The 54,315-nt window shown below is 61.2% G+C and carries 61 protein-coding genes and 1 tRNA gene (2 of these 62 running past the window's edge); 19 read left to right on the forward strand and 43 right to left on the reverse strand.

The window, feature by feature from the left end; translation table 11 throughout:
- The 15 genes from garD to C5F53_RS17520 form a co-directional block, all read left to right on the forward strand.
- Nucleotides 1-933, forward strand: partial view of a galactarate dehydratase gene (gene garD / locus C5F53_RS17450; protein WP_105262664.1) — the 3' portion only. It extends 612 nt beyond the left edge of the window; the window shows 933 of its 1,545 coding nt (coding positions 613-1,545); its start codon lies off the left edge, out of view; the stop codon is at nt 931-933.
- A 45-nt stretch (nt 934-978) separates the two neighbouring features.
- Nucleotides 979-1,761 (forward strand): 2-dehydro-3-deoxyglucarate aldolase, encoded by a 783-nt coding sequence (gene garL, locus C5F53_RS17455; RefSeq protein ID WP_105262665.1) that lies wholly within the window; start codon nt 979-981, stop codon nt 1,759-1,761.
- Nucleotides 1,762-1,805: 44 nt separating this feature from the next.
- The gene (locus tag C5F53_RS17460; protein ID WP_105262666.1) at nt 1,806-2,693 is read left to right on the forward strand and encodes a 2-hydroxy-3-oxopropionate reductase; all 888 of its coding nucleotides are present in this window, start codon (nt 1,806-1,808) and stop codon (nt 2,691-2,693) included.
- 52 nt (nt 2,694-2,745) lie between these two features.
- Nucleotides 2,746-3,675 (forward strand): TRAP transporter substrate-binding protein, encoded by a 930-nt coding sequence (locus C5F53_RS17465; RefSeq protein WP_105262760.1) that lies wholly within the window; start codon nt 2,746-2,748, stop codon nt 3,673-3,675.
- Between the two features lie 67 nt (nt 3,676-3,742).
- Nucleotides 3,743-4,369 (forward strand): LysE family translocator, encoded by a 627-nt coding sequence (locus tag C5F53_RS17470; RefSeq protein WP_105262667.1) that lies wholly within the window; start codon nt 3,743-3,745, stop codon nt 4,367-4,369.
- Between the two features lie 74 nt (nt 4,370-4,443).
- Nucleotides 4,444-5,523 carry a dTDP-glucose 4,6-dehydratase gene (gene rfbB, locus C5F53_RS17475; RefSeq protein ID WP_105262668.1) on the forward strand — a complete coding sequence of 360 codons (1,080 nt, stop codon included), beginning with the start codon at nt 4,444-4,446 and terminating at the stop codon, nt 5,521-5,523.
- The gene (rfbD, locus tag C5F53_RS17480; protein WP_105262669.1) at nt 5,520-6,425 is read left to right on the forward strand and encodes a dTDP-4-dehydrorhamnose reductase; all 906 of its coding nucleotides are present in this window, start codon (nt 5,520-5,522) and stop codon (nt 6,423-6,425) included. Before rfbB ends, rfbD begins: the two co-directional genes overlap by 4 nt.
- Before the next feature lie 2 nt (nt 6,426-6,427).
- Nucleotides 6,428-7,330 (forward strand): glucose-1-phosphate thymidylyltransferase RfbA, encoded by a 903-nt coding sequence (gene rfbA, locus C5F53_RS17485; RefSeq protein ID WP_105262670.1) that lies wholly within the window; start codon nt 6,428-6,430, stop codon nt 7,328-7,330.
- The gene (rfbC, locus tag C5F53_RS17490; RefSeq protein ID WP_105262671.1) at nt 7,330-7,866 is read left to right on the forward strand and encodes a dTDP-4-dehydrorhamnose 3,5-epimerase; all 537 of its coding nucleotides are present in this window, start codon (nt 7,330-7,332) and stop codon (nt 7,864-7,866) included. The genes rfbA and rfbC overlap by 1 nt, the downstream gene beginning before the upstream one ends.
- A 132-nt stretch (nt 7,867-7,998) precedes the next feature.
- A complete protein-coding gene (gene pilB / locus C5F53_RS17495; protein WP_105262672.1) occupies nt 7,999-9,729 on the forward strand; it encodes a type IV-A pilus assembly ATPase PilB in 1,731 nt (576 codons plus the stop codon).
- A 20-nt stretch (nt 9,730-9,749) separates the two neighbouring features.
- A complete protein-coding gene (locus C5F53_RS17500) occupies nt 9,750-10,967 on the forward strand; it encodes a type II secretion system F family protein (RefSeq protein ID WP_105262673.1) in 1,218 nt (405 codons plus the stop codon).
- Complete coding sequence (locus C5F53_RS17505; protein ID WP_105262674.1) at nt 10,967-11,812, forward strand: A24 family peptidase; 846 nt, start codon at nt 10,967-10,969, stop codon at nt 11,810-11,812. The genes C5F53_RS17500 and C5F53_RS17505 overlap by 1 nt, the downstream gene beginning before the upstream one ends.
- 4 nt (nt 11,813-11,816) lie before the next feature.
- On the forward strand, nt 11,817-12,425 hold the full coding sequence (gene coaE, locus C5F53_RS17510; RefSeq protein ID WP_105262675.1) for a dephospho-CoA kinase: 609 nt from the start codon (nt 11,817-11,819) through the stop codon (nt 12,423-12,425).
- A 22-nt stretch (nt 12,426-12,447) separates the two neighbouring features.
- Complete coding sequence (gene zapD, locus C5F53_RS17515; protein WP_105262676.1) at nt 12,448-13,203, forward strand: cell division protein ZapD; 756 nt, start codon at nt 12,448-12,450, stop codon at nt 13,201-13,203.
- Between the two features lie 18 nt (nt 13,204-13,221).
- The gene (locus C5F53_RS17520) at nt 13,222-13,425 is read left to right on the forward strand and encodes a DNA gyrase inhibitor YacG (protein ID WP_105262761.1); all 204 of its coding nucleotides are present in this window, start codon (nt 13,222-13,224) and stop codon (nt 13,423-13,425) included.
- Between the two features lie 28 nt (nt 13,426-13,453).
- On the opposite strand, the gene C5F53_RS17525 is transcribed toward C5F53_RS17520, so the two are convergent.
- The 5 genes from C5F53_RS17525 to C5F53_RS17545 form a co-directional block, all read right to left on the reverse strand.
- Nucleotides 13,454-13,942: an NUDIX domain-containing protein gene (locus C5F53_RS17525; RefSeq protein WP_105262677.1), complete on the reverse strand. Its 489-nt coding sequence runs from the start codon at nt 13,940-13,942 to the stop codon at nt 13,454-13,456.
- Nucleotides 13,939-14,766: an ATP-binding protein gene (locus C5F53_RS17530; RefSeq protein ID WP_370446751.1), complete on the reverse strand. Its 828-nt coding sequence runs from the start codon at nt 14,764-14,766 to the stop codon at nt 13,939-13,941. Before C5F53_RS17530 ends, C5F53_RS17525 begins: the two co-directional genes overlap by 4 nt.
- Nucleotides 14,767-14,832: 66 nt before the next feature.
- Nucleotides 14,833-16,062, reverse strand: coding sequence for a bifunctional glutamate N-acetyltransferase/amino-acid acetyltransferase ArgJ (gene argJ, locus C5F53_RS17535; RefSeq protein ID WP_105262679.1), 1,230 nt, complete (start codon nt 16,060-16,062; stop codon nt 14,833-14,835).
- A gap of 10 nt (nt 16,063-16,072) precedes the next feature.
- Nucleotides 16,073-18,826 carry a preprotein translocase subunit SecA gene (gene secA / locus C5F53_RS17540; RefSeq protein WP_105262680.1) on the reverse strand — a complete coding sequence of 918 codons (2,754 nt, stop codon included), beginning with the start codon at nt 18,824-18,826 and terminating at the stop codon, nt 16,073-16,075.
- A gap of 140 nt (nt 18,827-18,966) precedes the next feature.
- Nucleotides 18,967-19,923 carry a M23 family metallopeptidase gene (locus tag C5F53_RS17545; RefSeq protein ID WP_105262681.1) on the reverse strand — a complete coding sequence of 319 codons (957 nt, stop codon included), beginning with the start codon at nt 19,921-19,923 and terminating at the stop codon, nt 18,967-18,969.
- A gap of 26 nt (nt 19,924-19,949) precedes the next feature.
- Here C5F53_RS17545 and C5F53_RS20615 point away from each other — a divergent pair, with 26 nt between their 5' ends.
- Nucleotides 19,950-20,267, forward strand: coding sequence for a hypothetical protein (locus C5F53_RS20615; RefSeq protein ID WP_105262762.1), 318 nt, complete (start codon nt 19,950-19,952; stop codon nt 20,265-20,267).
- A gap of 18 nt (nt 20,268-20,285) precedes the next feature.
- Here the strand turns inward: C5F53_RS20615 and C5F53_RS17555 are convergent.
- The 6 genes from C5F53_RS17555 to petA form a co-directional block, all read right to left on the reverse strand.
- Nucleotides 20,286-20,361: transfer RNA gene (locus C5F53_RS17555), tRNA-Thr, on the reverse strand.
- Nucleotides 20,362-20,411: 50 nt separating this feature from the next.
- Nucleotides 20,412-20,885, reverse strand: coding sequence for a ClpXP protease specificity-enhancing factor (locus C5F53_RS17560; RefSeq protein WP_105262682.1), 474 nt, complete (start codon nt 20,883-20,885; stop codon nt 20,412-20,414).
- A 16-nt stretch (nt 20,886-20,901) separates the two neighbouring features.
- Nucleotides 20,902-21,513, reverse strand: a complete 612-nt coding sequence (locus C5F53_RS17565) for a glutathione S-transferase N-terminal domain-containing protein (RefSeq protein ID WP_105262683.1) — start codon at nt 21,511-21,513, stop codon at nt 20,902-20,904.
- A gap of 103 nt (nt 21,514-21,616) precedes the next feature.
- On the reverse strand, nt 21,617-22,372 hold the full coding sequence (locus tag C5F53_RS17570) for a cytochrome c1 (protein WP_105262684.1): 756 nt from the start codon (nt 22,370-22,372) through the stop codon (nt 21,617-21,619).
- 18 nt (nt 22,373-22,390) lie between these two features.
- A complete protein-coding gene (locus C5F53_RS17575) occupies nt 22,391-23,803 on the reverse strand; it encodes a cytochrome bc complex cytochrome b subunit (RefSeq protein WP_105262685.1) in 1,413 nt (470 codons plus the stop codon).
- An 11-nt stretch (nt 23,804-23,814) separates the two neighbouring features.
- Complete coding sequence (gene petA, locus C5F53_RS17580; RefSeq protein ID WP_105262686.1) at nt 23,815-24,429, reverse strand: ubiquinol-cytochrome c reductase iron-sulfur subunit; 615 nt, start codon at nt 24,427-24,429, stop codon at nt 23,815-23,817.
- A gap of 155 nt (nt 24,430-24,584) precedes the next feature.
- On the opposite strand from petA, the gene mscL reads away from it, so the two are divergent.
- Complete coding sequence (gene mscL / locus C5F53_RS17585) at nt 24,585-25,013, forward strand: large conductance mechanosensitive channel protein MscL (protein ID WP_105262687.1); 429 nt, start codon at nt 24,585-24,587, stop codon at nt 25,011-25,013.
- 83 nt (nt 25,014-25,096) lie between these two features.
- Here the strand turns inward: mscL and pdxA are convergent, their stop codons facing one another.
- Genes pdxA through C5F53_RS17600 form a run of 3 tightly spaced genes read right to left on the reverse strand, consistent with a single transcriptional unit; the run spans nt 25,097 to nt 27,275 of the window.
- Entirely contained in the window at nt 25,097-26,143 is a 1,047-nt protein-coding gene (gene pdxA, locus C5F53_RS17590) for a 4-hydroxythreonine-4-phosphate dehydrogenase PdxA (RefSeq protein ID WP_105262688.1), read from the reverse strand.
- Nucleotides 26,140-26,892: a Nif3-like dinuclear metal center hexameric protein gene (locus tag C5F53_RS17595; protein WP_105262689.1), complete on the reverse strand. Its 753-nt coding sequence runs from the start codon at nt 26,890-26,892 to the stop codon at nt 26,140-26,142. Before C5F53_RS17595 ends, pdxA begins: the two co-directional genes overlap by 4 nt.
- 17 nt (nt 26,893-26,909) lie before the next feature.
- Nucleotides 26,910-27,275 carry a hypothetical protein gene (locus C5F53_RS17600; RefSeq protein ID WP_201740885.1) on the reverse strand — a complete coding sequence of 122 codons (366 nt, stop codon included), beginning with the start codon at nt 27,273-27,275 and terminating at the stop codon, nt 26,910-26,912.
- Between the two features lie 98 nt (nt 27,276-27,373).
- Here C5F53_RS17600 and C5F53_RS17605 point away from each other — a divergent pair, with 98 nt between their 5' ends.
- Nucleotides 27,374-28,519, forward strand: a complete 1,146-nt coding sequence (locus C5F53_RS17605; RefSeq protein WP_105262691.1) for a S1C family serine protease — start codon at nt 27,374-27,376, stop codon at nt 28,517-28,519.
- Between the two features lie 122 nt (nt 28,520-28,641).
- On the opposite strand, the gene tatC is transcribed toward C5F53_RS17605, so the two are convergent.
- The 14 genes from tatC to C5F53_RS20370 form a co-directional block, all read right to left on the reverse strand.
- Nucleotides 28,642-29,436 (reverse strand): twin-arginine translocase subunit TatC, encoded by a 795-nt coding sequence (tatC, locus tag C5F53_RS17610; RefSeq protein WP_105262692.1) that lies wholly within the window; start codon nt 29,434-29,436, stop codon nt 28,642-28,644.
- Between the two features lie 21 nt (nt 29,437-29,457).
- A complete protein-coding gene (tatB, locus tag C5F53_RS17615; RefSeq protein ID WP_105262693.1) occupies nt 29,458-29,901 on the reverse strand; it encodes a Sec-independent protein translocase protein TatB in 444 nt (147 codons plus the stop codon).
- 11 nt (nt 29,902-29,912) lie between these two features.
- On the reverse strand, nt 29,913-30,152 hold the full coding sequence (gene tatA / locus C5F53_RS17620; RefSeq protein ID WP_105262694.1) for a Sec-independent protein translocase subunit TatA: 240 nt from the start codon (nt 30,150-30,152) through the stop codon (nt 29,913-29,915).
- Between the two features lie 133 nt (nt 30,153-30,285).
- Nucleotides 30,286-30,660, reverse strand: a complete 375-nt coding sequence (locus C5F53_RS17625; RefSeq protein ID WP_105262695.1) for a histidine triad nucleotide-binding protein — start codon at nt 30,658-30,660, stop codon at nt 30,286-30,288.
- Nucleotides 30,657-31,058, reverse strand: a complete 402-nt coding sequence (locus tag C5F53_RS17630; protein WP_105262696.1) for a hypothetical protein — start codon at nt 31,056-31,058, stop codon at nt 30,657-30,659. Before C5F53_RS17630 ends, C5F53_RS17625 begins: the two co-directional genes overlap by 4 nt.
- A gap of 10 nt (nt 31,059-31,068) precedes the next feature.
- Entirely contained in the window at nt 31,069-31,452 is a 384-nt protein-coding gene (locus C5F53_RS17635; protein ID WP_105262697.1) for a phosphoribosyl-ATP diphosphatase, read from the reverse strand.
- A 12-nt stretch (nt 31,453-31,464) separates the two neighbouring features.
- Nucleotides 31,465-31,878, reverse strand: a complete 414-nt coding sequence (gene hisI / locus C5F53_RS17640; RefSeq protein WP_201740886.1) for a phosphoribosyl-AMP cyclohydrolase — start codon at nt 31,876-31,878, stop codon at nt 31,465-31,467.
- A 59-nt stretch (nt 31,879-31,937) separates the two neighbouring features.
- On the reverse strand, nt 31,938-32,717 hold the full coding sequence (hisF, locus tag C5F53_RS17645; protein ID WP_105262698.1) for an imidazole glycerol phosphate synthase subunit HisF: 780 nt from the start codon (nt 32,715-32,717) through the stop codon (nt 31,938-31,940).
- On the reverse strand, nt 32,717-33,457 hold the full coding sequence (hisA, locus tag C5F53_RS17650; RefSeq protein WP_105262699.1) for a 1-(5-phosphoribosyl)-5-[(5-phosphoribosylamino)methylideneamino]imidazole-4-carboxamide isomerase: 741 nt from the start codon (nt 33,455-33,457) through the stop codon (nt 32,717-32,719). The genes hisF and hisA overlap by 1 nt, the downstream gene beginning before the upstream one ends.
- A gap of 68 nt (nt 33,458-33,525) precedes the next feature.
- Nucleotides 33,526-34,185, reverse strand: a complete 660-nt coding sequence (gene hisH, locus C5F53_RS17655) for an imidazole glycerol phosphate synthase subunit HisH (RefSeq protein ID WP_105262700.1) — start codon at nt 34,183-34,185, stop codon at nt 33,526-33,528.
- Entirely contained in the window at nt 34,185-34,817 is a 633-nt protein-coding gene (hisB, locus tag C5F53_RS17660; protein WP_105262701.1) for an imidazoleglycerol-phosphate dehydratase HisB, read from the reverse strand. The genes hisH and hisB overlap by 1 nt, the downstream gene beginning before the upstream one ends.
- Nucleotides 34,814-35,974: a histidinol-phosphate transaminase gene (gene hisC, locus C5F53_RS17665; protein WP_105262702.1), complete on the reverse strand. Its 1,161-nt coding sequence runs from the start codon at nt 35,972-35,974 to the stop codon at nt 34,814-34,816. Before hisC ends, hisB begins: the two co-directional genes overlap by 4 nt.
- Before the next feature lie 23 nt (nt 35,975-35,997).
- Nucleotides 35,998-36,462 (reverse strand): PIN domain-containing protein, encoded by a 465-nt coding sequence (locus C5F53_RS17670; protein WP_201740887.1) that lies wholly within the window; start codon nt 36,460-36,462, stop codon nt 35,998-36,000.
- Entirely contained in the window at nt 36,455-36,679 is a 225-nt protein-coding gene (locus C5F53_RS20370; protein ID WP_201740888.1) for a CopG family transcriptional regulator, read from the reverse strand. Before C5F53_RS20370 ends, C5F53_RS17670 begins: the two co-directional genes overlap by 8 nt.
- 938 nt (nt 36,680-37,617) lie before the next feature.
- On the opposite strand from C5F53_RS20370, the gene C5F53_RS17675 reads away from it, so the two are divergent.
- A complete protein-coding gene (locus tag C5F53_RS17675; RefSeq protein ID WP_161499958.1) occupies nt 37,618-38,103 on the forward strand; it encodes an AbiV family abortive infection protein in 486 nt (161 codons plus the stop codon).
- A gap of 532 nt (nt 38,104-38,635) precedes the next feature.
- Here the strand turns inward: C5F53_RS17675 and C5F53_RS17685 are convergent.
- The 15 genes from C5F53_RS17685 to C5F53_RS17755 form a co-directional block, all read right to left on the reverse strand.
- A complete protein-coding gene (locus C5F53_RS17685) occupies nt 38,636-39,007 on the reverse strand; it encodes a hypothetical protein (protein ID WP_236635426.1) in 372 nt (123 codons plus the stop codon).
- Nucleotides 39,008-39,036: 29 nt separating this feature from the next.
- Nucleotides 39,037-40,353, reverse strand: a complete 1,317-nt coding sequence (gene hisD, locus C5F53_RS17690; RefSeq protein ID WP_105262706.1) for a histidinol dehydrogenase — start codon at nt 40,351-40,353, stop codon at nt 39,037-39,039.
- A 17-nt stretch (nt 40,354-40,370) separates the two neighbouring features.
- On the reverse strand, nt 40,371-41,009 hold the full coding sequence (gene hisG, locus C5F53_RS17695; RefSeq protein ID WP_105262764.1) for an ATP phosphoribosyltransferase: 639 nt from the start codon (nt 41,007-41,009) through the stop codon (nt 40,371-40,373).
- 12 nt (nt 41,010-41,021) lie between these two features.
- Nucleotides 41,022-42,287 carry a UDP-N-acetylglucosamine 1-carboxyvinyltransferase gene (gene murA / locus C5F53_RS17700; protein ID WP_105262707.1) on the reverse strand — a complete coding sequence of 422 codons (1,266 nt, stop codon included), beginning with the start codon at nt 42,285-42,287 and terminating at the stop codon, nt 41,022-41,024.
- Nucleotides 42,288-42,297: 10 nt separating this feature from the next.
- Nucleotides 42,298-42,540, reverse strand: a complete 243-nt coding sequence (locus C5F53_RS17705) for a BolA family protein (protein ID WP_105262708.1) — start codon at nt 42,538-42,540, stop codon at nt 42,298-42,300.
- Between the two features lie 5 nt (nt 42,541-42,545).
- On the reverse strand, nt 42,546-43,301 hold the full coding sequence (locus C5F53_RS17710; RefSeq protein ID WP_105262709.1) for an ABC transporter permease: 756 nt from the start codon (nt 43,299-43,301) through the stop codon (nt 42,546-42,548).
- The gene (locus tag C5F53_RS17715) at nt 43,298-44,227 is read right to left on the reverse strand and encodes an ABC transporter ATP-binding protein (protein WP_105262710.1); all 930 of its coding nucleotides are present in this window, start codon (nt 44,225-44,227) and stop codon (nt 43,298-43,300) included. Before C5F53_RS17715 ends, C5F53_RS17710 begins: the two co-directional genes overlap by 4 nt.
- Nucleotides 44,228-44,255: 28 nt before the next feature.
- Nucleotides 44,256-44,522: a lipid asymmetry maintenance protein MlaB gene (locus tag C5F53_RS17720; protein ID WP_105262711.1), complete on the reverse strand. Its 267-nt coding sequence runs from the start codon at nt 44,520-44,522 to the stop codon at nt 44,256-44,258.
- 1 nt (nt 44,523) lies between these two features.
- The gene (locus C5F53_RS17725) at nt 44,524-45,108 is read right to left on the reverse strand and encodes a phospholipid-binding protein MlaC (protein WP_236635430.1); all 585 of its coding nucleotides are present in this window, start codon (nt 45,106-45,108) and stop codon (nt 44,524-44,526) included.
- Between the two features lie 126 nt (nt 45,109-45,234).
- Entirely contained in the window at nt 45,235-45,987 is a 753-nt protein-coding gene (locus tag C5F53_RS17730) for a VacJ family lipoprotein (RefSeq protein WP_236635427.1), read from the reverse strand.
- Nucleotides 45,984-46,466, reverse strand: coding sequence for an outer membrane lipid asymmetry maintenance protein MlaD (mlaD, locus tag C5F53_RS17735; RefSeq protein WP_105262712.1), 483 nt, complete (start codon nt 46,464-46,466; stop codon nt 45,984-45,986). Before mlaD ends, C5F53_RS17730 begins: the two co-directional genes overlap by 4 nt.
- Before the next feature lie 10 nt (nt 46,467-46,476).
- The gene (mlaE, locus tag C5F53_RS17740) at nt 46,477-47,259 is read right to left on the reverse strand and encodes a lipid asymmetry maintenance ABC transporter permease subunit MlaE (RefSeq protein ID WP_105262713.1); all 783 of its coding nucleotides are present in this window, start codon (nt 47,257-47,259) and stop codon (nt 46,477-46,479) included.
- Nucleotides 47,256-48,095 (reverse strand): ABC transporter ATP-binding protein, encoded by an 840-nt coding sequence (locus C5F53_RS17745; RefSeq protein WP_105262714.1) that lies wholly within the window; start codon nt 48,093-48,095, stop codon nt 47,256-47,258. The genes mlaE and C5F53_RS17745 overlap by 4 nt, the downstream gene beginning before the upstream one ends.
- Nucleotides 48,096-48,151: 56 nt before the next feature.
- Nucleotides 48,152-49,618, reverse strand: a complete 1,467-nt coding sequence (locus C5F53_RS17750; RefSeq protein ID WP_105262715.1) for a glutamate synthase subunit beta — start codon at nt 49,616-49,618, stop codon at nt 48,152-48,154.
- 34 nt (nt 49,619-49,652) lie between these two features.
- Nucleotides 49,653-54,315, reverse strand: partial view of a glutamate synthase-related protein gene (locus tag C5F53_RS17755; protein WP_105262716.1) — the 3' portion only. Its footprint extends 110 nt past the window's final position; the window shows 4,663 of its 4,773 coding nt (coding positions 111-4,773); its start codon lies beyond the right edge, outside the window; its stop codon occupies nt 49,653-49,655.

Raw genomic sequence — 54,315 nt, forward strand, 5'->3', positions numbered from 1 at the left:
CTGGGCTGCGAGAAGCTGCAGCCCGAGCGCCTGCTGCCACCCGGCAGCATTCCGCTACAGACCAACGAAGCGCTCGATGTGGTCTGCCTGCAGGCCGAGAAGCATGTGGGCTTTATGTCCATGATTGACTCGGTGCTGACTTCGGCCGTGCCACATTTGGAGCGCCTCAACGCCCGCCAACGCGAAACCATTCCCGCCAGCGAGCTGGTGGTGGGCGTGCAGTGTGGTGGCAGCGATGCGTTCTCGGGCGTGACCGCCAACCCAGCCGTTGGCTTTTGCACCGACCTGCTAGTGCGTGCCGGTGCCACCGTAATGTTTTCTGAGACCACCGAAGTGCGCGACGCTGTGGACCAGATGACGGCCCGCGCCACCACCCCCGAGATTGCCGACGCCATGGCGCGCGAGATGGCCTGGTACGACGCCTACCTGGGCCGCGGCCAGGCCGACCGCAGCGCCAACACCACACCGGGCAACAAGGCCGGTGGCCTGTCCAATATTGTTGAAAAAGCCATGGGCTCCATCATCAAGTCCGGCACCGCGCCCATCAGCGGCGTGTTGTCGCCGGGCGAGAAACTACAGCACAAGGGCCTGATTTACGCCGCCACACCCGCCAGCGATTTCATTTGCGGCACGCTGCAGCTGGCCGCGGGCATGAACCTGCATGTCTTCACCACCGGCCGCGGCACCCCCTATGGCCTGGCCGAGGTGCCCGTGATCAAGGTAGCCACCCGCACCGACCTGGCACGCCGCTGGCACGACCTGATGGACGTGAACGCCGGAACCATTGCCGACGGCGAGGCCACGATTGCCGATGTGGGCTGGGAGCTGTTCCACCTGATGCTGGAAGTGGCCAGCGGACGCAAACAAACCTGGGCCGAGCACTGGAAGCTGCACAACGCGCTGGTGCTGTTCAACCCCGCCCCAATCACCTGATACCCCAGACACCCCTGACCGACCCGATTTTCTGAAGGCATTGCCATGACCTACCCTACCCCTTACCGCCCTTTTCCCAACCAGTTCAAACAGGACCTGCTGGCCGGCAAACGCCTGATTGGCTGCTGGGCCTCGTTGGCCAGCCCCATCACCGCCGAAGTGCTGGGCGTGGCCGGCTTTGACTGGATTTTGTTGGACGGTGAACATTCGCCCAACGATGTGGTGACCTTTGTGCCCCAGCTCATGGCGCTGAAGGACAGCGTGAGTGCGCCTTTTGTGCGGCCCACCTGCAACAACCCCATCGAGATCAAACGCCTGCTGGACGCGGGTTTCTACAACTTCCTGGTGCCCTTTGTGCAAAACGCCGAGGAAGCCCAACTGGCCGTGTCTGCCACCCGTTACCCACCCGAAGGCATGCGCGGTGTGTCGGTGGCGCAGCGCAGCAACCGCTATGGCTCGGTGGCCAACTACTTTCAGGATGCCAACAAACACATGTGTGTGGCGGTGCAAATTGAAAGCCGCGAGGCCGTGGCCGCCAGTGGCGAGATTGCGGCCGTGCCCGGCGTGGACTGCATTTTTGTCGGCCCGTCTGACCTGGCCGCCGGTTATGGCCACCTGGGCAATGCGGCCCACCCCGAAGTGCAGGAAGCCATTGCCCATGTATTTGCCCAAGCCAAGGCCCATGGCAAACCCACCGGCATCCTGGCGCCGGTAGAGGCCGATGCACGCCGCTACATGGACATGGGCGCCACCTTTGTGGCCGTGGGCAGCGACCTGGGGGTGTTCCGCAACGCTACGCAGGCTTTGCGGGACCGTTACCTCAGCTAGCCACTTCTGCCACCCAGCCTCTTTAACTCCATCGCACTAACACTATGACTACTCTTGGATTCATCGGACTCGGCATCATGGGCAAGCCCATGGCCGGCCACCTCATCGCTGCCGGCCACACGGTGTATCTCAACACCAAGAGCAACGTGCCCGACGACTTGCTGCAAGCCGGCGGCAAGGCCTGCGCCAGCGCGCAGGAAGTGGCCGAGAAGGCCGACATCGTCTTTCTGATGTTGCCCGACACCCCGGACGTGGAGTTGGTGCTTTTCGGTGCCAAGGGTGTGGCCACGGGCCTGAGCGCCGGCAAAACCGTGGTGGACATGAGCTCCATCTCACCCATGGACACCAAAGTCTTTGCCCAAAAGATCAATGCACTGAGTTGCCAGTACATGGACGCACCCGTCTCGGGCGGCGAGGTGGGGGCCAAGGCTGCCAGCCTGACCATCATGGTGGGCGCGGAAGAAGCCACCTTCAACACCCTGCTGCCGCTGCTGCAGCTGATGGGCAAAAACATCACCCTGGTGGGCGGCAATGGGGACGGCCAGACCTGCAAGGTGGCCAACCAAATCATCGTGGCCCTGAACATTGCGGCCGTGGGCGAAGCCCTGCTGTTTGCCAGCAAGGCCGGTGCCGACCCCGCCAAGGTGCGCCAAGCGCTGATGGGCGGTTTTGCCTCCTCGCGCATTCTGGAGGTACACGGTGAACGCATGGTTAAACGCACCTTCAACCCCGGCTTCCGCATTGGCTTGCACCAGAAAGACCTGGCCCTGGCGCTGAGTGGCGCCAAGGCGCTGGGCCTGGCCCTGCCGCAAACGGCCGGTGCCGCCCAACTGATGCAGGTGTGTGCCGCCAACGGCATGGCCAACCTGGACCATTCCGCCCTGGTGCGCGCCCTGGAAATCATGGGTGCGCACGAAGTCGCCCAGGCCTGACACCGTGGCACGCCATACCGGGCGGGCATGGGCCCTGGCAGGCCTGCTGGCCATGGCCTGCGCCAGTGCAGGCGCGCAAACCAAGCTGCGCGCTTGGAACATCCACCCCGATGGCTACCCAGTCACCGAGGCCATGAAACGCTTTGCCAGCCTGGTGAGCCAAAACACCGGTGGGCGTTACCAGATCGACATCTTCTCCAACGCCACCCTGGGCGATCAGCCCAAGGCAGTGCAAATGCTGAAGGCTGGCGAGGTGGACGTGGCCGAGTTCAGCTCGGGCCCGCTGTCCGACGCGGTGCCAGGCCTCAAGGCGCTGAACCTGCCGTTTTTGTTCAGCGACTCGGCCCATATGTTCAAACACCTGGACGGCAAGTTGGGCGAGCGTTTTGCGGCCAAGCTGCAGACTGCAGGATTTGTAGTGCTGGGCTGGTACGACGGGGGCGGGCGCTCCTTTTACTGTGCCAGCCGCACCGTCAACAGCTTCAAGGACCTGGCCGGCGCCCGCATCCGCGTGCAACAGTCCGAGATTTACATCGAAATGGTCAAGCTGCTCGAAGCCACCCCGGTGGCCCTGCCCTTCAAAGAAGTGCTGGGCGCGCTGGAGCAAAACACGGTGGACTGTGCCGAGAACAACATGCCCTCGTTCGAATCCACCGGTCACTACAAAGTGGCCAAGTCGGTCTACGTGACCAACCATGTGGTTTCGCCCGAGGCACTGGTGGTCTCCACCAAACTGTGGGCCAGCCTGAGCCCCGCAGACAAAGCCGTATTTGCCAAAGCAGGCACAGACTCTGCCGCCACCATGCGTGAGTTATGGAACAAACGTGTGGCCTCCGCCATCGAGACGGCCACCAAACAGGGGGTGCAGTTTGTGCGCGTAAAAGACGTTGCTCCCATGGTGCGGCGCATGGCCCCGATGTACGGCAAGTACATGGCCGACCCCAGCACACGCGAAGAACTGCTCACCATCATCGGCAACTGAGCCGTGTGGCAGCAGGCGTTAGGATGGCAGGCCCTACCCTCCTTTGCCGCGCCTGCGGCCCTTTGCCATGCTTGCTCTGGACACCACGCTAACGTTTTTTGCCGCCTCCGTACTGCTGGCCTTGTCGCCCGGCCCTGACAACGTGTTTGTGTTGCTGCATTCGGCTGTGCATGGGCGCCGGGCTGGCCTGCTGGTGGTGCTGGGCTTGTGCAGCGGCCTGCTCTTCCACACCGCCGCCGTGGCCCTGGGCCTGGCCGCCGTGTTTGCCGCCTCGGCCACCGCCTTCACCGTGCTCAAACTGTGCGGCGCGGCTTACCTGCTGTGGCTGGCCTGGGGCGCATGGAATGCCCCGGTCGGCATTGCAGACAGTGCAACCCAGGACGCCATGACACCCTGGCAAACCTACCTGCGCGGCGTGATGATGAACATCACCAACCCCAAGGTGGCGATTTTCTTTCTGGCCTTCTTGCCCCAGTTTGCCGACCCGGCCCGCGGCAGCATGGCACTGCAAATTGTGCTGCTGGGCGCCGTCTTCATGCTGGCTGCGCTGCTGACGTTTAGCGCCGTGGCCTGGTTCGCCGCCGGCTTCGGCCAGGTCTTCAAACGCTCGCTGCGCGCCCAGCGCCTGCTCAACCGCGTGGCCAGCGTGGTGTTTGTTGGTCTGGCGCTGCGGCTGGCAACGGCGCAGCGCTAGAGCCAACTCTTACTTACGTTGGATGATGATAATTGGAGCCTATTGAGCATTTGCCAAGCAAACAGTACAAAACCATGACTATTTTGGTAACCGGCGGTGCCGGCTTTATTGGCAGCAACTTCGTCCTGGACTGGCTGGCCCAGTCGAACGAGACCGTGGTCAACCTCGACAAGCTGACCTACGCAGGCAACCTGGAGAACCTGGCCAGCCTGAACGGCGATGCGCGCCACTTGTTTGTGCAGGGCGACTTTGGCGACGCAGCGCTGGTCAACCGCCTGCTGGCAGAGCACCGGCCCCACGCCATCCTCAATTTTGCCGCCGAGAGCCATGTAGACCGCTCCATCCACGGGCCAGAAGACTTTATCCAGACCAATATCGTGGGCACCTTCCACCTGCTGGAGTGTGTCAGGGCTTACTTTGGTGGCCTGCAGGCGGATGCCAAGGCGTCATTTCGATTTTTACATGTATCGACCGACGAGGTGTATGGCTCCCTGGCCAAAACAGACCCGGCCTTTTCTGAGACCAACAAGTACGAGCCCAACAGCCCCTACAGCGCCAGCAAAGCCGCCAGCGACCACCTGGTGCGCGCCTATCACCACACCTACGGCCTGCCGGTGCTGACCACCAACTGCAGCAACAACTATGGTCCCTTCCACTTCCCCGAGAAGTTGATTCCGCTGATGATCGTGAACGCGCAGGCGGGCAAACCCCTGCCGGTGTATGGCGACGGCCAGCAGGTGCGCGACTGGCTGTATGTGAAGGACCACTGCAGCGCCATCCGCCGTGTGCTGGAAGCAGGCACGGTGGGCGAGACCTACAACGTGGGCGGTTGGAACGAAAAGCCGAACCTGGACATCGTGCACACGGTGTGCGCACTGCTGGACGAGCTGAAGCCGCGTGCCGACGGCAAGCCCTACCAGGAACAAATCACCTACGTGACCGACCGCCCGGGCCACGACCGCCGCTACGCGATCGACGCGCGTAAGATCGAGCAGCAGCTGGGCTGGAAACCGGCCGAGACTTTTGAGACTGGCATCCGCAAAACGGTGCAGTGGTACCTGGACAACCCGGAATGGGTAGGGAATGTGCTGAGCGGTGGCTACCGCGACTGGGTGACACAGCAGTACGGCAACGCCGCCAAGGCTGCGGCATGAAGATCCTGCTGTTGGGCCGCGGTGGCCAGGTGGGCTGGGAGCTGCAGCGTGCGCTGAGTGTGCTGGGCGAGGTGGTGGCGCTGGACTTTGATGCCACACACAACCCGGGCGGCCTGTGTGGTGACTTCACCGATCTGGCGGGGCTGGAGCGCAGCGTGTTGCAGGTGCGTCCCGATGTGATCGTGAACGCGGCCGCCCATACGGCCGTGGACAAAGCCGAGAGCGAGCCCGAACTTGCACGGGCAATTAATGCCCTAGCTCCCGCCACGCTTGCGCAAGCAGCTACCAAAATAGGAGCATGGCTGGTGCACTACAGCACCGACTACGTGTTTGACGGCAGCGGCACCGCGCCCTGGAAAGAGACCGATGCCACCGGCCCCTTGAGCGTGTATGGCCAGACCAAGCTGGAAGGCGAGCAGGCAGTGGCCAGCACCCCAAAGCACCTGATTTTGCGGACCAGCTGGGTGTATGCCACGCGTGGCGGTAACTTTGCCAAAACCATGCTGCGCCTTGCAGGCGAGCGTGAGGCGCTGACGGTGATCAACGACCAGTTTGGCGCGCCCACGTCGGCCGAGCTGCTGGCCGACGTAACCGCCCACGCGCTGCGTCAGCTGCAAAACCAACCAGAGCTGGCCGGGCTGTACCACTGCATTGCCAGTGGGGAGACCACCTGGCATGGCTACGCGCAGTTTGTGCTGAGCCAGGCACGGGCCCTGGGCCTGCCGCTCAAGGCGGGCCCCGCGCAGGTGGCACCCACGCCCACCAGCAGCTACCCCACGCCGGCCAAGCGCCCGCTCAATTCGCGGCTGGACACAGGCAAGCTGCAGGCCGCCTTTGGCCTGACGCTGTCGGACTGGCAAGTGGGCGTGGCCCGCATGCTGACCGAAATATCAGGGAAATAACCATGACCAAGACCGCAGGCGCCAAGCAACGCAAGGGCATCATCCTGGCGGGCGGCTCCGGCACCCATTTGTACCCTGCTACACAGATACTGAGCAAGCAGCTGCTGCCGATTTACGACAAGCCCATGATTTATTACCCGCTCAGCGTGCTGCTGCTGGCGGGCATCAAAGAGGTGCTGGTGATCAGCACCCCGCAGGACACACCACGCTTTGAGCAGCTGCTGGGCGATGGCGCGCAGTGGGGCATCCACATCGAATACGCCGTGCAGCCCTCCCCCGATGGCTTAGCCCAGGCGTTTTTGATTGGCGAGTCGTTCCTGGATGGTGCCTCGAGCGCACTGGTGCTGGGTGACAACATTTTTTACGGCCACGACTTTGCGGGCCTGCTGGAAAGCGCCACCCAACAAACCACCGGCGCCACGGTATTTGCCTACGCCGTGAATGACCCCGAGCGCTACGGCGTGGTGGAGTTCAACGCGAAGGGCCGAGCCATCAGCCTGGAAGAGAAACCCAAAGCACCCAAGTCGCGTTATGCCGTCACCGGCCTGTATTTTTACGACGACCAGGTGGTGAAGTTGGCCAAACAGGTCAAACCATCGGCCCGCGGCGAGCTGGAGATCACCGACCTGAACCGCCTTTACCTGGAGCGCGGCCAGTTGGACGTGCAAACCATGGGCCGCGGCTACGCCTGGCTGGACACCGGCACCCACGAGTCCATGCTGGAGGCCAGCCAGTTCATTTACACCATCGAAAACCGCCAAGGCCTGAAGGTGGCGGCCCCGGAAGAAATTGCGTGGCGCAGTGGCTGGATTGACGATGCCCAGTTGCAGAAGCTGGCGCAGCCGCTAGCCAAATCGGGCTACGGGCAGTACCTGCTGCGCCTGCTCAAGGACAAGGTGTACTGATGAAAGCCATGCCCACCGCCATTGCCGACGTGCTGCTGATCGAACCTAAGGTGTTTGGGGACGTGCGCGGTTTTTTCTTTGAGAGTTTTAACGAACGCGCATTCCGCGAAGCCACGGGCGTGACCTTGCCTTTTGTGCAGGACAACCACTCCAAATCGGCCCGCGGCATTCTGCGCGGGCTGCATTACCAAACCCAGCAAGCCCAGGGCAAGCTGGTGCGCGTGGTGGCGGGCGAGGTGTTTGATGTGGCGGTGGACATCCGCCGCGACTCGCCCACCTATGGCCAGTGGGTGGGCGAAATCCTGTCGGGCGACAACAAACGCCAGCTGTGGGTGCCGCCTGGGCTCGCGCATGGTTTTGTGGTGTTGTCCGAGTCCGCCGAGTTTTTGTACAAAACGACCGACTACTATGCCCCGGCGTACGAGCGCTGCATTGCTTGGAACGACCCAACTTTGGCCATTGATTGGCCCGCCATGGGTGTGCCCCCCCAGCTGTCGGCCAAGGATGCCGCAGGCATTGCCTTCGGGGACGCCTGAGCCCGCCATGGACGGCCTCGCCCCACTCTGGGGGCCGGGGTGGGGAATATGCGACGCACAAAGGGGGAAATTTGCGCTCCAAGCCCCCCGCAACCGCACCAATGCGCCTTGCTTCGTATATCCTAGTTGGCTATGGCTGTAGCTGACTCTGTTAACCGCGACACCACCACGGTGGCCCTGCCTGGTATTGGACGTGCCCTGGTGGCGGCTGGCAAGCTGCCGCAAAAGGCCGCAGAAGACCTGTACCGCAAAGCCATGGGTGGCAAAACCAGCTTCATGGCGGAGCTGGTGGGTTCGGGGGCGGTGTCCTCGGCCGACCTGGCGCACACGCTGTCGACCGCCTTTGCGGCACCCCTGGTAGACCTGGACGCGGTAGACCCCCAGCGCCTGCCCAAGGGGCTGCTGGACCCCAAGATTTGTACTGATTTCCGCGTGCTGGTGCTCAGCAAACGGGGCAACCGCCTGATCATTGCCACGGCCGATCCGTCGGACCAGGCAGCTGCCGAGCGCATCAAGTTCTCCACCCAGATGGGCTTTGACTGGGTCATTGCCGAATTTGACAAGCTCTCCAAGCTGGTAGATGCCAACACGACCACCGCCACCGAGGCGATGGAAGACATCATTGGTGGCGACTTCGAGTTTGACGAGAGCGCCACCGAAATTGCCACCGAAACCGCGGCAACCACTGCCGAGGTAGAAGATGCACCCGTGGTGCGCTTTTTGCACAAAATGCTGATGGATGCCTTCAGCATGCGGGCGTCTGACTTGCACTTTGAGCCTTACGAGCACACCTACCGCGTGCGCTTTCGCATTGATGGCGAGTTGCGTGAGATTGCCAGCCCGCCCATCGCCATCAAGGACAAGCTGGCTTCGCGGATCAAGGTGATCTCGCGCATGGATATTTCCGAGAAGCGGGTGCCGCAGGATGGGCGGATGAAGCTCAAGGTGGGCGCCGACCGCGTGATCGACTTCCGCGTGAGCACCCTGCCCACCCTGTTTGGCGAAAAAATCGTGATCCGGATTTTGGATCCGAGCAGCGCCAAACTGGGTATTGACGCCCTGGGCTATGAGATTGAAGAGAAAGAGCGTCTGCTGAAGGCGATTGGTCGGCCCTACGGCATGATTCTGGTGACGGGCCCTACGGGGTCAGGCAAGACCGTGTCGCTGTACACCTGCCTGAACATGCTGAATCAGCCCGGGGTGAACATTGCCACGGCCGAAGATCCATCCGAAATCAACTTGCCGGGTGTGAACCAGGTGAATGTGAATGAAAAGGCGGGGCTGACCTTTGCGGCCGCACTGAAGTCTTTTCTGCGCCAGGATCCGGACATCATCATGGTCGGCGAAATTCGCGATCTGGAGACGGCGGACATCTCCATCAAAGCAGCGCAGACCGGCCACTTGGTGCTGTCTACCCTGCACACGAACGATGCCCCGACCACATTGACGCGTATGCGCAATATGGGCATTCAGCCATTCAATATTGCCTCCAGTGTGATCCTGATCACGGCGCAGCGCCTGGCACGCCGACTGTGCCTGAACTGTAAGCAGCCGACCGAAGTGCCGAAGGCGGCGCTACTCGATGCGGGCTTCAAAGAGTCAGAGTTGGATGGCAGCTGGAAGCCATACCGTGCAGTTGGATGTTCGATGTGTAACAACGGTTACAAAGGGCGTGTTGGTATTTACCAAGTGATGCCCATCAGCGATGAAATTCAGCGCATCATCCTGCGTGATGGCAGTGCGATGGATATTGCAGCGCAATCCGAGGCCGAAGGTGTGCGTTCTTTGCGCAAGGCTGGTCTGCACAAAGTGAAACTCGGGCTGACTTCGTTGGAAGAAGTGCTGGCCGTCACCAACGAATAAAAGGCAACCCAGGGAACCCTATGGCAACAGCAAAGTCTGCAGACAACAAAGACGCAGTATTCGAATGGGAAGGTAAGGACCGCAACGGCAAACAGGTGCGGGGGGAAATTCGCGCTGTGGGCGAAAACCAAGTCAAGTCTTCTCTGCGCCGCCAAGGGGTCACACCCACCAAGATCAAAAAGCGCCGCATGCGCTCGGGCAAAAGTATCAAGCCCAAAGACATGGCGATCTTTACCCGCCAGTTGGCCACCATGATGAAAGCCGGTGTGCCACTGTTGCAGGCCTTTGACATTGTGGGCCGCGGCAACCCCAACCCCAGCGTGACCAAGCTGCTCAACGATATCCGCCAGGATGTGGAGACCGGCACCTCGCTAAGCACCGCATTCCGCAAATACCCGCTGTACTTTGACAACCTGTATTGCAACCTGGTAGAAGCCGGTGAATCAGCCGGTATTCTGGACCAGCTGCTGGACCGCCTGGCAGTCTATATGGAAAAGACCGAAGCCATCAAGTCCAAGATCAAGGCCGCGCTGATGTACCCCATTGCCGTGTTGGTGGTGGCTTTTGTAGTGGTGTCGGTGATCATGATTTTCGTGATTCCCTCTTTCAAGCAAGTGTTCACGTCTTTTGGCGGTGAGTTGCCAGCCCCCACATTGATGGTGATCGCCATGAGTGAGTTTTTTATTGACTACTGGTGGCTGATTTTTGGTGGCATCGGCGGTGGTTTGTATTTCTTCATGCAAGCCTGGCAGCGTAATGCGAAAGTGCAGGCCTTTATGGACCGCCTGATGCTTAAGCTGCCGATTTTCGGTGTAATGGTGGACAAGAGTTGTGTGGCTCGCTGGACCCGCACACTCTCCACCATGTTTGCGGCCGGCGTGCCATTGGTGGAAGCGTTGGACTCCGTAGGAGGCGCTTCTGGCAACATCGTGTACCAACTGGCAACCCAAAAAATTCAGCAGGAAGTGTCCACTGGCACCGCGCTGACAGCCGCCATGACCAATGTCAATCTGTTTCCCAGCATGGTGCTGCAGATGTGTGCCATTGGTGAAGAATCCGGCTCGATTGACCACATGCTGGGCAAAGCGGCCGACTTCTTTGAAGCCGAGGTGGACGACATGGTGGCCGGCATTTCCAGCCTGATGGAGCCCATCATCATCGTGGTGCTGGGTACCATCATCGGAGGCATTGTGGTGTCCATGTACCTGCCCATCTTCAAGCTGGGACAAGTGGTTTGATGCTGACGGGTTTGCAATGGCTGGACGCCAGCCTGATCGGTGTGCTGGGTCTGTTGATCGGCAGCTTTTTGAATGTGGTGGTGCACCGCTTGCCCAAGATGATGGAGCGGCAATGGGCGGCGGAATGTGCCGAGTTGTCTGGCCAGGAGGCAGCTCCCGGCGAGCCCTTCAACCTGATGGTGCCGCGATCGCGTTGCCCCCATTGCGGCCACCAAATCCGCTGGTTTGAAAATATACCGGTGGTGAGTTACGCAGCACTGGGCGGCAAATGCGCCGGCTGTAAAGCCCCTATCAGCCTACGTTACCCCGTTGTAGAACTGGCAACTGGTGCCCTGTTTTTCTGGTGTGCATGGCAATGGGGCGTATCTGCCACCGCGCTCGTCTGGTGCGCATTTTCGGCCTTGCTGCTAGGTATGGCCCTGATCGACTGGGACACCACTTTGTTGCCCGACAACATGACTTTGCCGTTGATGTGGCTGGGTCTGGTGGCTGCGGCGATGCAGTGGACATCCGTTCCGTTGGTGGTGGCGTTTTGGGGTGCCATCGCTGGTTATCTGTCGCTCTGGTCCATTTACTGGGTGTTCAAGTTGGTCACCGGTAAAGAAGGCATGGGTTATGGCGACTTCAAACTCTTTGCCGCGCTGGGGGCCTGGTTTGGCTGGCCCCTGTTGATTCCCATCATCCTGATTGCATCTGTCATTGGTGCGGTGGTGGGCATTGCCATGAAGTTCACCAGCGGTCTGCGCGAAGGCGGTTACGTGCCGTTTGGCCCCTTTCTGGCAGGCGCAGGTTTTGCGGCCATGCTTTTGGGCCCTCACACGCTGCGCCAACTGGTCGGTATCTAAGTCCATGGCCGCTGCCTTGCGTTTGGGTCTGACGGGTGGCATCGGCAGTGGAAAAAGCACCGTGGCATCCCAATGGGTGAAGTTGGGCGCCCGCTTGATTGACGCGGACGTTTTGGCCCGTGCGACCACCGCCGCAGGCGGCGCTGCCATCCCCAAAATACGCGAGGTGTTTGGGCCTGCATTGCTGAGCGCAGAAGGCGCACTCGACCGCGACAAAATGCGCCAGTTGGCCTTCACCGATGCCACCGCGCGTGCGCGACTGGAGGCCATCGTGCACCCTTTGGTGGGCGACGCCATTGCGCAAGCAGCCCAGCAGGCCACTGCCGCCGGGGCGACACATATCGTGTTCGATATTCCCCTGCTAGTGGAGTCCGCCCATTGGCGGCGCAACTTGCAGCAAGTGATGGTGGTGGACTGCACGACAGAGACACAAATCCAGCGGGTGATGCAACGCAATGGGTTGTCGCGTGCCGAGGTAGAAAACATCATGGCAGCACAAACCAGCCGTACACAGCGACTGCGCGCCGCCGATGTGGTGCTGTTCAACGATGGCATCCATCTGGATGAACTGGCCCTGCAAGTGCAACAAATTGCGAAGCAGTTCGGGCTATGATTCGGCGACCGGAAAATACAGCGTGATCCTCTACGAATACCCCTTTAACGAACGCATTCGCACCTACTTGCGGCTCGAACATCTGTTTCTGCGCCTCGCAGAATTGATGTCGCGTTCGGAGCCTCTGGACCACCACTTCGCGTTGGCCACGATTTTTGAGGTGATGGACGTCGGGGCCCGCGCTGACCTGAAATCGGACGTCCTCAAGGACTTGGACAAACAAAAACAAATCCTCAACGGCTACCGCGGCAACCCGGCCATTGCCGAAGCCGTGTTAGACAAGGTGATTGCCCAGTTGGACCACTGCTTCACATCTCTGAACGGCCTGACCGGAAAGGCCGGCCAGGCACTGACCGAGAATGACTGGCTCATGAGTATCCGCAGCCGGGTCGGTATTCCCGGTGGCACCTGTGAATTTGACCTGCCGGCCTACTACGCCTGGCAGCACCGCAGTGTAGAAGCCCGCCAACAAGACCTGCAGCGCTGGGCCTCCACCCTCGCCCCCCTGGCTGAGTCCATCCACCTGCTGCTCAAGATGCTGCGCGACTCGGGTGCGCCGCAAAAAGTCGTCGCTGTAGGCGGGCAATTCCAGCAAAACCTGCCCCAGGGTAGGACCTTCCAGCTGCTGCGCCTGTCCCTGGACCCCGCACAGGAAGTGATCCCCGAGATCAGCGGCAACCGCCTGATGGTGTCTATCCGCCTGATGCGCCACGCCGACGATGACCGCCTGCACGCCAGCGGCGAGGACGGGGCTTTTGAGCTGACCCTGTGCTCCTAAGCCGGGAACGGATTGACCATGGCTGAGCCTACTTTCCAGAAGATCGTCGTCTGCCCGCAATGCGGTGGGGACACCGTGTACGCGCCCAGCAATGCCTACCGGCCATTTTGCGGCGAGCGTTGCAAGAATCTGGATTTGGGTGCGTGGGCCAGCGAATCGTTTCGCGTTCCGACCGAAGCGCCCCCTGACGACCAGGTATTTGGCGACGCCAAACTGCAGTGAAATTTAAGCCAAATAGGCCTCTAGCCCGCTAGGAGTCTGCGCTAGCAGCTACCAAATGTGTAGCACCCAAGTGTGCGCGCTCTGCGGCAAACCAGTCCAGCACGGGCACGGTGCCCGGCAATACGGGCTGAACCTGCACCGGAAGCTGCTCCCAAGAACAGCTTTGCGCCTCGCGCATTTGCAGCTCACCCGACCAGTCAAACACCTTGCAGAAGTGCAAGCGCACCAAGGCATGGGGGTAATCGACCAACTCCACCTTCCAGGGCGTTGCGGCTCCAATGGTGATGCCAATCTCCTCCTGCAACTCACGCCGCAGGGCCTGCTCGACCGTCTCGCCGGCTTCCAGCTTGCCGCCCGGGAACTCCCAGTAGCCCGCGTACGCTTTGCCCTCGGGCCGCGATGTCAGCAGAAAAGCTCCATCACCACGTACCAAAACACCCACAGCCACCTCCACGGCTTTGCGGTCCGAGCCACCATCGCGTACCACGCCAGGGTCGGCCACCAGAGGCTCGCTCATACCGGGTCACGCCCCGCAAAGTCTTTGGCAAACTGGTAGGCCACACGCCCGCTGCGCGATCCACGCTCCAGCGCCCACAGTAGTGCCTCTGCCCGGGCAGCCGCAATGCGCGCGGGTGAAATGCCCAGGGCACTGAGCCACTGGGCCACGATGGCCAGGTATTCGTCCTGGTTAAACGGGTAGAAGCTCACCCACAGGCCAAAACGTTCGGACAGCGAAATTTTCTCTTCCACGCCCTCCCCCGGGTGCACCTCACCGTCCTCGGTGTGTTTGTAAGTCAGGTTCTCGGACATGTACTCCGGCAGCAGGTGGCGGCGGTTGCTCGTCGCGTAGATCAGCACATTGGGCGTGGCCGCTGCCACCGAGCCATCCAGCACCGACTTCAAAGCCTTGTAGCCTGCTTCGCCTTCGTCAAAGCTCAGGTCGTCGCAAAACACAATGAACTTCTCGGGGCGCTGGGCCACCAGATCCACGATGTCGGTCAGGTCCACCAGGTCCGCCTTGTCCACCTCGATGAGCCGCAACCCTTGCGCAGCATAGGTGTGCAGGCAGGCACGGATCAGGGAGGACTTGCCCGTGCCGCGTGCACCGGTCAGCAACACGTTGTTGGCTGTGGCGCCGCGCACAAACTGGGCGGTGTTGCGCTGGATCTTTTCTTTTTGGTCGTCGATCTCTTTCAGATCGTCCAGAGACATCGCACCCACATGTTGCACCGGTGTGATCACACCCTGGCCGGAGCGGCGACGGCGATAGCGGAAGGCGATGGACGCGTCCCAGTCAGGTTGCTCCACGCCGTGTGGCAGAGAGGCCTCCACCCGGGCCATGAACAGTTCTGCACGTGCCAGAAAGCTGGCCAACTCTTTGGTCAGGGTGTCAGTCATGGGCGTCGCTCAGGAGCGGTAGTCGGCGTTGATGGTGACGTAGTCGTGGCTGAAGTCACAGGTCCACACCGTCTCGGTGGCAGCACCGCGGCCCAGACCCACACGCACCGTGATTTCGCTTTGTTTCATCACGCGCTGGCCATCTTCTTCGCGGTAGCTGGGGTTGCGCCCGCCGCGGGTAGCCACATGCACATCGTCTAGGTGCAGCTCAATGCCGGTCTGGTCCAGATCGTCAATACCGGCATAACCCACCGCCGCCAGAATGCGGCCCAGGTTAGGGTCGCTGGCGTAGAACGCGGTCTTGACCAGAGGTGAATGCGCAATCGCGTAGGCCACCTTGCGGCATTCCTCGGCGGTGCGCCCACCGTCTACCTGCACGGTGATGAATTTGGTGGCACCTTCACCATCGCGGACGATGGCCTGGGCCAACTGGCGTGCAACACCCAGCATGGCAGTCTTCAGCGCTTGGCCATCGGCCGATTGCAACGACGTGATTTCGGGGTTGCCAGCCTTGTTACTGGCAATTACCACCAAGGAGTCGTTGGTCGAAGTATCGCCATCCACCGTCACGCGATTAAACGAGCCTTCAGCCAGCGCCAAAGAGAGTTCATGCATCACCGCTTGGCTCACACACGCGTCGGTGGCAATGAAACCCAGCATGGTGGCCATGTTGGGGCGGATCATGCCCGCGCCCTTGCTGATGCCGCTGATGCTGATTGGCTTGCCACCCAGGGTGACCTGGGCACCGTACGCCTTGGGCTGGGTGTCGGTGGTCATGATGCCCTCCGCAGCCTTGAGCCAGTTGTCCAGACGCGCATCGGCAATCGCGGCATCCAGCCCGGCTTCGATGCGGTCAATGGGCAGCGGCTCCATGATCACGCCGGTGGAGAATGGCAACACCTGCTGCGCGTCAATGCTCAGCTTGCCGGCCAAGGCCACGCAGGTGCTTTGCGCACGCGCCAGGCCATCGGCTCCCGTGCCCGCATTGGCATTGCCCGTGTTGATCAGCAAGGCACGCATGGACTGGCCAGACGCCAAATGTTCACGGCACAGCTGCACGGGGGCGGCACAAAAACGATTGGAGGTGAATACACCCGACACACTGGCACCAGCGTCCAGCAGCACCACGGTCAGGTCTTTGCGGCCGACCTTGCGTACACCCGCTTCGGTCACGCCAATGCGTACCCCGGCGATGGGAAACAAAGTAGCCACATCGGGCAGGGGAAGGTTCACAGGCATGGGTGGGCTCTCAGGTCAGTTGGCCGTGGCAGTGTTTGTATTTCTTGCCGCTGCCGCAGGGGCAGGCATCGTTGCGGCCCACACGGGGCACGTCGTTGACACTGGGCTTCACGGTGGTGTTGTCTACCGTGGTTTCCACCTCGCCGGTTTCGGTGGGGGCACTGTAGGTCACATTGGCAATACTCTCGCCACGGGCTTCCATCGCGTCCGCCGCCTGTTCCAGTTGTTCGTTGGACTGGATCTTGACCGTCATCAGCACTTTGGTGACGTCGTTCTTGACCGAATCCAGCAACTGGCCAAACAACTCAAACGCCTCGCGCTTGTACTCTTGCTTGGGCTGCTTCTGGGCATAGCCGCGCAGATGAATGCCTTGGCGCAGGTAGTCCAGTGCGCTCAGGTGGTCACGCCAATGGCTGTCGATGCTTTGCAGCAGCACCATACGCTCAAACTGGGTGAAGTTCTCAGCCCCGACCAAATCGACTTTGGCTTGGAACGCTGCGTTAGCTGCGGTTACCACGGTGGACACAACTTCCTCGTCGGTGATGGAGCTTGCGTCGGACACCTGCTTTTGCAGCTCCAGGCTGATCTGCCAATCGTCTGTCAGTGCTCTTTGCAGCGTGGGTACATCCCACTGCTCTTCCACCGACTCCGCTGGCACGTACTGGCGCACCAGGTCTTCAAACGCACCTTCACGCAGCGAGGTAATTTGGGCACTCAGGTCCTGCGCATCCAGGATGGCATTGCGCTGCTGGTAAATCACCTTACGCTGGTCGTTGGACACATCGTCGTACTCCAGCAATTGCTTGCGCATGTCAAAATTGCGCGCCTCCACCTTGCGCTGCGCACTCTCGATGCTGCGGGTCACGATGCCGGCTTCAATCGCTTCGCCATCGGGCATCTTCAGGCGGTCCATGATGGACTTCACACGGTCACCCGCGAAGATGCGCATCAGCGAATCGTCCAGACTCAAGTAGAAACGCGAGGAGCCGGGGTCGCCCTGGCGGCCGGAACGGCCACGCAGCTGGTTGTCGATACGGCGCGACTCGTGGCGCTCGGTAGCGATGATGCGCAAACCGCCCAGGGCCTTGATGGCTTCGTGGTCTTGCGTCCACTGTGCACGCACAGCCTTGATTTTTTCTTCCTTGGCGGCGGCATCCAATGACTCGTCGGACTCGACCTCTTGCAAGGCTTTCTCGATGTTGCCGCCCAGCACGATGTCGGTACCGCGACCGGCCATATTGGTGGCAATGGTGATCATCTTGGCACGGCCGGCCTGGGCCACGATATCTGCTTCGCGCGCATGCTGCTTGGCATTGAGCACTTGGTGTGGCAGCTTTTCTTTCTCCAGCAGCTGGGCAATGATCTCGGAGTTTTCAATCGAGGTGGTGCCCACCAGCACGGGCTGGCCACGCTCGTAGCATTCGCGAATGTCTTTGATCGCCGCTTCGTACTTTTCACGCGTGGTTTTGTACACGCGGTCCAGTTGGTCATCACGGCGGCTGATGCGGTTGGGCGGAATCACCACGGTCTCCAGACCGTAAATTTCCTGGAACTCATAGGCTTCGGTGTCGGCCGTTCCGGTCATGCCAGCCAGCTTGCCGTACAGGCGGAAGTAGTTCTGGAAGGTAATGGAAGCCAGCGTCTGGTTCTCTGCCTGGATTTGCACGCCTTCCTTGGCCTCCACGGCTTGGTGCAGGCCATCGCTCCAGCGGCGACCGGTCATCAAGCGACCGGTGAATTCGTCCACGATGACGATCTCACCCTGCTGCACTACGTAGTGCTGGTCACGGTGGTACAGGTGGTTGGCCCGCAACGCAGCGTACAGGTGGTGCATCAGCGTGATGTTGGCCGGGTCGTACAGCGATGAGCCCGCGGGAATCAGACCCAGCTCAGCAAAGATCTGTTCGGCCGATTCGTGGCCCTGTTCGGTCAAAAAGACCTGGTGGCTTTTCTCGTCGAGCGTGAAGTCGCCGGGCTTGGTCACACCTTCACCCGTGCGGGGGTCGGCCTCGCCCTCTTGCTTCACCAGCTTGGGGATGGCCTTGTTAATGGCGATGTACAGGTCGGTGTGGTCTTCGGCCTGGCCACTGATGATCAGAGGCGTGCGCGCTTCGTCGATCAAGATGGAGTCCACCTCGTCCACGATGGCGTAGTTCAGGCCGCGCTGCACACGGTCGGCTACTTCGTAGACCATGTTGTCGCGCAGATAGTCAAACCCAAATTCGTTGTTGGTGCCGTAGGTGATGTCGGCACGGTAGGCCGCCTGCTTCTCTTCTCGCGGCACTTGGGGCATGTTGATACCCACCGTCAAGCCCAGGAAGTTGTACAGACGCCCCATCCATTTGGCGTCGCGGCTGGCCAGGTAGTCGTTCACCGTGACCACGTGCACACCCTTGTTGCTCAAGGCATTGAGGTACACCGGCAGCGTGGCGGTCAAGGTCTTGCCTTCCCCTGTGCGCATTTCCGAAATCTTGCCGTTGTGCAGCGACATGCCACCCAACAGCTGCACATCGAAGTGACGCATCTTCATGACACGTTTGGAGCCTTCACGCACCACAGCAAAGGCTTCGGGCAGGACGGAGTCCAGCGTTTCACCCTTGGCGATACGGTCCTTGAACTCTTGCGTCTTCGCGCGCAGACCATCGTCGGTCAGCTGCTCGAACTGCGGCTCCAGCGCGTTGATGCGTGCAACGACGGTGCGGTATTGCTTGAGCAAGCGGTCATTGCGACTGCCGAAGATTTTGGTAAGGATATTGATGGCCATGCATGCAAGACTGGCCTGCCCCCACCATGGGTAACAGATCAGCGCAGTCCTTTTTCTCGTCTGGGTGAAATGGGGGCATTCAGATGAAAGACAAGCGCCAAGGCGCCCACACTCCCAACACAAATACCAAACCGCCCATTTTAGCGTTGCGCACTGGGCGCTTTGGATTGCGCCACTTGGGCGCCCGGAAGATCACGGCCTGCGTTCAAAAACTTCTGAGGATCCTGGGGCACCCCTTGCACCAGCACCTCAAAATGCAGGTGTGGCCCGGTGGATCGCCCCGAGGTGCCGACTTCGGCAATCTTCTGCCCGCGTTTGATCAAATCGCCTTTTTTGACCAACACCCTGGAAGCGTGCGCATAACGGGTGATGAGGTTGTTGCCATGGTCAACCTCGATCATGTTGCCGTATTGGAAGTGAAACTCCTGCGTCACCACCATGCCGCCTGCGGCGGAATAAATGGAAGTGCCGGTTTCCGCCGGAAAATCCAGGCCCGTATGCAGGGCCGAGCGCCCCGTAATCGGATCAATACGCCAACCGAACACCGAGCCCAGATTGGCATCTTGCACAGGCGTCTGGGTCGGCACCATCATCTTTTTGATTTTTTGCTCAAAGAGACGCGACTCCATGACCGTCATCGCGTCCGCACGCTGGCTGGCCATCACATCCAGTGCGTCCAGGCCAGCATCCAACTCCTGCAGCGTGAGCGGGCGGCCCTCAATCAGCAAGCCACCTTGGCCCGGCTTGACTTTGATATCCGAAGGGTTGACACCTGCCAAGCCGGATACCCGTTCGCCCAAAGACTCCAGCTGCAGCATCTTGGCCTGCATTTCCCCCAGTTTTTTGGCGAGTACTTCAATGTTTTCACGCAGGTAACGGTCGCGCTGGGCAAACTCGTCTTTCACCACCAGCCGCACCAAAGAGCCGATGATGGGCCAACCTTCACGAGCACCCTTGAGAAACACCCAGTGGTACAGGCCCGCTGAGACCAACATCAACGCGAGCGATAGCGCCAGCAAAGACAGCAGCAACTTGGCACCACTCAGATTAAAAGCTCGGCTCCTGGCCAACCAGGCATCCGTGATAATCACTTGCATATTCCAACACCCTCTTCATGCAATCTTTGACCCGGAATCACCGCGCAGTATCGGCCTTGCAGGCAAGCCGGGAATCACCCACACTGGCCAGGCTCAGTGACCTAGCCACGGAATCGTCTGCGCGACTCAAAAGCCTGGAAACACTGATTCCGCGTACCTTGCGAACAGCGATACAGGCGGGTCCTATTGATGGAAACGAATGGTGCCTGCTACTGGACAACAACGCAGTGGCGGCGAAATTGCGTCAACTGCTTCCGGCCATGCAAGCGCACTTGCGCTCCAAAGGCTGGGAGGTTAACTCAATTCGCTTAAAGGTCCAAGTGTCGCCGTCGGGCAGAAACTAAGCCACGACGGGAAAAAGATGGTGCCGCTTGTCGGATTCGAACTGACGACCTACCGCTTACAAGGCGGTTGCTCTACCAACTGAGCTAAAGCGGCACGGGCTGAATTCTACCTCAGGCCAGAGGCTGAATTGCGCTCAGAGAGCGCTATTTCACACGCGTGAGTGCTGGTCGGCCACCACTGGGGGGGCGGGGCGTGTCCGGACCACCACCATCCGACTCGGGAACGGGCACCAAAGCGCTTGGCTTAGGCTCGGCGGTCGTGACAACTGGTTTGGTAGACACCGCCTCGGGCGCTGCGGTAACCGGGAAAGCCATGCCTTGCCCGTTTTCACGTGCATAGATGGCCAGGACACGATGCACAGGCACCAAAATATCTCGGGCCACGCCGCCGAAACGGCCCTTGAACTCAATGAACTCATTGCCCAACTGCAAGGCACTGGTTGCATCGAAGCTCACGTTCAACACGATTTCCCCATCCTTCACATACTCGTGTGGCACACGCACGGAGTCGTCTACCTGCACAGCAATAAAAGGGGTGAAACCATTGTCCGTACACCACTCGTACAAGGCACGAATGAGGTACGGACGTGTGGACAGGGCGTTGTCGGCATCCATCATGGCAGTACGGTGCGGCTTACTTGCGCATGACCTTTTCAGATGGCGTCAGTGCCTCAATGTAGGCGGGACGCGAGAAGATGCGCTCTGCGTACTTGAGCAGAGGCGCTGCGTTCTTGCTGAGGTCGATGCCGTAGTAGTCCAGGCGCCAGAGCAAGGGGGCAATCGCCACGTCCAGCATGGAGAAATTTTCGCCCAACATGTACTTGTTCTTGAGAAACACGGGAGCCAGTTGGGTCAGGCGGTCACGAATGTGCGCACGGGCTTTCTCCAGTGCTTTTTCATTGCCCTTGGATGCGCGGGCTTCCAGCGTGGACACGTGCACAAACAACTCTTTTTCGAAGTTCAGCAAGAACAGGCGCACACGGGCACGGTCCACCGGGTCTCCGGGCATGAGCTGGGGATGGGGGAAACGCTCGTCGATGTATTCATTGATGATGTTCGACTCGTACAGGATCAGGTCACGTTCGACCAAAATCGGCACTTGTCCGTAAGGGTTCATCACGCTGATGTCTTCGGGCTTGTTGTACAAGTCCACATCGCGAATTTCGAAGTCCATGCCTTTCTCGAACAAAACAAAACGGCAACGGTGAGAAAAGGGGCAGGTTGTTCCTGAATACAGCACCATCATGGCAAGAGACTCCTAAAAAATGAAAAAGAGTGGGTCGCCTTGGCAGACCCACTCTGACACCATCACGTCAGGCCAAACTGGCCTGTGCGACAGCCCGGGAACTTTATTTGACGTCTTTCCAGAACGCCGCATTCAGGCGCCACGCAAACAACGTAAGCACCGACAGGAACAACAGCACCCATACACCCACACGCACGCGGGTGTTCTGTGCTGGCTCCCCCATCCACTGCATGTAGTTCACCAAATCACCAATCGCCTGGTCGTACTGGGCAGGGGTCATGGTACCGGGGGTGATTTGCTTCCAGCCCTTGAACACTTGCACGTCGTGGCCATGTTCAGTCACCGTGTCGTACACCGGCACGCGCTTGCCTTGCAACTCCCACAACACATGGGGCATGCCCACGCTGGGGAATACGAGGTTGTTCCAGCCGGTGGCCTTGGTCTCGTCAGGGTAGTAGGTGCGCAGGTAGGTATACAAGTAGTCGGCACCTGAACCGCCAGAGCCTGCACGCGAACGGGCAATCACGGTCAGGTCAGGCGGGTTGGCGCCAAACCAGTCTTTGGCCTGCTTGGGGTCAATCGCGGCCTTCATGGTTTCACCCACTTTTTCAGTGGTGAACAGAAGGTTGTCCTTGATCTGCTGGTCAGTCAGGCCAATGTCCTTGAGCCGGTTGAAGCGCATGAAGGCCGCAGAGTGACAGTTCAGGCAGTAGTTCACAAACAGCTTGGCGCCGTTTTGCAAAGACACCAGGTCATTCGTCTTGATGGGTGCCTTGTCCAGGGCGATACCACCGCCCGCTGCATGGGCACCGGCGACAAAGCCCAAGGCTGCCACGAGGGTAATGAGGAGTTTTTTCATGTCAGTCGTCTCCGGCGCTCAGTGGGCCGCAAAGGTCACACGGGCAGGCACTTCCTTGGACTCACCCAAAGCACTCCACCAGGGCATCAACAAGAAGAAGCCGAAGTAGAACAAAGTACCCACTTGGGAAACACGCTCACCAATGACAGACGGCGGCTGCACACCCAGGTAGGCCAGCACCACGAAGTTGATGACGAAGATGCCATACAGGTACTTGTGCCAGTCAGGGCGGTAGCGGATGGACTTGACAGGGCTGTAATCCAGCCAAGGCAAGAAGAACAGGATGATCACGGCACCACCCATCACCACCACGCCCCAGAACTTGGCGTCGATCGACAGCATCAAGACGGTAGCCACGACTGCGGCACCGGCCAGCACTGCTTTGAAGATCGTGGGCATCTTGAACTTGAAGATGCTGAAGGCGGCGGCACCCAAGACGCAGGCAATCAGTGCATACATCATCTCGCTGGTGATGGCACGCAGCATGGAGTAGAACGGAGTGAAGTACCAGACGGGTGCAATGTGCGCCGGTGTCTTGAGCGGGTCTGCCGGGATGAAGTTGTTGTACTCCAGGAAGTAACCACCCATCTCAGGCGCAAAGAAGATGATGGCAGTAAAGACCATAAGGAACATGCTCACCGCGAAGATGTCATGCACCGTGTAGTAGGGGTGGAAAGGCACGCCATCCAAGGGGTGGCCAGCCGCGTCGCGGGGGGCGTTGGGGCCTTTGATTTCGATGCCATCGGGGTTGTTGGAACCCACGTCGTGCAGGGCCAGCAAGTGCGCCACCACCAAGCCCAACAGGACCAAAGGCACGGCAATCACGTGGAAGCTGAAGAAGCGGTTGAGGGTGGCATCACCCACCACAAAGTCGCCGCGAATCAGCAAAGCCAGGTCGGGACCGACCAGAGGCACGGCTGCAAACAGGTTCACGATCACCTGGGCGCCCCAGTAGGACATCTGGCCCCAAGGCAGCAGGTAACCCATGAAGGCTTCGGCCATCAGGCACAGGAAAATGGCGCAGCCAAAGATCCAGACCAGTTCACGGGGTTTGCGGTAGCTGCCGTAGATGAGGCCACGGAACATGTGCAGATACACCACCACAAAGAAGGCAGAGGCACCCGTGGAGTGCATGTAGCGGATCAACCAGCCCCATGGCACGTCGCGCATGATGTATTCGACCGAACCGAATGCCAAGGCGGCATCGGGCTTGTAGTGCATGACCAGGAAGATGCCGGTCACGATCTGGATCACCAACACCAGCAAAGCCAGCGAGCCGAAGATGTACCAGAAATTGAAGTTCTTCGGAGCGTAGTACTCCGACATGTGCACCTTGTAGGCATCGAACGCGGTGGGGAACCGGTTTTCAAACCAATTGGTCACCTTCTCGCCAGCCGAGGCGTTGGGGGAGATTTCCTTGAAAGTCGCCATGTTCTTGTTCCTCAGGCTTGCTTGTCTTCGCCGATCAGCAGCTTGCTGTCAGACAGGTACATGTGCGGCGGCACTTCGAGGTTGTCAGGCGCGGGCTTGTTCTTGAACACGCGGCCAGCCATATCGAAGGTGGAACCGTGGCAGGGGCACAAGAAGCCACCTTTCCAGTCATCCGGCAAAGAGGGCTGGGCACCGAGCTGGAACTTGTCGGAGGGCGAGCAGCCCAAATGCGAGCAAATGCCCACGGCGACAAAAAACTCGGGCTTGATGGAACGCGCCTCGTTGCGGGCGTATTCAGGGGTCAGTTCACTGGGCTTGCGCTCGGACTTGGGGTCCGCCAGCTCACCGTCAATACCTGCCAGCGCAGCCAGCTGCTCGGGTGTACGGCGCACGATCCAGACGGGCTTGCCGCGCCATTCGACCGTGATTTTTTCACCGGGTTTGATCTCCGCGATGTCCACCTCTACGGCGGCTCCGGCAGCCTTGGCGCGTTCGGAGGGCTGGAATGTGCTCACAAAGGGGATGGCGGTGGCAACACCGCCCACTGCACCAGCGCAGCCGGATGCTATCAACCAAGTCCGTTTGCTGGCGTCGATCTTTTTGCTGTCGACAAGGGTTTCACTCATGAGAATCCTCAATGAACATCGCTAGTAGGGGTAAGCCGGGATTGTAGCTGACGGCAGTGGGGGCATTCAACGCGCGGGTTGACGAACCACGCCGCCTTGACCCCTGTTTTGTCGGTAATACTTGGCATCTTTCAACCACGGTGGAGCAACAAGCGATGGGAATGATTCAAGAATTCAAGGATTTTGCGGTCAAGGGCAATGTGATTGACCTCGCTGTGGGCGTGATCATTGGCGCGGCCTTCGGCAAGATCGTGGACTCGGTGGTGGGCGACCTGATCATGCCGCTGGTGGGCGCAGTCATCGGGAAATTGGACTTTTCCAATATGTTCTGGGTCTTGGGCGCGGTACCACCCGGCACCGAGACCACCCTGGCAGGGCTGAAGAAAGCCGGAATCCCGGTGTTTGCCTACGGCAACTTCATCACCGTCGCCGTGAACTTCGCGATTCTGGCCTTCATCATCTTTCTGATGGTCAAGCAGATCAACCGCCTGAAGAAGGAAGCCCCGGCCGCTGAACCCGCACCCGCAACAACACCCGAGGACGTGCTGCTGCTGCGCGAAATCCGGGACAACCTCAAAAAGTAAGCCCTGTCACGCGCGAGCAGCTATTATTTCAATAGCTGCCCGCGCAATAAGCATAAGGGCTAGAGGCCAGTTTGGCTTAAATTCTAGGCCGGAATGAGCTGGTGCGCCATGCGAATGGCGGCCAGCAGACTGGACGGGTCGGCGCGGCCCGTGCCGGCGATGTCAAACGCCGTGCCGTGGTCCGGGCTGGTGCGCACCAGTGGCAGGCCTAGCGTCACGTTCACGCCCTGCTCCACCCCAAGATACTTGACCGGAATCAGCCCCTGGTCGTGGTACATGGCCACCACCACATCAAATTCCCCCGGGTGCCCCACGGCGTGGCGCGCGCGCATGAATACCGTGTCGGGCGCGTAGGGGCCGAACACCTGGCAGCCCTGGGCGCGTGCCGCCTCTACCGCGGGTATCACCGTGTCCAGCTCCTCGTGGCCGAACAGGCCGCCCTCGCCCGCATGGGGGTTCACACCCGCCACCGCAATACGCGGCGCACGGTCCAGCGTGCGCAAGAGCGCGGCGTGGGTGATCAGAATGGTTTGCAGCACGTTGTCCATGGTCACCGCGGCCAGCGCGTCGCGCAGCGAGACATGGATGCTGACCAGCACGGTGCGCAACTCGTCGTTGGCCAGCATCATGCGCACCGGCATGCCGTCCACAGCCACGCCGGCATGGCGCGCCGCGGCGGCCTGCAGCATCTCGGTATGGCCGGGGTAGGCGTCGTACGGGGCCCCTGCAGCGGACAGGGCTTCCTTGTGCAACGGCGCCGTCACCAGCGCGGCCACCTCGCCGCGCAGCGCCGCATCGGCCGCCCACAACACGCAACGGCCAGCAAACTCACCGGCGGCGGCACTCACCCGGCCCCAGTGCACAGGCGCCAGGGCCTCGCCCACCTGCAGCACGGGCAGGCAGCGCGGAGGCAACTGCGCTACCTCGGCCGGCGTGGCGATTTGCACCACAGGCAGCGGAACCACACCCTGCACCACAGCCAGCGCGCGGCGCATGGCCTGCACATCGCCGGCCACAAAACAGCCACGCAGCATCTCGGGTTCGCGCAGGAACGACTGGGCGATGATTTCGGGGCCAATGCCGGCGGCGTCGCCCAGCGTCAGGGCGATGGGGAGAACGGTGTCACTCATGCGGGGTTGTCAATGTCGATGAAGGTATGGGCCAGCCCCAGCTGCGCCGCCACGTGGGCCGCCACCGCGGGTGCACCATAACGCTCGCTGGCGTGGTGGCCGCAGGCGATGTAGGCCACGCCGCATTCGCGCGCGTAGTGGGCCTGGGGTTCGGAAATCTCGCCAGTAATGAAGGCATCGGCGCCGGCGGCAATCGCGTCTTCAAAGTAACCCTGGGCGCCACCGGTGCACCAGGCAATACGGCGCAGCGGCTGCGTGCCGCCGGGTACCAGGGTGACGGTACGGCCCAGTGTGGCTTGCACATGGTCTGCCAGCGCCTGCGCCGTGTCCAGCGCCGCTGGCGCAGCGCCCACAAAACCCAGCTGCTGCTCACCAAAACGTGCGTCCGCCTGCAGGCCCAGCACCCGGCCCAGCTGCGCGTTGTTGCCCAGCTCGGGGTGGGCGTCCAGCGGCAGGTGGTAAGCGAACAGGTTGATGTTGTGTGCCAGCAGCAAACCCAGGCGCTGGCGCATCCAGCCGGTCACGCGGCCGTCGTGGCCGCGCCAGAACAGGCCATGGTGCACCAGAATGGCATCAGCCTTGGCGGCAATGGCAGCCTCGATCAGCGCCAGGCTGGCCGTGACGCCCGACACCAGGGTATGCACCTCGGCACGGCCCTCCACCTGCAAGCCGTTGGGGCCGTAGTCTTTGAAACGCTCGGGTTGCAGCAGCGCGTCCAAGGTGGATAACAAGGTAGTGCGGTCGGTCATGGCGGGATACGGGAGGGTCAAGACGGCATTGTCGTTGAGGCGGGCGGCGGTGCCTGGGGCAACAGGTCACTGTCGCAACCCTGCCCTGCGGCCACCCAGCGCCGCGCCAGACGACCCAGCAGCGCGGCAGGCACGGGCGCCAGCCACCGCAGCCCATGCGGCAGCGCGGCCAACACCACGGCGCGTGGCTCGGTGATGGCACCGCAGCGGTACCGCGCCTGCACCGCATCCCAACGCAGCGCCTGGCAGGCCCCGCGCCGGCGGCGTGACAACAGCATGCCCACCGGGCACGGCTGGGCCAGGCAACACACGCCGCAGCCATTACAAGGCGCACCTTCAGGCGGCTTGGGCGGTGCAGCGGGGTGGATGAAGATGGTTTGCATGGTCAACAGCGCGGTATGGCACTGTAACGCGCAGGCCCGCGCCGCCTACAATTTGCACTGCGCAGCACGCCTGTGTGCCGCCCCTGCTGGAATTCCCGATGAAACGACTTTGGTTGCTGTTCTCCCAAACCATTACGGTGCTGCTTGCCACCTATTTCGTGGTGGCCACCCTCAAGCCCCAGTGGCTGGGCCACAGCGCCAGCACGGTGGACGGCGCCATTGCCCTGCTGCAGGCTCCCCCCTCGCAGCCCGGTGAGATCCCGCCCGGCAGCTACCGCCTGGCGGCGCAAAAAGCTTCGGCCGCGGTGGTGAGCATCAACACCAGCAAGGCGGCCGCCAAAAATCCCAATGCCAATGACCCCTGGTTCAAGTTCTTTTATGGCGACCAGGGCAACGAACCCCAGGGTGGCCTGGGCAGCGGTGTGATCGTGAGCCCCAGCGGCTATATCCTGACCAACAACCACGTGATCGAAGAGGCGGACGAGATCGAGGTCATCCTCAACGACAGCCGCCGCGTGGCCGCCAAGGTGATTGGCACCGACCCCGACAGCGACCTGGCCGTGCTCAAGATCGAACTCGACAAGCTCCCCACCATCGTGCTGGGCAACTCCGACAACCTGCAGGTGGGCGACCAGGTGCTGGCCATCGGCAACCCGTTTGGCGTAGGCCAGACCGTGACCAGCGGCATCGTGAGTGCACTGGGGCGCAACCAGCTGGGCATCAACACGTTTGAGAACTTCATCCAGACCGACGCCGCCATCAACCCCGGCAACTCGGGCGGCGCGCTGGTGGACACCAACGGCAACCTGCTGGGTATCAACACCGCCATCTACTCCCGCTCGGGCGGCAGCATGGGCATTGGCTTTGCCATTCCGGTGGCCACCGCCAAGATGGTGTTGGACGGCATTGTGAAAGACGGCCAGGTCACCCGCGGCTGGATCGGCGTGGAGCCTAACGACCTCTCGCCCGAGCTGGCCGAGACCTTTGATGTGAAGGCCAAGGCAGGTGTGATCATCACCGGTGTGCTGCAAAACGGCCCGGCCGCCCAGGCCGGCGTGCGCCCAGGCGACGTGATTGTGAGCATTGCCGACAAACCGATTGGTGACGTGACCCAGCTGTTGTCCATCGTGGCGTCACTCAAACCCGGCACCGTGGCGCCCTTCACCATCGAGCGCAAGAACCAGAAGCTGGAACTCAACGTGACACCCGGTGTGCGGCCCAAGCCCAAGGCAGCGGCGCGCTGACCTCTGCCCCCCCCATCCGGGCACAAAAAAGGCGACCCTCGGGCCGCCTTTTTGCTATTATTTTAGGAGCTTCTCGCTCAGTATCTACGCGGGCTAGAGGCCTATTTGACTACCAAATCGACCTAAGGGGCGTCAGGTGTTGGTGCTTCTTCGGCCGGCGCCTGCGTGTGTTTGATGAAGATCTGCGCCGCCCAGATGCCAATCTCGTACAAGATGCACATGGGGATGGCCAGCGCCAATTGGGACACCACATCAGGCGGCGTGACAATGGCCGCCACCACAAAGGCCAGCACGATGAAGTAGCTGCGGAAGGCCTTGAGTTTTTCGATGCTGACGATGCCCATACGCGCCAACACAATCACCACAATCGGCACCTCAAACGCCAGGCCGAAGGCCAGGAACATGGAGAGCACAAAGTCCAAGTACGACTCAATGTCGGGCGTGGCGGCAATGCTTTGCGGGGCAAAGCTCTGGATGAACTTGAACACCTGCCCGAACACAAAGAAGTAACAAAACGCCACCCCGATGAAAAATAACAGGGTGCTGGACACCACCAGGGGCAACACCAGCTTCTTCTCGTGGCTGTAGAGCCCCGGCGCCACAAAGGCCCAAACCTGCCACAGCACCACCGGCAGCGCCAGCAAAAACGCGGCCATCAGCATGATCTTGAGCGGCACCAAAAAGGGCGAGATGACCGAGGTGGCAATCAGCTTGCCACCGGCTGGCAGCGTGGCCACCAGGGGCGCGGCCAGAATGTCATAGAGCGCGGCCGGACCGGGGTACAGCGCCAGCACGGCCAGGGCCACGCCCACCGCAATGGCGGCCTTGACCAGGCGGTCGCGCAGCTCCATCAAATGCTGCACAAAGGGCTGTTCGGTGCCGGCAAGCTCGTCTTGCGGATTGTTGTCTGATGCCATGGGGAAAGGTGGTGGGGCCGCTCAGCGCACGCGCGGCGGACGGAAGCGCGCCACACGGGCCGCTCCCGACTGCGCCTTGGTACGCACGCCGTTGCGGGCCTTGTACCACTGGGGCATGGCACCTTGCTTGAGGCGCCAGTTTTTGTTGGGGTGTTTGTAGCGGGGGGCCTCAGGCTCCAGCGCAGCGTCGGTGGCGTCGGACCACGATTTCTCGAAGTCGCTGGCCTGCGTCTGGATGGAGTTCTCCACATCGCGGGCGGCACCCTCCACCGTTTCGCGCATTTTCTTGAGCTCGTCGAGCTCCATGGAGCGGTTGACTTCGGCCTTCACGTCGGCCACGTAACGCTGTGCCTTGCCAAGCAAGGCGCCCACGGTGCGGGCCACTTTGGGCAGCTTCTCGGGCCCGATGACGATCAACGCCACCGCGCCGATCAGCGCCATCTTCGATATGCCGAGGTCAATCACGCAGTGCTAACTCAGTTCTTTTGCTTGGCTTCCACGTCGATCGTGGTTTTTTCAGAGGCGTTGGCCACTTGTTGTGCTAGCGCTGCGGACTTGTCGTCGGCAGCAGAGGCAGAGCCGTCTTTCATGCCGTCTTTGAAACCCTTGACGGCGCCGCCCAGGTCAGAACCCATGTTCTTGAGCTTCTTGGTGCCGAACACCATGACCACGATCAGCAGAACGATCAACCAGTGCCAAATAGAAAATGAACCCATGATGTACTCCTAACAATTTGTTGAATTCTAGTCGGCGCGCGTAAACACAATTTCCCGCAGGGCCGCCCCAAGGGAAATTAGCCACCCTTGGGGGGCAGCGACCCGTGTAGCGGCGGAGCGTGGAGGCGCCATGTCACCCACGCAACCAGGGGCGCGGGCCACCCATCACATGGAAGTGCAGATGGTGCACTTCCTGCCCGCCTTCTGCCCCGGTGTTGGTCACCAGCCGGTAGCCACCATCCGGGTAAGGATTGCAGCCCTGCTCCATCGCCAGCTTGGGCACCAGGGCCATCATGTGGCCCATCAGCGCCGCGTGCTCGGGGCCCACCTGGGCCATGCTGGGAATGTGCGCCTTGGGGATCAGCAAAAAATGCACCGGCGCCCAGGGGTGGATGTCGTGGAAGGCATAGACCTGTTCGTCCTCGTACACCGCTTTGGATGGGATCTGCTTGGCAATGATTTTGCAAAAAATGCAGTTGGCATCGTGGCTTGGCGCGTGTTCACTCATGCACCAATCTCCTGGCCTTTGTTCATGGCGATGAAGCCGGTGACGATGCGGTACAGAAACCACACCGAGATGACGGCCCAGGCAATGGCGCCGGGAAAATACAGCAGCAAAAACAGCGGCAAGGTCACCAGGTACAACACGCCGGCGATGACCACCGACCGGATGCGCCAGCGAAAGTGCGAGGCGTGCCAGGTGCCCGCCGCATCATCGCGCTTGACCATGTCCAGAATCAGCGCCACCAGCAGTAAGGTCACACCAAACTGCCCCCCCGGAATAAAGGCGCTGACCGCCACAATCAGGTGGAGCACATAGCTGATGGTGCCGATGGTGTTGAGTGACTGCAGTTGCTCAACGCTGACCGGTGCCGGCGTGTTGGGGGTGGTGAAATCCTGGCTCATAGACACTCCTTTAGTGGGAATCGGCTTTGGGCTCTGCCTCACGCGCAAGCACTTTGCGCAGGGCTTTTTCTTCCAGGCCGCTGGTGCCCACACGGCGCTCCAGCTCGGCAATCACATCGGCCGGCGACAGGCCGTAGTGCGACAAGGCCACCATGCAGTGGAACCACAGGTCGGCCACTTCGTAAACGATCTTGGTGGCGTCACCGCCGTGGTCCGCGTCCTTGGCGGCCATGACCACCTCGGTAGCTTCCTCGCCAATTTTCTTCAAAAAGGTATCGGGCCCTTTGTGCAGCAGGCGGGACACATAACTCGCGTCCGGGTCCCCCCCATTGGCGACTTTGCGGCTTTCAATCACGGCAGCCAGTGCGGCGAGGGAATCTTGAGAAATGGACATCTTGCTAGCTCACTATTTATAGATCGACTCGGGATCTTTCAAGACCGGGTCCACCGATTTCCACTCACCATTCTCCAACACACTGAAGAAACAGCTGTGACGGCCCGTGTGGCAGGCGATGCCGGGCTCGTGGCCCAGCTGGGTCACCTTGAGCAGGATCACGTCGTTGTCGCAGTCCATGCGGATCTCGTGCACGGTTTGCACGTGGCCGGACTCTTCGCCCTTGTACCAAAGCTTGTCGCGCGTGCGGCTGAAGTACACGGCCCGGCCCAGCTCCACGGTCTTTTGCAGAGCCTCGCGGTTCATCCAGGCGAACATCAGCACGTCGTTGGTGCCCTGCTCCTGCGCGATCACGGGCACCAGGCCTTTGGAATCCCAGCGGATGTGTTTGAGCCAACTCACAGGCGGGGTGGGGGTGGGTTCCATTTGCTACTTAATTCATAGCTGCTCGCGCAGCGTTGATGGGGGCTAGAGGCCTAAAACGCTTAAATTCGCACCGGGATGCCGCGCTCGGCCATGCGGGCCTTGGCCTGGCCTACGGTGTATTCGCCGTAGTGGAAGATGCTGGCGGCCAGCACGGCGTCGGCACCGCCCTGCTGCACGCCATCGGCCAAGTGGTCCAGATTGCCCACGCCGCCAGAGGCGATCACGGGCACGCTGATGGCATCGGCCACGGCGCGGGTCAGCGCCAGGTCAAAGCCGCTTTTGGTGCCGTCGCGGTCCATGCTGGTGAGCAAAATTTCGCCAGCCCCACGGCGCGCCATTTCGGTGGCCCAGGCCACGGCGTCCAGGCCGGTGTTTTTGCGACCACCGTGGCTGTACACGTCCCAGCCGGCACCGCGGGTGGCGGCGTCTTCTTCGGAGCGGCGTTTGGCATCAATGGCCACCACGATGGCCTGAGAACCGTATTTCAGCGATGCGTCTTCAATCACTTGCGGATTGGCCAGCGCCGCGGAATTGAAACTCACCTTGTCGGCGCCTGCGTTGAGCAGGCGGCGCACGTCTTCCACTATGCGCACGCCACCACCCACCGTGAGCGGGATGAAGACCTGGCTGGCCACGGCTTCGATGATGTGCAGGATCAGGTCGCGCCCATCGCTGGTGGCCGTGATGTCCAGAAACGTGAGTTCGTCGGCGCCTTGGTCGTTGTAGCGCGCGGCGATTTCTACCGGGTCACCGGCGTCGCGCAGCTCGACGAAATTGACACCCTTCACGACGCGACCACCGGTCACGTCCAGGCAAGGAATGATGCGTTTGGCGAGCATCAGCCGTTGAGCTCGTCGGCGCGGGTCTGTGCAGCAGCAAAGTCCAGGTCGCCGCTGTAGATGGCTCGGCCGCAGATCACACCTTCCACGCCTTCACTTTCCACTTCGCACAGGGCTTCGATGTCGGCCATGTTGGACAGGCCGCCGGAGGCGATGACGGGGATGGTCAGGGCCTGGGCCAGCTTGACGGTGGCGTCGATGTTGATGCCGGACAGCATGCCGTCGCGGCCAATGTCGGTGTAGATGATGCCTTCGACGCCGTAGTCTTCAAACTTTTTGCCCAAGTCCACCACGTCGTGGCGGGTGAGCTTGCTCCAGCCGTCGGTAGCGACCTTGCCGTCGCGTGCGTCCAGGCCCACGATGATGTGGCCGCCAAACGCGGTGCAGGCGTCCTGCAAAAAACCGGGGTTCTTGACGGCCGCAGTGCCAATGATGACGTAGCGCAGGCCGGCGTCCAGGTAACGTTCAATCGTGTCCAGGTCGCGGATACCGCCGCCCAGTTGCACGTCGATCTCGTTGCCCACTTCCTTCAGGATCTTGCGGATCGCCATCTCGTTTTTGGGATGGCCGGCAAAGGCGCCATTCAGATCGACCAGGTGCAGACGTCTCGCACCCTTGTCCACCCAGCTGCGGGCCATGACCGCGGGGTCTTCGCCAAACGTGGTGGATTGGTCCATATCGCCTTGTTTGAGGCGTACACAGTGGCCGTCTTTGAGGTCAATCGCAGGAATTAAAAGCATGGTGCTTCAGGGTTGGAGGGAAAAGAGAGTCGCGTTGCCAGATGCAGAAGTGCGGCAAGGATAAAGATTCAAGGATTCCAGTGCAGGAAGTTACGGTAGAGGGCCAAGCCATGCTCGGCGCTTTTTTCAGGGTGGAACTGGGTTGCGAAAATATTATCGCGTGCAATCGCCGCTGAGAAGCGCTGGCCATAGTCCGTCTCGCCTACGCTGTGGCGCGCATCAGACGGTTGGGCGTAGTAACTGTGTACAAAGTAGAAGTAGCTGCCATCGGGCACCTCGCCCCACACCGGGTGCCTGGGCGCGCCGGCATGGCTGGTCTGCCAGACCTGGTTCCAGCCCATTTGGGGCACCTTGAAGCGGCTGCCGTCGGGCTGGATCTGCCCAGCCAGCTCGAATTTCACCACCTTGCCGGGAATCAGACCCAGACTGGCGGTGCTCTGCTCATCGCTGTGGTCCAGCAGCATCTGCATGCCCACGCACACGCCCATGAGCGGCTTGTGGGCAGCGGCGTGCATCACGGCATCAAACATGCCCGAGTCGTGCAACTCGCGCATGCAGTCGCGCATGGCGCCCTGGCCCGGCAGCACCACGCGTTCGGCGTCCATCACCTCTTGCGCGGTGCGGGCCCAGACCACGTCTACGCCGGCGTCGGCAGCCACGTGCATCACCGCCTGGGTGACCGAACGCAGGTTGCCCATGCCGTAGTCCACCACCGCCACTTTTTTCATTACAGCGAACCCTTGGTGGAAGGAATCATGCCCAGGGCGCGCGGGTCGAACTCGATGGCAGCGCGCAGCGCGCGGGCAAAGGCCTTGAACACGGTCTCGGCCTGGTGGTGGGCGTTTTCGCCCTTGAGGTTGTCGATGTGCAGGGTGACAAAGGCGTGGTTCACAAAACCCTGGAAGAACTCGTGGGTGAGCTGCGTGTCAAACGCGCCGATCATGCCGCTCTTGAACGGCACATTCATCTCCAGCCCGGGGCGCCCCGAGAAGTCGATCACCACGCGGCTCAGCGCCTCGTCCAGCGGCACATAGGCGTGGCCATAGCGGCGGATGCCCTTTTTGTCGCCAATGGCCTGGTGAAAGGCCTGGCCCAGCGTGATGCCCACGTCTTCCACCGTATGGTGGCCGTCGATGTGCAGGTCGCCATCGGCCTCGATGTCGAGGTCGATCATGCCGTGGCGGGCGATCTGGTCCAGCATGTGGTCGAAGAAGCCAATCCCGGTAGACAGGCGGCTCACGCCGGTGCCGTCCAGGTTGACGCGGACCTTGATTTTGGTCTCGGCGGTGTTGCGCGACACCTCGGCAATGCGGGGCGCGTAGGTCTGGGGCACTTCGGTGATGGGGTAGTTGGTAGTCATAGGGATTCCTGCAGGGCTTTCAACATCCGGGTGTTTTCATCGGAGGTGCCGACGGTAAGGCGCAGACATTGGGCCAGCAATGGGTGCATTTTAGAAACGTTCTTGACCAGAACGCCGCGCGCCTTGAGGCCATCGAACACTTTTTGTGCCCCATCCACCCCAGACGCACCCTCACCGGTGATGCGAACCAGCACCATATTGGCGTCGCTGTTCCAGGCCTTGACGCCTGGCAGCGCCCGCAATGCTCCTAAAAGCGTAGCGCGTTGCGCACAGATGTCGCGGGCTTGGGCCGCAAAAGCCTCTTGGTGTTCGAGCGCAAACAGTGCGCACTCGTAGTTCAGCACGCTGATGTTGTAGGGCGGGCGCACCTTGTCCACCTGGGCGATGAGCGTCTGGGGGCCCACCATGTAGCCAATGCGCACGCCAGCCAGGCCAAACTTGCTCATGGTGCGCATCAGCAGCACGTGGGCATTGGCAGCCGGGTTAGCGCGGATCACGTCCAGGTAGGTGCGGCTGGAAAACGGCTGGTAGGCCTCGTCAATGGCCACGATGCTGCCCGCCGCCTGGGCCGCGGCCACCACACGCACCATGTCGGCTTCGGCCCACAGGTTGGCCGTAGGGTTGTTAGGGTAGGCCAGGTAGACGATGGCCGGCTGGTGGGTTGCTATGGCCTGCACCATGGCCGGCACGTCCAGCTCAAAGTCGGCCGTGAGTGGCACACCCACAAAGCTCAGCCCCTGCAATTGCGCGCTCATGGCGTACATCACAAAACCCGGCAGCGGCGCCAGGATGGCGGGTTTGGGCTGACCGGACGCCACGGGCACGTCACAAGCCATCGCCAGCAGGCTGATGAGCTCGTCCGAGCCGTTGCCCAGCATGATGTCAAAACCCTCGGGCATGCCCGCATAGGCGGCCAGCGCCTGGCGCAGGTCGTTCACGCGGCCATCGGGGTAGCGGTTCAGCGCCAGCGCACCCAGGCGCTTGCCCAACGCCTCCTGCAGCTCCGCGGGCAGGCGGTGCGGGTTCTCCATGGCGTCCAGCTTGACCATACCCTTGGAATCCTGGATTGCGTAGGCGTGCATGCCCAACACGTCCTGGCGGATGCGGCGCTGGATCAACGCGCTCACGGTGCTGTCGGTGGAGGTAGTAGCGGTCATGCGGGGACTTTCAAAGCTAAAAACTAGTCGGCTAGCGCCACGTCGGCGGGCGTGGCTTGCAGAGGGCCGAGGATGGTGACGCCGTCAATCTGCTGGCCGTGCTGCAGGTCCAGCGAAAGCACGTGGGTGGCGCCGCTTTGCGCGGCGGCGGCCACGATCAGCGCGTCCCAGTACGGCAGGCCAAAACGTGCCTCCACGCCCCAGGCGGTTTCCACGGTCTGGTGGTCAATCTGCCAGGGCTGCCAGAGCTGGTAGCGGCGCAGCTTAGCGCGCGCATCACCCTGCGGCATGGCGAAGTGCTGGGTGGCGCCCACGTAGTAGGCGTTCAGCACCTGGGTGCTGACCCGCCCGGCACGCCGCTGCCACAGAGCCTGCAGCCAGTCACGGACACGGGCCTGGCGGGTGGCATCAAACGCGTCGTCCGCGGCCAACAGCACATTCGTATCGACAAAAACAATGGCGCCAGAGGTGTCGAGCGGGCTAGCCATTCAGAACCTCCCGCTGCGGGTACGCCTTGCCGCCGGAGCTGAACGACGAGGTATCCGCCACCCAGTCGCGCTGCGCGCGGGCGTAGGCGTCGTCGTGCTGCATCTTGTCGGTCAACATCTCACCCACCAGCCGCGACACACTGGTATTACGCTTGGCCGCCTCAATGCGCACCCACTCCAGCGTGGCGTCTTCGACGGTGATGGTGACGTTTTTCATCTTGAATGCAGTTTACACGAATTTCGTGTTGCACTGAATTCGTGTGAATTGAAGTCAATTTATCGGTCCGGGCAAATGCGCAAGGCTCAAACGCCCCGCGCTATAGTGCGGCGAAAACAAAGAACGGGAGGGTAGAAAAATGATGGTCATCCAAGCGCCAAAGCGCGCCCAGAGGCTGCCCGGTTTCCCGCTATCTTTATATGAGCATCTTGCGCATATTCCACGAGGGCTGGAGGCCAATTTGGCGGGTAACCTTGCCAGAATATCCCGCAGTTTTTGCGGCATACATTGAGGTCGATCGACGTATAGAACAGTGGCGCTAGCACACATACTGGGTATTTATACAGTAATGCTTTTCTGATAGCGTGCGTAGCTGTGTCACAGCGCACGGACAAAAGCGAGCTTTTGACACGGACGAAGTGACACAGCTACGTAGGCTGTTGACCAAAAAAGGGACGGTTGTGAATAGACAGAATACGCGCCAAGAGGTGTTGCGATACGCGACAGACCGCCTCAACCGTACGGACACCCGCTACGCGTGTGCCGCACATTTCCAACGTTGGGCCGCACGCCATGCAAATTGATCCTCCTACCTGGGCCCTGCGCGGGGTTCGCTGCGAGTGCTGCTCAGGGCAAGGTGCCTTGTGCTTCTCCGCATGTCCAGACTGCCATGCGGTCGTGCTGATTTGCGACGAAGTCGGCACCGTTTTCCAGTACCCAAAGAATCTTGAATCCGCCGTCTATGGCGGATTGGATGATCCGAATTGCCGTTGCCCGCGCTGTGCCGGCAAAGTGGTCTCGAAGTTCCGAAACGCCTCTGCCGAAGAAATACAGGATGCTGGGTTCCCGGTTGGTTCGTATGAATGATCTGTTGCTGCCCAACCCTACGTTGCAGCGGACGGCTACGCCGCCCGCTGAGCTTTGACGTTAGAAGGCGCATGCACTCTTCGATCTATCAAAGCTGGGGTGAGAAAGCTGCAGGCAACGCTAAGTCGCTCGCAACAGAGTCTCGTCTTCTCTTCGAGGCGAAGCATTTGCCGCGCGCCTACTATCTTGCCCACATGTCAACGGAGGAGTCAGCAAAGAGCATTCTGCTGCGGACCATGAGCATCTCAGGAACGCCTGAGAGCGAGATCCCAAAGGTCACCAAGCTTCTCCGAGATCACAAGAAGAAGATTGAGTTTCTCGTAACCTATGCAGCCAGTTTGTCTGAAGAACTGCAAGCGCAGATTGGGGAACTGCAGGAAAGCCTGATAGACCACATCAACGATCTCAAGAACGACACGATGTATGTGTCATGCAAGGCCAAGTCTGCTGTTTCTCCCGAAGAGAAGGTCGCGGCCCTCGATATTGAGCAATATGTCCAGCTCGCGGAGGCTCTATCGCAGCACGCCGTGCGCCTTCTAACCCTTCCATCGAGCTGACATGCCCCGGCAAGCCGGGTCACGCTCATGTCAAACATAAAACACCCATGCGGTCAAAACTCGCCGCGCGAGTCGTCTTCGCATCCCCACTTCTTGCGCTTGCAGGCCAATGGGAAATTTGCGACTACACCGTCCAAATAGAAAGCTCTGCGCTATCGGGCGTGCGCGCCACGGTGAAAGAAGCCGCCCTCAAAAATCCGGAGTTGTGCGAAAAAGCCGGCGCTAGCCTGAGCTTCGCGCCCGAGTCTGAGGACTACCAAAGCGTGCTTGCTAGGAAGCGCTGGCCCCAGGTGAGGACTACCGCGGCACTGCGACACCGTCAGTTGACGGGGTTTTGCAAGCGTGACGGCGATACCCAGCCATGCACGATCCAGCATTACTCTGTCTTGCCCCACAGATAGTCCCTCCCGCTGCGGGCTGAGGTGGGTGCCATCGTTGCCGGTGGATTGCTGCTGTTGGCAACATCCAAGCGCAGCTGAGCCTGCACGCTGCCCACCTTGCTACCCGCGCCCAGAGCCCAGGTGCTCGCCAATTAACAGGGGTACACCGTCGCCAGCGCGTTGGTCAGCACCAGCTGCACCGGGAAGTCCGCCTCGTACACATCGGCATTGCGCTTGAGTTCTGCGGTGTAAAGGCTTTTGGCCATGCTGGGTTCCAGACGTCGCCCATTGAGGCAGATACTGGGCTTGCCGCCGTCGCGCACAGCTTGGTTGTGCGCTTCTACCGCACCTTCCATGACGCCGACCAGGTAATAGTCGGTGTAGGTGCTGCCCAGCTTTTCTTTCTTCTCCAGCGTGCGCATTTCGCGGATGGTCATGGCCTGAGCCGCAACCATGCAGCCTGCGATGAGAACCAGCGCCGTGGCGGCGCGACAAAGGAAGGGGCGGGGTGAAGGTGTGTGCATGGGAGTTGGTCGTCCGTCTGCACGCATTCTTACTTCAATCGCATTTCCGCCGCACGCGCGTGGGCTTGCAGGCCTTCGCCATGCGCCAGCACCGAGGCAATCTGACCCAGCGCCTGCGCGCCCTGCTCGCTCACCTCGATGAGGCTGCTGCGCTTCTGGAAGTCGTACACGCCCAGCGGGCTGCTGAAGCGCGCCGTGCCACTGGTGGGCAACACGTGGTTGGGGCCGGCGCAGTAGTCGCCCAGGCTCTCAGAGGTGTAGGCACCCAGGAAGATCGCCCCGGCGTGTTTGAGCAACGGCTCCCACTTGTGGGGGTCGTTGCTGGACACTTCCAAATGCTCGGGCGCAATGCGGTTGCTGATCTCGCAGGCCTCTTCCATGCTGCGCGTGTGGATCAACGCGCCGCGGCCGGTCAGGCTCTTGGCAATGATCTCGGCGCGCGGCATCTCGTTCAACAGGCGGTTGATGCTGGCCTGCACTTGGGCGATGTAGGCCGCATCGGGGCACAGCAGGATACTTTGCGCTAGCTCGTCGTGCTCGGCCTGGCTGAACAGGTCCATGGCCACCCAGTCGGGCGGCGTGCTGCCGTCGGCCAGCACCAGAATTTCGCTGGGGCCGGCAATCATGTCGATGCCCACGATGCCAAACACGCGGCGCTTGGCGGCGGCCACATAGGCGTTGCCGGGGCCGGTGATCTTGTGCACGGCGGGAATGCTCTCGGTGCCATAGGCCAGCGCGGCCACGGCCTGCGCACCACCGATGGTGAAGGCGCGGGTCACGCCGGCCACATAGGCGGCGGCCAGCACCAGGGCGTTCTTCTCGCCCTTGGGCGTTGGCACGACCATGATGATTTCGCCCACACCGGCCACGTGGGCGGGAATGGCGTTCATCAACACGCTGGACGGGTAAGCCGCCTTGCCGCCGGGTACATAAATGCCCACGCGGTCCAGCGGGGTGACCTTTTGGCCCAAGAGTGTGCCATCTTCGTCGCGGTAGCTCCAGCTCTCGCCAGACGCTTTTTTCTGCGCCTCGTGGTAACTACGCACACGTTTGGCAGCGGCTTCCAGAGCAGTGCGCTGTGCGGCGGGAATGCTGTCAAACGCGGCCTTGAGTTCAGCCTGCGTCAGCTCCAGTGCCTGCATGGTGGGCACGGTCAGACCGTCAAAGCGCGCCGTGTACTCCAGCACGGCAGCATCGCCCCGCTGCTGCACGTCCGCGAGGATGTCGGCCACGCGCTGCTCGATGGCCGCATCGGTATCGGCAGACCAGTGCAGGCGCGCCTTGAAATCGGCATCAAAAGTGGCACTAGCGCTTGATAGATATGCGGGAGCAGCTACAAAAGTCATAGCAATGTCACGTCGGGTTACTGGCCCACCGCGCCGGCAAAGGCGTCGATGATTTTGCGGATGGGTTCTTGTTTGAGCTTCAGCGCGGCCTGGTTCACCACCAGGCGCGAGCTGATGTCCATGATGCGTTCCACCTCCACCAGGTGGTTGGCCTTGAGCGTGTTGCCGGTGGACACCAGATCGACGATCGCATCGGCAAGCCCCACCAGGGGCGCCAGCTCCATGCTGCCATAAAGCTTGATCAGGTCCACGTGCACGCCCTTGCTGGCAAAAAACTCGCGCGCAATCGCCACGTATTTGGTCGCCACCTTGAGGCGCGAGCCCTGCTTGACGGCAGACGCATAGTCAAAGTCGGCCCGCACGGCCACGCTGATGCGGCACTTGGCAATCTGCAAATCCAGCGGCTGGTACAGGCCCTGGCTGCCATGCTCCAGCAACGTGTCCTTGCCGGTAATGCCGAGGTCGGCACCGCCGTACTGCACATAGGTGGGCACGTCGGTGGCGCGCACCACCAGCACGCGTACGTTGGGCTGGTTGGTGTCCAGAATCAGCTTGCGCGATTTTTCCGGGTCGTCCAGCACCTCGATACCGGCGGCCTTGAGCAAGGGCACGGTTTCTTCAAAGATGCGGCCCTTGGACAGGGCGAGTGTGATCATGTCGGTAGCCATTTACGTCAGTCTTTCAATGTCTGCGCCAATGCCGCGCAGCTTGGCTTCCATCTGGTCGTAACCGCGGTCCAGGTGGTAGATGCGGTCCACCATGGTCTCGCCCTCTGCCACCAGGCCGGCAATCACCAGGCTGGCCGAGGCGCGCAGGTCGGTAGCCATCACCGTGGCACCCGACAGTTTGGGCACGCCTTCAATCACCGACACCTTGCCGTCGATCTGGATGTGCGCGCCCAGGCGCACCAGCTCGTTGACGTGCATGAAGCGGTTCTCGAAGATCGTCTCGGTCACCTTGCTGGCACCGTGCGAAATGGCGTTGAGCGCCATGAACTGCGCCTGCATGTCGGTGGGGAAGCCCGGGTACTCGGTGGTGCGGAAGCTCTGCGCCTTGAGGCGGCCTTGCGACTGCACGCGGATGCCCCCGGCTATGGCTTCCACCGTGGCCCCAGCGTCACGCAGCTTGTCGATCACCGCATCCAGATGGTCGGCACGGCCATGCTTGAGCACCACGTCACCACCCGTGGCGGCCACGGCGCACAGAAAAGTGCCGGTCTCGATGCGGTCCGCCACCACCTGGTGGGTACAGCCATGCAGCCTCTCCACGCCCTGGATGCGGATGCGGCTGGTGCCGTGGCCTTCGATCTTGGCGCCCATCTTGATGAGCATTTCAGCCAAATCGGGAATCTCGGGCTCTTGCGCGGCGTTTTCCAAAATGGTTTCGCCCTCGGCCAGGGCTGCCGCCATCAAGAAGTTCTCGGTGCCGGTCACCGTCACCATGTCGGTGGCAATGCGCGCGCCCTTCAGGCGGGTGCGGCCCTTGGGCAGCTTGGCGATCATGTAGCCGTGCTCGACCACAATCTCGGCGCCCATGGCGGTCAGGCCTTTCAGGTGCTGGTCTACCGGGCGCGAACCGATGGCGCAGCCACCGGGCAGAGACACGGTAGCCTCTCCAAAGCGCGCCAGCAGCGGGCCCAGCGCGAGCACCGAGGCGCGCATGGTTTTCACCAGCTCGTAGGGGGCTTCGGGTGCGCTCAGCGGGCCGGCATTGATATGCACAGCGCCATCCGCCCCCTGCTCTACCTGCACGCCCATGTTGCGGATCAGCGTGAGCATGGTGGACACGTCTTGCAGGCGCGGCACGTTCAGCAGTGTGACCGGCTCGGCGGTCAGCAGGGTGGCGCACAGCTCGGGCAAGGCGGCGTTCTTGGCACCAGAAATTAGCACCTCGCCTTGCAAGGTGTTGCCACCACGGATCAGGAGTTTGTCCATACAGAGTCGTTTACGCGGATTGCGCGGCCCACTCGGCCGGCGTATAAGTTTTCATCGACAGGGCGTGCACTTCATCGGTGTGCATGCGGCTGCCCAGCGTGGCATACACCTGCTGGTGGCGCTGGATCAGGCGCTTGCCCTCGAACGCACTGGAGACGATGGTGGCGTACCAGTGGCGGCCATCGCCTTCAAGGGCACAGTGCTCGCAAGCAATGCCGGCGGTGATGAGGGCTTGGAGTTGGTCAGCAGTCATAGAAATCAGGAACGGATCTTGTAGCCGGTGCGCAGCAGGTGCACGGCAATGGCACTCACCACGGCCAGCGCGATGCCGACGATGCCCAGGCTGAGCCAAGGTGACACATCGCTCTGGCCGAAGAAGCCATAGCGGAAGCCGTCGATCATGTAGAAGAAGGGGTTGAGGTGGCTCACGCTTTGCCAAAAGGCGGGCAGCGAGTGGATGGAGTAAAACACGCCGCTCAAAAACGTCATGGGCATGATGATGAAGTTCTGGAAGGCAGCGAGCTGGTCAAACTTTTCAGCCCACAGGCCGGCGATCAGACCCAAGGTACCCAACAGGGCTGCGCCCAGCAAGGCAAAGGCCAGAATCCACAGCGGCGCCACAAAGTGGATGGGGGTGAAGAACACGGTGACGAACATGACACCCGCCCCCACCACCAGCCCACGCGCAATGCTGGAGCCCACATAGGCAAAGAACCAGCTCCAGTGCGACAGCGGCGTGAGCAACAGGAACACCAGGTTGCCCATGATCTTGCTCTGGATCAACGATGACGAGCTGTTGGCAAACGCGTTTTGCAAGACGCTCATCATCACCAAGCCCGGCACCAAAAACGCGGTGTAGCTGATGGTGTCATAGACCTTCACGTGGTCGCCCAGTGCATGGCCAAAAATCATCAGGTACAGCAGGGCTGTCAATACCGGCGCCGCCACGGTCTGGAAACCGACTTTCCAGAAACGCAGGGTTTCCTTGTACAACAGGGTTTGCCAGCCGTTCATGCGCCCACCTCTTCCGTATTGCCCATGACGTCGAGGAAGACATCCTCCAGATCGGCCTTGCGGATCTCCACGTCTTCCACTGTCACGCCAGCCTGGCGCACGGCAGCCAGGTATTGTTCAATTTCTAGCGCGTTGTGCGCGGGCAGTTGCACGATACGGCCGGTGATACGGGCGCGCGCCGCCAGTTCGATGGGCAAGGCATCGCCCGTTTTGAAGCGCAGCACATTGCTGCTGGCGGCCTTGAGCAGGTCGCTGGTTTTGTCCAGCGCCACAATGCGGCCGGTCTTGAGCATGGCAATGCGGCCACACAGGGCCTCGGCTTCTTCCAGGTAATGGGTGGTCAGCAGCACGGTGCTGCCTTGTTTGTTGAGATTGGCCACAAACTGCCACAGCGTCTGGCGCAGTTCCACGTCCACACCAGCGGTCGGCTCGTCCAGCACGATAACGGGCGGTTTGTGCACAAGGGCCTGCGCCACCAACACGCGGCGCTTCATGCCACCCGAGAGCTGGCGCATGTTGGCGTTGGCCTTGTCGGTCAGGCCCAGGCCTTCGAGCAGTTCGTCCACCCAGGCGTCGTTGTTCTTGACGCCAAAGTAGCCAGACTGGATGCGCAGCATTTCTCGCACGTTAAAGAAGGGGTCAAACACCAGCTCCTGCGGCACCACACCCAGCTTGCGGCGGGCGTTGGCGTAGTCGGCCTGGACATCGCTGCCCAGCACCTGCACGCTGCCACTGCTGGCACGGGTGAGCCCGGCCAGGATGCTGATCATGGTGGTTTTACCTGCGCCGTTGGGACCGAGCAGGCCGAAAAATTCGCCCTCTTCGATCTGGAGGCTGACCCCGTCCAGGGCCTTGAAGGTGGAGCCTTTGGGGCCTTTGGGAGAGGCGTAGGCTTTGGAGACGGATTGGAATGAGATGGCGGGCATGAGAACCCGCGATTTTACGCGGACGGGCTCAGGCCGCGGTCAGCAGGCCGTCAATCCCGTACAAGGTGGCCAGGTCTCGCAGGCGGGTGGGCAGGCTGCGTACGGCAAATTGTTTGCCAATACGCGCGCATTCGCGGCGCAGCTCTAGCAATACCGCCAGCGCCGAAGAGTCAAAACGCTGCAACGCAGCACCGTCCACCACGATGGTGTGCGGCTCTGCCTGCAGGCCGGAGCGCAGGGTAGCCAGGCAGTCGTGCGCCACGTCCTGCGTCAAAGTGGAGGGAAGGTTCAGCACATCAGCCTTTCTTGGCGTTGGCCTTGTTTTGTTCCGTCAGGGTGTCAATCAGCCCGTCAATGCCCTTGGCGTTGATTTGTTGTGCAAACTGGCTGCGGTAGGTTTCCACCAGCCACACACCCAACACATTCAGGTTGTAAATCTTCCAGCCAGCGCCCACGCCGGGGGTTTTTTCCAGGCGGTAATCGAGCTGAATAGCGTCGCCCTTGCCCTTGACCTCGGTCCGCACCACCACCTCTTTGTCCTCGGGCGCAGCGCGCAGGGGCTTCATGGCGATGGTCTGGTCACTCACCTGCGCCAGCGCACCTGCGTAGGTGCGCACCAGCAGGGTTTTGAATTCATCTTGCAGGCGTTTTTGCTGCTCGGGCGTGGCCTGGCGCCAGCCGGGGCCCACGGCCGAAGCCGTCATGCGCTGGAAGTTCACATTGGGCATGATGCGGCTGTCCACCAGCGCGATCACACGGGCCATGTCACCGGCGCGAATCGCCTTGTCCGCCTTGATGGTGTCGAGCACGTCCACCGAGAGGCGCTTGATCAGCGCGTCAGGGGCTTCATCCTCAGCACGGGCGGCCGGAGAAAATGCCATGGCACCCAGTGTCACCACAGCCGCCAAAGCCACCACTACCTGTCGTTTGTTCAAAATCATGCGTGTCTCCATGCGAGCAATTATCCACAGACCCGGTCTGCCATGCAGAACGCCGTGGATGCCCCCTCAAGGCTCGGTGCCTTCTTCGGGCGGCGGGTCACCATCGTAGTCATCATTGCGCTGGCGTTGCAAATAGGCGTCGCGGGTAAAGGAGTAACGGTCCAGTGCCGCACCATCCACGACATCACCGGCCCGCAAGTAGGTGGCGCGGGTGTCCACCACATTGAGCACCGTCAGCCCTGTGCGTGTCGCCTCGTCTGGCATATGCGTCACCAGACTGCCCTGCTGGTCCACCGGCAAGGCCGCCACTTCACGCAGGGTGGCGGGACCTAACAAAGGCAGCACCAGATACGGCCCCGGGCGCACGCCCCAACGCCCCAGGGTCAGCCCAAAGTTGGCCGGATGCCGGTCTATGCCCAGGTCACTGGCGACATCTATCAACCCGCCCAAGCCGATGGTGCTGTTGACCATGACACGGCCAATGCTGTCGCCCATCTCCTGGCCGCGCAGTTGCAGACCGTTGTTCAGGGCGGACCAGACGTCTTCGAGGTTGTTGAAGAAATTGCCCACCCCTTTGCGCGCCCACGAAGGCAAGGTGGCTTGGTAGGCACGGGCGGTGGGTTTGAGCACCACGCGGTCCAGACCATCGTTGAAGCTGAACACACCACGGTTAAATGACTCCAGCGGATCACGCGGGTCCGGCGACGCCACCGTGGCACAGCCTTGCAACACCAGCAAAGCCAGCCCCAAGAGCAAGCCGGCAGCCCCACGCATCAGGCGGTGCGCGGACAGGCTGTAAGACAGATCAAAACGGCTCATTTGCCCTCTTTGTCGCTACCGGTTCCGTCAGCCGCCTTGCTGTACAGGAACTGGCTGATCAGGTTTTCCAGCACCACGGCCGATTGGGTGGTGCCAATGCTGTCACCGGCAACCAAGTTGGCGGCATCGGCGCCCGCTTCAATGCCAATGTACTGCTCTCCGAGCAGGCCGCTGGTCAAAATTTTGAGCGAGCTGTCTTTGGGGAAGGCAAACCGTTTGTCCATGGACAACACCACCTTGGCCTGGAAACTCTTGTCATCAAACACGATGGACTCCACACGCCCGACCACCACACCTGCACTTTTGACCGCTGCTTTGGGTTTCAAGCCACCAATGTTGTCGAATTTGGCGCTGACCGCGTAGCCGCGCTCAAAGTTCAGCGACAGCAGGTTGGCCGACTGCAAGGCCAAAAACAGCAGCGCTGTCGCCCCCAGGAGCACAAACAAACCCACCCACACATCTTTGCCAGAACGTTGCATTTGTTATCCCCTAAATACTGAACATCATGGCGGTCAGGACAAAGTCCAAACCCAACACGGTCAACGACGCCACCACCACGGTGCGCGTGGTGGCATGGGCTACGCCCTCAGGCGTGGGCTGGGCCTCATAGCCCTGCAGCAGAGCGATAAAACTCACCGCAAAACCGAACACGGCGCTCTTGAGCACGCCGTTGCCCACATCCAGCCACACATCTACCCCACCCTGCATTTGGCTCCAAAACGAGCCAGCGTCAATGCCAATCATCAACACACCGACGACCCAACCACCGATGATGCCCACCGCGCTGAACACGGCGGCCAGCAAGGGCATGGCAATCACAGCGCCCCAAAAACGCGGTGCCAAAATGCGTTGCACTGGGTCCACGGCCATCATTTCCATGGCGCTAAGTTGCTCACCGGCTTTCATGAGGCCGATCTCCGCGGTGAGCGAGGTACCGGCCCGGCCTGCGAACAACAGGGCCGTGATCACCGGGCCCAGCTCACGCACCAGACTCAGCGCCACCAGCAGGCCCAAGGCCTCGGACGAGCCATAACGTTGCAGGGTGTAGTAACCCTGCAGGCCCAGCACAAAGCCCACAAAAATGCCGGACACCGCAATGATGGCCAGCGAGTAATTGCCCATGAAGTGGATCTGGTCCCGCACCAGGCCAAAGCGGCGCAGTGCCGAGGGCAGCGAGGCCAACAGACGCAGAAACAGGCGCGCGCCATAACCCAGGTCCGCCAGCTTGGAGCGGGCGGAAAAACCGACGTCGGAGGGGCGGTACCAGCTCATCGTCCCGCCCCTGCAGAAAAATCGGCATCCACACTGGAGGCCGGGTAATGGAAACGCACCGGCCCTTCGGGCAGCGCGTTGACAAACTGGTGGACCAGCGGGTCGGTGCTGTGGCGCACTTCTTCGGGTGTGCCCTGGGCGGCAATCTTGCCGTTGGCCAGGATGATGACCTTGTCGGCGATGTGGAGGGTTTCTTCCAGGTCGTGCGAAACGATCACACTGGTCAGGCCCATGGTGTCGTTGAGCTGGCGAATCAGGCGGGCCGCGGTGCCCAGCGAAATCGGGTCCAGCCCGGCAAAAGGTTCGTCGTACATCACCAGCTCCGGGTCCAGCGCAATGGCACGGGCCAGCGCCACGCGCCGGGCCATGCCGCCGGAAATTTCAGCCGGCATCAGGTCACGCGCACCGCGCAGCCCCACCGCGTTGAGTTTCATGAGCACGATGTCGCGCACCAGGGCCGGCGACAGTTTGGTGTGCTCACGCAGCGGAAAGGCCACGTTGTCAAACACGCTCAGGTCGGTAAACAGGGCGCCAAACTGGAACAGCATGCCCATACGACGCCGCGCCGCGTACAGCTGCTGCGCGTTGGCCTGGCCCATGTCTTGCACGTCCTGCTCCTGCTGCGCACCGTGCAACAACAGTTGGCCCTTTTGCGCCCGGTACTGGCCGCCGATCAGGCGCAGCACCGTGGTCTTGCCGCCGCCCGAGGCGCCCATCAGCGCCGTGACTTTGCCACGCGGGATGGACAGGGTCACACCGTCCAGGATCAGGCGTTCGCCGTAGCCAAAGGACAGATCCTGGAGTTCAACAAGAGGGGCAGTGGAATGGTCAGCCATATAAGCAACAAGGCCGGGATATACCCGGCCTTGGAATCATAAGGGATTACCCGAGATTACCGGGGCAGGTCGCTAAAGCCCATCAAGAACTCGTCGACCGAGCGCGCGGCCTGGCGGCCTTCGCGGATCGCCCAGACCACCAGGCTCTGGCCACGGCGCATGTCGCCAGCGGCAAACACCTTGGGCACATTGGTGGCATAGCCGCCGATGAACTCGGTGCTGGCCTTGGCGTTGCCGCGGGCGTCCTTGTCCACGCCGAACACGTCCAGGATGGTTGCCACGGGGTTCACAAAGCCCATGGCCAGCAGCACCAGGTCAGCCTTCAGCACTTTTTCGGTACCAGGCACATCGACAAGCTTGCCGTCCTTGAATTCAACCTGCACGGTCTTCAGGCCAGTGACCTTGCCTTTTTCGCCGATGAATTCTTTGGTGGAAATAGAGAACACACGCTCGCAACCTTCTTCGTGGCTGGAACTGGTGCGCAGCTTCAGCGGCCAGTAGGGCCAGGTCATGGGGCGGTTTTCTTCTTCGGGCGGCTGGGGCATCACCTCAAACTGGGTGACGCTGACCGCGCCGTGGCGGTTGCTGGTGCCCACACAATCGGAGCCGGTGTCGCCACCGCCAATGACGATGACGTGTTTGCCGTCGGCGCGCAACTGCCCCTTGAGCTTGTCACCCGCGTTGACCTTGTTCTGCTGGGGCAAAAATTCCATCGCGAAATGGATACCGTCCAGGTCGCGGCCGGGCACTGGCAGATCGCGCGACTGTTCGGAGCCGCCAGTCAACAGCACGGCGTCAAAATCCTTCTGCAGCTGGGCAGCGCTGATAGTTTCCTTGGCCCAGTTGGTGACCTTGGTGTCTTTGGGCATTTCGCCTACCAGCACACTGGTACGGATGGTCACGCCTTCAGCCACCAGCTGTTCGGCACGGCGGTCGATGTGGGACTTCTCCATCTTGAAGTCGGGAATGCCGTAGCGCAGCAGGCCGCCGATGCGGTCGTTCTTCTCGAACAGGGTCACGTCATGGCCCACGCGCGCCAGCTGCTGGGCAGCGGCCATGCCGGCGGGGCCGGAGCCGACCACGGCGACCTTCTTGCCGGTCTTGATCTTGGCGGGCTGGGGCTTAACCCAGCCCTCGGACCAGGCACGGTCGATGATGGCGTGTTCGATGGACTTGATGCCCACCGCGTCGTCATTCACGTTCAGCGTGCAGGCGGCCTCGCAGGGCGCGGGGCAGATGCGGCCAGTGAACTCGGGGAAGTTGTTGGTGCTGTGCAGCGTGTCGATCGCCGCCTTCCAGTTGTTCGTGTAAACCAGGTCGTTGAAGTCCGGAATGATGTTGTTGACCGGGCAGCCGTTGTTGCAGAACGGTGTGCCGCAGTCCATGCAGCGCGCGGCCTGCTTGTTGGCCTGCGCATCGTCCAGGCCCACCACAAATTCCTTGTAGTGCTTCAGGCGCTCGGTGACGGGTTTGTAGCCCTCTTCGAGGCGCTCAAACTCCATGAAGCCAGTGACTTTTCCCATGATGTGTGTCCTTGTACGTTAGATCAGACCGGCCTTACTTGGCGGGCACTGCTTCTTTTTTTGTAGCTGCTGGCGCAGATTTAACGGGGGTCTTGGCCGTTTTTTGTGCATGAATCTCACCCAGAGCACGTTTGTACTCATTGGGAAAGACCTTGACGAACTTGGCGCGCGAGGTATCCCAGTTGTCCAGCAACTCGCGGGCACGCTTGCTGCCGGTCCAGCGGTTGTGGTCTTCCAGCAGCTTCTTGAGCTGGGCTTCGTCGCTCTCGCCACGGTGCCAGATAGCCTTGTCGAGACTGGCTTCCTGTTCCTTGGCGGTCAACACCTTTTCCAGGCTGACCATGGCGGTGTTGCAGCGCTTGGCGAACTGGCCGTCTTCATCAAACACATAGGCAATGCCGCCGCTCATGCCAGCTGCAAAGTTGCGGCCGGTCTTGCCCAACACCGCAACGGTGCCGCCGGTCATGTATTCGCAGCCGTGGTCGCCCGTGCCTTCCACCACCGCAGTGGCACCCGACAGACGCACCGCGAAGCGTTCGCCGCCCACGCCGCTGAAGAAGGCTTCCCCGGTGGTAGCGCCGTACATCACGGTGTTGCCCACGATGGTGTTGCGAATCGCATCGCCGCGGAAGTCGATGCTGGGGCGCACCACCACGCGGCCGCCCGACAGGCCCTTGCCGGTGTAGTCGTTGGCGTCACCAATCAGGTACAGCGTGATGCCACGGGTCAGGAAGGCGCCAAAGGACTGGCCACCGGTGCCTTCGAGCTGGATACGGATGGTGTCATCCGGCAGGCCCTCGGGGTGCACCTTGGTCACCGCGCCCGAGAGCATGGCGCCCACGGAGCGGTTCACGTTGCGGGCCACTTCCATGAACTGGACTTTTTCACCCTTGTCGATGGCAGCACGGCTCTTGGCGATCAGCACGTTGTCCAGGGCTTTTTCCAGGCCGTGGTCTTGCGTCAGCGTCTGGAAGCGGGGCACATCGGCCGGCACTTGGGGCTGTGCAAACAGGCGGGCGAAGTCCAGGCCCTGGGCCTTCCAGTGTTCGATGCCCTTGCGGGTGTCCAGCAGGTCCGAGCGGCCAATCAGGTCGTCAAACTTGCGGATTCCCAGCTGGGCCATGATCTGGCGCACTTCTTCGGCGATAAAGAAGAAGTAATTGACCACGTGCTCGGGCTTGCCGGAGAACTTGGCACGCAGCACGGGGTCTTGCGTGGCCACACCCACCGGGCAGGTGTTCAGGTGGCACTTGCGCATCATGATGCAGCCTTCCACCACCAGCGGCGCGGTGGCAAAGCCGAATTCATCGGCACCCAGCAGGGCACCAATGGCGACGTCACGGCCGGTCTTCATCTGGCCGTCGGCCTGCACACGGATGCGGCTACGCAGACGGTTCAGCACCAGCGTTTGCTGGGTTTCGGCCAAGCCGATTTCCCAGGGGCTACCGCAATGTTTGATGGACGACCAGGGCGAAGCACCGGTACCACCGTCGTGCCCGGCAATCACCACGTGGTCGGCCTTGCACTTGGCAACGCCGGCGGCAATGGTGCCCACACCAATTTCGGACACCAGCTTCACGCTGATGCCGGAGTGCGGCGCCACGTTTTTCAGATCGTGGATCAGTTGGGCCAAGTCTTCGATCGAGTAGATGTCGTGGTGCGGCGGGGGCGAAATCAGGCCCACGCCAGGCACGGAGTGGCGCAACTTGCCGATGTACTCGGACACCTTGCCACCGGGCAACTGGCCACCTTCGCCGGGCTTGGCACCCTGGGCCATCTTGATCTGGATCTGGTCGGCACTGTTCAGGTACTCGGCCGTCACACCGAAGCGGCCGGAAGCGACCTGCTTGATGCGCGAGCGCAGGCTGTCGCCGGCATTCATGGGGATGTCCACTTCCACCACGTCTTTGCCGATGATGTCGGCCATGGTCTGGCCTTGCTTGATCGGGATGCCCTTGAGCTCCTGGCGGTAACGTGCGGGATCTTCACCACCCTCACCCGTGTTGCTCTTGCCGCCGATGCGGTTCATGGCAATGGCCAGCGTGGCGTGGGCTTCGGTAGAAATCGAGCCCAGGGACATGGCGCCAGTTGCAAAGCGCTTGACGATTTCCTTGGCGCTTTCCACTTCGTCCACCGGAATGGCTTTGGCGGGGTCGATCTTGAACTCGAACAGGCCGCGCAGCGTCAGGTGGCGCTTGCTCTGGTCGTTGATGATCTGCGCGTATTCCTTGTAGGTGTTCCAGTTGTTGGCACGGGTGGAGTGCTGCAACTTGGCAATCGCATCGGGCGTCCACATGTGGTCTTCGCCACGCACACGCCAAGCGTATTCACCGCCGGTTTCCAGCGCGTTGGCCAGCACCGGGCTGTCACCAAAGGCCAGCTTGTGCGTGCGAATGGATTCTTCGGCGATCTCGAAGACGCCGATACCTTCCACGCGGCTGGGCGTGCGGGTGAAATACTTGTCGATGGTCTCGGTGTTCAGGCCAATGGCCTCGAACAGCTGGGCACCGCAGTAGCTCATGTAGGTGGACACACCCATCTTGGACATGATCTTGGACAGGCCCTTGCCAATCGCCTTGATGTAGTTGTAGATGGCCTTGTCGGCGCTCAGGTCGCCCGGCAGGTCCTTGTGGATGCTCTGCAGGGTTTCCATTGCCAGGTAGGGGTGCACGGCTTCGGCGCCGTAACCCGCCAGCACGGCGAAGTGGTGCACTTCGCGGGCCGTACCGGTTTCCACTACCAAGCCAGCGGTCGTACGCAGACCGGCACCGACCAGATGCTGGTGGATGGCAGACAGGGCCAGCAGCGCAGGAATGGCCACCTGGGTGGCGTTCACTGCACGGTCGCTGATGATCAGGATGTTTTTGCCACCCTTGATCGCATCGACGGCCTCGGCACACAAGGATGCCAACTTGGCTTCCACGCCCTCATGGCCCCAGACCAGCGGGTAGGTGATGTCCAGCGTTTGGCTGCGGAACTTGCCTTGGGTGTGCTGCTCAATATTACGCAGCTTGGCCATGTCGGCAAAGTCCAGAATCGGCTGCGCCACTTCCAGCCGCATGGGCGGGTTGACCTGGTTAATGTCCAACAGATTGGGCTTGGGGCCGATGAAGGACACCAGCGACATCACGATGGCTTCGCGGATCGGGTCTATCGGTGGGTTGGTCACCTGCGCGAACAGCTGTTTGAAGTAGCTATAGAGCGGCTTGTTCTTGTCACTCAATACGGCCAAGGGGCTGTCGTTGCCCATGGAGCCGATGGCTTCTTCGCCAGCGCTGGCCATGGGGGCGATCAGGAACTTCAGGTCTTCTTGCGTGAAACCGAAGGCCTGCTGGCGGTCCAACAGGCTCACCGTGTCAGTAATACGCTTGGGCTCCACACCAGCCACCACCGCAGACAGGGCGACCTCCGTACGGCGCTCGTCGAATTTGACATCGTCGAGCTTGATGCGCAGGTTTTCAATCCACTGCTTGTAAGGCTTGCTGTTGGCCAGGTTGGCCTTGAGCTCCTCGTCGTCAATCATGCGGCCCTGCTCCAGATCGATCAGGAACATCTTGCCGGGCTGCAGGCGCCATTTGCGTACGATCTTGTTCTCGGGCACGGGCAATACGCCCGATTCGGAACCCATGATGACTAGGTCGTCGTCGGTGATGCAGTAGCGCGAGGGGCGCAGGCCATTGCGGTCCAGCGTGGCGCCGATCTGGCGGCCGTCCGTGAACACGATGGAAGCGGGGCCATCCCAAGGTTCCATCATGGCGGCGTGGTACTCATAGAAGGCCTTGCGGCGCTCGTCCATGGTGGTGTGCTGCTCCCAGGGCTCGGGGATCATCATCATCACGGCCTGGCTGATGGGGTAGCCGGCCATGGTCAGCAGTTCCAGGCAGTTGTCGAAGGTGGCCGTGTCGGACTGGTCGGCAAAGCTGATGGGGTAGAGCTTTTGCAGGTCGGCCGCCAACACGGGCGAGGACATCACGCCTTCGCGCGCCTTCATCCAGTTGTAGTTGCCCTTGACGGTGTTGATTTCGCCGTTGTGCGCCACATAGCGGTAAGGGTGAGCCAGCGGCCACTCGGGGAAAGTGTTGGTGGAGAAGCGCTGGTGCACCAAGCCCAAGGCCGATACACAACGCGCGTCTTCCAGGTCCTTGAAGTACACGCCTACCTGGTCGGCCAGCAACAGGCCCTTGTAGACCACGGTGCGGCTGGACATGCTGGGAACGTAATATTCCTTGCTGTGCTTGAGCTGCAGATTCTGGATGGCGGCGCTGGCGGTCTTGCGGATCACATACAGCTTGCGCTCCAGCGCGTCCTGCACGATCACGTCATTACCGCGGCCAATGAAAACCTGGCGCAAGATGGGTTCTTTTTCGCGCACGGTGGGCGACATGGGCATGTCGCGGTTCACCGGCACATCGCGCCAGCCCAAGAGCACCTGGCCCTCGGCCTTGATCGCGCGTTCCATCTCTTGTTCACAGGCCAGGCGGGAGGCATGCTCCTTGGGCAAAAAAATCATGCCCACGCCGTATTCGCCCTGTGGCGGAAGGGTCACACCCTGGACCGCCATCTCTTCGCGGTACAACGCATCGGGCAGCTGAATCAAGATACCGGCACCATCGCCCATCAGGGCATCGGCCCCCACCGCACCCCGGTGGTCCAGGTTTTCGAGGATCTTCAGGGCATTCTTGACAATGTCGTGGCTC

It is taken from the genome of Rhodoferax sp. TS-BS-61-7 (assembly GCF_002943465.1).
GTDB lineage: Bacteria > Pseudomonadota > Gammaproteobacteria > Burkholderiales > Burkholderiaceae_C > Allorhodoferax.

What these genes read in the sequence shown, in the direction of transcription:
- C5F53_RS17520 (WP_105262761.1), top strand. Translation starts at nt 13,222, where the DNA reads ATGGCTGAGCCTACTTTCCAGAAGATCGTCGTCTGCCCGCAATGCGGT.
- rfbB (WP_105262668.1), top strand. Translation starts at nt 4,444, where the DNA reads ATGACTATTTTGGTAACCGGCGGTGCCGGCTTTATTGGCAGCAACTTC.
- C5F53_RS17725 (WP_236635430.1), bottom strand. Translation starts at nt 45,108, where the DNA reads ATGGCATTTTCTCCGGCCGCCCGTGCTGAGGATGAAGCCCCTGACGCG.
- C5F53_RS17470 (WP_105262667.1), top strand. Translation starts at nt 3,743, where the DNA reads ATGCTTGCTCTGGACACCACGCTAACGTTTTTTGCCGCCTCCGTACTG.
- rfbA (WP_105262670.1), top strand. Translation starts at nt 6,428, where the DNA reads ATGACCAAGACCGCAGGCGCCAAGCAACGCAAGGGCATCATCCTGGCG.
- hisI (WP_201740886.1), bottom strand. Translation starts at nt 31,878, where the DNA reads ATGGAACCCACCCCCACCCCGCCTGTGAGTTGGCTCAAACACATCCGC.
- hisF (WP_105262698.1), bottom strand. Translation starts at nt 32,717, where the DNA reads ATGCTCGCCAAACGCATCATTCCTTGCCTGGACGTGACCGGTGGTCGC.
- C5F53_RS17685 (WP_236635426.1), bottom strand. Translation starts at nt 39,007, where the DNA reads ATGCACACACCTTCACCCCGCCCCTTCCTTTGTCGCGCCGCCACGGCG.
- C5F53_RS17595 (WP_105262689.1), bottom strand. Translation starts at nt 26,892, where the DNA reads ATGACCGACCGCACTACCTTGTTATCCACCTTGGACGCGCTGCTGCAA.
- garL (WP_105262665.1), top strand. Translation starts at nt 979, where the DNA reads ATGACCTACCCTACCCCTTACCGCCCTTTTCCCAACCAGTTCAAACAG.
- C5F53_RS17575 (WP_105262685.1), bottom strand. Translation starts at nt 23,803, where the DNA reads ATGGCGACTTTCAAGGAAATCTCCCCCAACGCCTCGGCTGGCGAGAAG.
- C5F53_RS17605 (WP_105262691.1), top strand. Translation starts at nt 27,374, where the DNA reads ATGAAACGACTTTGGTTGCTGTTCTCCCAAACCATTACGGTGCTGCTT.
- C5F53_RS17465 (WP_105262760.1), top strand. Translation starts at nt 2,746, where the DNA reads ATGGCCTGCGCCAGTGCAGGCGCGCAAACCAAGCTGCGCGCTTGGAAC.
- C5F53_RS20370 (WP_201740888.1), bottom strand. Translation starts at nt 36,679, where the DNA reads ATGAAAAACGTCACCATCACCGTCGAAGACGCCACGCTGGAGTGGGTG.
- C5F53_RS17570 (WP_105262684.1), bottom strand. Translation starts at nt 22,372, where the DNA reads ATGAAAAAACTCCTCATTACCCTCGTGGCAGCCTTGGGCTTTGTCGCC.
- pdxA (WP_105262688.1), bottom strand. Translation starts at nt 26,143, where the DNA reads ATGAGTGACACCGTTCTCCCCATCGCCCTGACGCTGGGCGACGCCGCC.
- coaE (WP_105262675.1), top strand. Translation starts at nt 11,817, where the DNA reads ATGGCCGCTGCCTTGCGTTTGGGTCTGACGGGTGGCATCGGCAGTGGA.
- C5F53_RS17715 (WP_105262710.1), bottom strand. Translation starts at nt 44,227, where the DNA reads ATGCCCGCCATCTCATTCCAATCCGTCTCCAAAGCCTACGCCTCTCCC.
- C5F53_RS17670 (WP_201740887.1), bottom strand. Translation starts at nt 36,462, where the DNA reads ATGGCTAGCCCGCTCGACACCTCTGGCGCCATTGTTTTTGTCGATACG.
- C5F53_RS17635 (WP_105262697.1), bottom strand. Translation starts at nt 31,452, where the DNA reads ATGTCCATTTCTCAAGATTCCCTCGCCGCACTGGCTGCCGTGATTGAA.
- tatC (WP_105262692.1), bottom strand. Translation starts at nt 29,436, where the DNA reads ATGGCATCAGACAACAATCCGCAAGACGAGCTTGCCGGCACCGAACAG.
- rfbD (WP_105262669.1), top strand. Translation starts at nt 5,520, where the DNA reads ATGAAGATCCTGCTGTTGGGCCGCGGTGGCCAGGTGGGCTGGGAGCTG.
- petA (WP_105262686.1), bottom strand. Translation starts at nt 24,429, where the DNA reads ATGAGTGAAACCCTTGTCGACAGCAAAAAGATCGACGCCAGCAAACGG.
- C5F53_RS17505 (WP_105262674.1), top strand. Translation starts at nt 10,967, where the DNA reads ATGCTGACGGGTTTGCAATGGCTGGACGCCAGCCTGATCGGTGTGCTG.
- C5F53_RS17565 (WP_105262683.1), bottom strand. Translation starts at nt 21,513, where the DNA reads ATGATGGTGCTGTATTCAGGAACAACCTGCCCCTTTTCTCACCGTTGC.
- hisC (WP_105262702.1), bottom strand. Translation starts at nt 35,974, where the DNA reads ATGACCGCTACTACCTCCACCGACAGCACCGTGAGCGCGTTGATCCAG.
- mlaE (WP_105262713.1), bottom strand. Translation starts at nt 47,259, where the DNA reads ATGAGCTGGTACCGCCCCTCCGACGTCGGTTTTTCCGCCCGCTCCAAG.
- C5F53_RS17705 (WP_105262708.1), bottom strand. Translation starts at nt 42,540, where the DNA reads ATGACTGCTGACCAACTCCAAGCCCTCATCACCGCCGGCATTGCTTGC.
- hisA (WP_105262699.1), bottom strand. Translation starts at nt 33,457, where the DNA reads ATGCTTTTAATTCCTGCGATTGACCTCAAAGACGGCCACTGTGTACGC.
- C5F53_RS17545 (WP_105262681.1), bottom strand. Translation starts at nt 19,923, where the DNA reads ATGCAAGTGATTATCACGGATGCCTGGTTGGCCAGGAGCCGAGCTTTT.
- C5F53_RS17745 (WP_105262714.1), bottom strand. Translation starts at nt 48,095, where the DNA reads ATGGCTGACCATTCCACTGCCCCTCTTGTTGAACTCCAGGATCTGTCC.
- C5F53_RS17500 (WP_105262673.1), top strand. Translation starts at nt 9,750, where the DNA reads ATGGCAACAGCAAAGTCTGCAGACAACAAAGACGCAGTATTCGAATGG.
- C5F53_RS17600 (WP_201740885.1), bottom strand. Translation starts at nt 27,275, where the DNA reads ATGCAAACCATCTTCATCCACCCCGCTGCACCGCCCAAGCCGCCTGAA.
- pilB (WP_105262672.1), top strand. Translation starts at nt 7,999, where the DNA reads ATGGCTGTAGCTGACTCTGTTAACCGCGACACCACCACGGTGGCCCTG.
- C5F53_RS17560 (WP_105262682.1), bottom strand. Translation starts at nt 20,885, where the DNA reads ATGATGGATGCCGACAACGCCCTGTCCACACGTCCGTACCTCATTCGT.
- hisG (WP_105262764.1), bottom strand. Translation starts at nt 41,009, where the DNA reads ATGATCACACTCGCCCTGTCCAAGGGCCGCATCTTTGAAGAAACCGTG.
- hisB (WP_105262701.1), bottom strand. Translation starts at nt 34,817, where the DNA reads ATGACTACCAACTACCCCATCACCGAAGTGCCCCAGACCTACGCGCCC.
- hisD (WP_105262706.1), bottom strand. Translation starts at nt 40,353, where the DNA reads ATGACTTTTGTAGCTGCTCCCGCATATCTATCAAGCGCTAGTGCCACT.
- C5F53_RS17525 (WP_105262677.1), bottom strand. Translation starts at nt 13,942, where the DNA reads ATGAGCGAGCCTCTGGTGGCCGACCCTGGCGTGGTACGCGATGGTGGC.
- murA (WP_105262707.1), bottom strand. Translation starts at nt 42,287, where the DNA reads ATGGACAAACTCCTGATCCGTGGTGGCAACACCTTGCAAGGCGAGGTG.
- tatA (WP_105262694.1), bottom strand. Translation starts at nt 30,152, where the DNA reads ATGGGTTCATTTTCTATTTGGCACTGGTTGATCGTTCTGCTGATCGTG.
- C5F53_RS17710 (WP_105262709.1), bottom strand. Translation starts at nt 43,301, where the DNA reads ATGAACGGCTGGCAAACCCTGTTGTACAAGGAAACCCTGCGTTTCTGG.
- secA (WP_105262680.1), bottom strand. Translation starts at nt 18,826, where the DNA reads ATGGCCATCAATATCCTTACCAAAATCTTCGGCAGTCGCAATGACCGC.
- C5F53_RS17630 (WP_105262696.1), bottom strand. Translation starts at nt 31,058, where the DNA reads ATGAGCCAGGATTTCACCACCCCCAACACGCCGGCACCGGTCAGCGTT.
- C5F53_RS17675 (WP_161499958.1), top strand. Translation starts at nt 37,618, where the DNA reads ATGCACTCTTCGATCTATCAAAGCTGGGGTGAGAAAGCTGCAGGCAAC.
- C5F53_RS17530 (WP_370446751.1), bottom strand. Translation starts at nt 14,766, where the DNA reads ATGGCCCGGGTGGAGGCCTCTCTGCCACACGGCGTGGAGCAACCTGAC.
- C5F53_RS17750 (WP_105262715.1), bottom strand. Translation starts at nt 49,618, where the DNA reads ATGGGAAAAGTCACTGGCTTCATGGAGTTTGAGCGCCTCGAAGAGGGC.
- C5F53_RS17730 (WP_236635427.1), bottom strand. Translation starts at nt 45,987, where the DNA reads ATGAGCCGTTTTGATCTGTCTTACAGCCTGTCCGCGCACCGCCTGATG.
- C5F53_RS17625 (WP_105262695.1), bottom strand. Translation starts at nt 30,660, where the DNA reads ATGAGTGAACACGCGCCAAGCCACGATGCCAACTGCATTTTTTGCAAA.
- mlaD (WP_105262712.1), bottom strand. Translation starts at nt 46,466, where the DNA reads ATGCAACGTTCTGGCAAAGATGTGTGGGTGGGTTTGTTTGTGCTCCTG.
- argJ (WP_105262679.1), bottom strand. Translation starts at nt 16,062, where the DNA reads ATGCCTGTGAACCTTCCCCTGCCCGATGTGGCTACTTTGTTTCCCATC.
- C5F53_RS17460 (WP_105262666.1), top strand. Translation starts at nt 1,806, where the DNA reads ATGACTACTCTTGGATTCATCGGACTCGGCATCATGGGCAAGCCCATG.
- rfbC (WP_105262671.1), top strand. Translation starts at nt 7,330, where the DNA reads ATGAAAGCCATGCCCACCGCCATTGCCGACGTGCTGCTGATCGAACCT.
- mscL (WP_105262687.1), top strand. Translation starts at nt 24,585, where the DNA reads ATGGGAATGATTCAAGAATTCAAGGATTTTGCGGTCAAGGGCAATGTG.
- hisH (WP_105262700.1), bottom strand. Translation starts at nt 34,185, where the DNA reads ATGAAAAAAGTGGCGGTGGTGGACTACGGCATGGGCAACCTGCGTTCG.